This is a genomic window from uncultured Bacteroides sp. (assembly GCF_910585845.1).
Classification (GTDB): domain Bacteria; phylum Bacteroidota; class Bacteroidia; order Bacteroidales; family Bacteroidaceae; genus Bacteroides.
Window position 1 is genome coordinate 1 of sequence record NZ_CAJUHF010000010.1, and the last position, 57,671, is coordinate 57,671.

The following is a 57,671-nucleotide window of genomic DNA, read 5'->3' on the forward strand; positions in this document are numbered from 1 at the left end:
TTGATAGCTTTAATTTTATTCCCTTAAATAAGCTGGTATAGTCTATAGATAAAGGCGTTTTGCATATTGGGTTGCCCCAAAAGTGACGAAGAACCAATAAATACTATATTTCACTCCTCACATCTTTCACCTAATCATTAACAATATAGTATACAGATATTTATGGTGAAACATCTTGTAAGTCATTGTTGTTCTACACCTCTATCAGGATAAGTTCTCCCTTGGAGTTTTCGGCAAGCATGTCCACACGGTTATACTTGTCGTACTCATCTTCCTGGTTGCTTTCACTTTCAAGGAGGTTTTGGATGACGATCTTTTCATTCAACAGTGTGGTCAACAAGCCTTCAAACACACTGAAATTTGCCTTGTTACGGATCAGGCATTTCATCGCCCAATCGAAGCGGATTATCTGGTTGCTGTTTCCGGCCATATTCTTAATTCTCAAAAAGATTGATTATGACAAAAGTAGACAAAATAATATAGAGTTCCAAGAAAACAGATATCTTCTCATTAAAGCTAAGGTTTAGCAGCGTAAACGTGAGCTTTAGTCACCTCAAGGTCAAGGTGAAAGGATGATGCAGGTTAAAACAATTTCATTAGATCCATTGCCAAAAACTCCTCCGCTCCGATACCGCCGTCACCGACAACGAATGAAGCTGTAGGATTGAACTGTTGTCTGAATTTATCCAATCCTTCCGTCCGCTTCTCGGCATTGCTTTTGACTTCGATGGCAACAACAGAACCTTTTTTACGAAGTACGAAATCCACCTCGTCATTACGTTCACGCCAGTAGAATATCTCTAAACGGTGGATAAATGCTTGGCTGGCCAAATAAGCACCGATTCCCGACTCGAAGATACGTCCCCACGTCTTACGATCGGTGACGGTTACTCTCTTTTAAGCTGCGGACAGCCGCCCAACAATTTGAGATCCATGCACTGTTCATTGTCGGAACATTATCGGCAGAAAAGAATTGATAAGGGATTTCCAAGTCCTTCAACACTTGTTTCACAACTGTAGATTTACCGACCTGACGTGCCCCATAACAACTTGAATGAACCTTCGTTGTTCTTCGAGTCTACACTTAATAGTTTGATATTCTGACCTTTTATACATGACATTACATTTTACGCAGTGGATTGCGTATTTTTACGCAGTAAAAATATAAATGAAAATCATGAGAATCTCACACCGGCAGGATAAAGAAAAGATTTTTTCTTTAGAAAAAAGAGAGAGAAGCGAGACAGTGGACTCACACGTATTTGCAATGAAACCAAAACTAAATGGTTGAACAATCTATTTTATCGTAATCTTTATGAGTACCCACCCAACGGATGAATATGTAACCTATCGTAAACTTAACAGGTTGATCCTTCACCATAAGCACTTATTACCTAAGCACTTGATAAAAAGGTGAAAGATGTGAACGGTGAAAAGCCATTCAAAAAAGCATAGGGAGATAGTATAAAAAAGCACATTGGACAACCGACCTGAATGGAAGGTCTTGCCACCAATGCGCTTTTCTTTATCACCCGGATATCGGTTGCTTTCTTATTTCAACAGGCTTTCCGGATCCAGATGGTCAGCTTCAATATCCTTGAAGTAACGATAAGTACCTACTTTCAGTTCTTCGGTAGCCGCATCGTCGCAGATGATGATACCCTTTTCGTGCATCTGCAGGGCACTAATGGTCCACATCTGCATCACAGGACCTTCTACTGCATGATAAAGCGCACGTGCCTTATTGTGTCCATTGACAATGATCATTACTTCTTTAGCGGCAAGCACAGTGCCTACACCCACCGTAAGAGCCGTTTTAGGCACTTTGTTCACGTCGTTGTCGAAGAAGCGGGAGTTGGCGATGATGGTATCTGTCGTCAAGGTCTTCTGGCGTGTACGTGAAGACAATGAAGAACCCGGCTCATTGAAAGCGATGTGGCCGTCAGGTCCGATGCCGCCCATAAAGAGGTCGATGCCACCGTAAGACTTGATTTTCTCTTCGTAACGCGCACACTCAGCATCCAGGTCGGCAGCATTGCCATTCAAGATGTTGGTATTCTCCGGCTTGATGTCGATGTGGCTGAAGAAATTGTTCCACATGAAGGAGTAATAGCTTTCGGGATGCTCTTTGGGCAATCCTACATACTCATCCATATTGAAAGTAACTACGTTCTCAAAGGAAACAATACCTTTCTTGTTCAGGTCGATCAGTTCCTTGTACATGCCAAGCGGTGACGAACCGGTAGGACAACCCAATACAAAAGGTTTTTCGGGCGTAGGATTAGCCGCCTTGATTTTTGCAGCCACATAATGTGCAGCCCACTGAGATACGGATTGATAATCCGGTTGGATAATTAGTCTCATTGTAAATGTCTTTTTATAAGATTAATAAACATGTTTTTTTAACAACTGTGGTTAACGGACAAGGAGCCATGCGGCTCCCTGATCCCTAACTCTTAAGCATTATCTGCCCTGTCTTTCTTCAGGCGTTCTGCCATAGAACGTGCCAGATGTTCGCATTGCTCGTAAGTGATGTCTTTCATCGCCTGCTTCATCTCGACCGGATCAGCCACGATTTCAAACTTGCTCTTCTCGGCAAATTCAGCCATACGCTTCACCGCAGCCCCTGCCCAAGTGAACGAACCGAAATAGCCTAAATAACGGCCCTTTACCTCGCGCAACAATATCTTGGACAGCAACGCATCCACCTCCGGATAGATTTGATTGCTGTAGGTAGGACTACCGACGATCAGTCCACGGTATTTGAAGATGTCTGCAAGGATGTAAGAAGGATTGCTCTTGCTTACGTTGTGCATCACGATATTCTTGATGCCTTGTGCCGAAAGTTCGGCAGCAATGGCTTCCGCCATCTGTTCCGTATTCCCATACATAGAGCCATAGGCTATCACAACGCCCTCTTCGGTGGCATAACGGCTCAGTTTATCATAAATGCCTACTACCTTGCCAATGCAATCCGTCCATACAGGTCCATGAGTGGAACAAATGGTCTTGATGGGCAGTCCGCCTAATTTCTGCAAAGCTTTCTGCACCGGAGAACCGTATTTGCCCACAATATTGGAGTAATAACGCACCATCTCGTCCCAATAACGGTCCGTATTGATGCGTGTATCGAGGAAACCACCATCTAAAGTACCGAAGCAACCAAATGCATCGCCGGAAAAGAGCACGCCTTCCGTCTCGTCGAAAGTCATCATCGTTTCGGGCCAATGCACCATCGGTGTCAGGTAGAAGCGCAGCTTATGATGTCCCAGTGCCAGAAAGTCTTCGTCCTTCACGATATATCTTTCTCCCGTCACCCCATAATATCCCTCTATCATGCCGAAAGTCTGCTTGTTACCCACGATAACAATATCCGGATAATGCTGTTTGATCAGACGGATAGAACCGGAATGGTCGGGTTCCATGTGATTGATTATCAAATACTGGATGGGGCGGTTGCCGATAATGCTTTTGATCTTGCGAAGATAGGTTTCGAAAAAACAAGCATCCACTGTATCAACCAATGCCACGGTTTCATCATCTATAAGATAAGAGTTGTAGGACACCCCGTAAGGCAACGGCCACATCCCTTCAAACAGATGTTTGTTGCGGTCGTTCACTCCTACGTAGTGTATTTTACCTTTGATCAGTGTCTTTTGATCCATAATACTTCTTTATTTAGATTGATTCCACATTTAGAGCCTGTTTAAATTTTATTCAGTCTTCTTTTGAGAGTTCTTTTTGAGGATGTTTTTCTGTTTTTATGAGGAGCATAGCGGGCTATGTGACGAATAAAAAGAGGAAAACAGACCGAAAAGAAACTCTAAAGAAGCTGAATAAAAAACTTTTTGAAGAAAATTTAAACAGGCTCTTATATTGCTGCAAAAATAAGTTTTTTTTCTCACATATCATATTTCTTTCCCTGATAAGCACCAAGCTGACGCATTCTTTTTTGCAGGCGGTGGTTGAATTCATAATTTTTCACGCCCCAGTCTGGTGCGATCAGCAGTTCTTTAGGTGACTGTGAAACAAAACGTTCCAACACCAAATCAGGGCGGAGATGTTCGATGTAATCCACTACCAAGTCAATATATTCTTCCACGCTGAAAAGGTGGAAGTCTTCGGGATGCTGTTCGTATTCATGCGCCATGCGGGTACCTCGTATCAGTTGCAACTGGTGCATCTTCAACGTGGAAAGGGGCAGGCGCGACAGGACGGATGCCTGTGCCACCAGAGCTTCGTGCGACTCTCCCGGAAGCCCCAGTATGATGTGCCCGCCAGTCAGTATGCCGCAGGCTGCCGTACGTTCCACGACATCCACCGTATCGCGGTAAGTATGTCCGCGGTTGATGCGGCACAACGTGGCGTCGTCGGTACTCTCTATACCGTATTCAACAAGCAGGAACGTATGTTTGTTCAATTCTTCCAGGTAGTGCAACAGGCTGTCCGGCATGCAGTCCGGGCGGGTGCCTATGACCAGCCCTACGACATCGGGCACTGCCAGCGCCTCTTCATACTTCCGCTTCAACGCCTCCAGTTCGCCATAGGTATTGGTATATGCCTGGAAGTAGGCAAGGTATTTCATTTCGGGGTATTTGTGTGCGAAGAAGAGTTTTCCCTCTTCCAGTTGCTGCGTGACCGTTTTTCCGGTGCTGCAATATTCGGGATTGAAAGTCTGGTTGTTGCAGTAGGTGCAGCCGCCATTGCCTTTAGAGCCGTCTCGATTGGGACAAGTGAATCCGGCGTTGAGTGATATTTTCTGTACTTTATACGGAAAATAGCGTTTCAGAAAGAGTGGAAACTCATTGTATAATATCGGAGTAGCATTCATATCTCAACTATTTAAGTACAAAAATAGAATTTTTCTTCGGGATATCAGGGCAAATCAGGCACAAAGAGCCATATTTTATTTTTTATGACTATCTTTGCCATTCAAAGAAATCAATCAGAATTATGAAACAGCTAAGTATTGCAATTCTCATTTGCCTCTGTGCATTGACAAGTTTCGCACAAGGCAAACAAGCACTTGACTTAAAAGACATTGTATCGGGAAAATTCCGTGCGGAAAACATCTACGGGGTGATTCCCATCCCCGGAGACGGAGAACACTATTCGCAAATGAATGCGAAAGGCACTCAGATCATCAAATATTCTTTCAAGACAGGAAAACAGGTGGAAGTACTGTTTGATGCGGCCACAGCCCGCGAATGTCCTTTCAAGACGTTCGACAGCTACAGCTTTTCGCCGGACGGCAGCAAACTGCTGATCGCCACTCAAACGGAACCCATCTACCGCCGCTCCTACACTGCCATACATTATATATATAGCCTGAGACGAAACGTCAATGGAGAAATCAACAATGTAGTGGAAAAACTGTCCGACGGCGGACCGCAACAAGTTCCGGTCTTCTCACCGGACGGAACAATGGTTGCCTTCGTGCGGGACAACAACATCTATCTGGTGAAGTTCCTGTATGGCAACAGCGAAAGCCAAGTTACGGAAGACGGCAAACGCAACGCCGTGCTGAACGGTATTCCCGACTGGGTGTATGAGGAGGAGTTCTCGTTCAATTGTGCGCTGGAGTTCAGCGCAGACAGCAAAATGCTGGCATACATCCGTTTTGACGAGACGGAGGTTCCTTCCTATAGTTTCCCGCTCTTTGCCGGAAGCAAACCTCACTACTCTGCTTTAGAGAAATATCCCGGCGAGTATGTCTACAAATATCCGAAGACCGGTGAAGTCAACTCCAAAGTATCCGTACACACCTTTGACATCAAGTCGAAAGTGACCCGAAAGATGCAAGTGCCCCTGGATGCCGACGGCTACATCCCACGCATCCGTTTCACGCAAGACCCCAACAAGCTTGCCATTATCACCCTGAACCGCCATCAGAACCAACTGAACATGTATTTCGGCGATCCGCGTTCCACAGTCTGCAAGCAGGTACTGCGCGACGAAAGTGATGCTTACATCAAGGAGAACGTCTTCGACAACATAATCTTCTACCCCGAAAACTTCAGTTACCTGAGTGAAAAGAGCAGCTACAACCATCTGTACTGGTACAGCATGGGCGGCAACCTGATCAAGCAAGTCACCTCCGGAAAGTATGAAGTGAAGGATTTCTTAGGCTGGAGTGCCGACGACAACTGTTTCTACTACACCAGCAACGAAGAAAGCCCACTCCGCCAGGCCGTGTACAAGGTGGACCGCAAAGGAAAGAAAACCCGCCTCTCGGCACAGGCAGGCATCAACAGTGCCCAGTTCAGTACGGACATGAAGTACTACATGAACCGTTATACCAACCTGAGCACCCCTACCGTCATCACACTGAACGACAACACCGGCAAGGTGCTGACTACGTTGGTGGACAACGCCCAACTGAAACAGACCTTGGCAAAATATAACCTGCCGCAGAAAGAGTTCTTTACTTTCCAAACGCAAGACGGCGTATCGCTGAACGGATGGATGATGAAACCGACGGATTTCTCCGCATCGAAGAAGTATCCCGTATTGCTCTATCAGTATAGCGGTCCTGGCTCGCAACAGGTGCTCGACAGCTGGAGCATCAGTTGGGAAACCTATATGGCAAGCCGCGGTTTCATCGTAGTCTGTGTAGACGGACGCGGAACCGGCGGACGCGGTGCGGAATTCGAGAAGTGCACCTACCTCAATCTGGGCGTGAAGGAAGCGAAAGACCAGGTGGCTACAGCCCTCTATATGGGTGGCCTGCCCTACGTGGACAAGAACCGCATCGGCATCTGGGGATGGAGCTTCGGCGGATACATGACCATCATGAGCATGAGTGAAGGTACGCCCGTCTTCAAAGCGGGAGTTGCCGTAGCCGCCGTGACCGATTGGAATTACTACGACACCATCTACGGCGAGCGCTTCATGCGTACCCCGAAAGAGAATGCCGAGGGATATAAGAACTCCTCCGCCTTCACACGTGCCGATAAGCTGCATGGCAACCTGCTGTTGGTTCATGGCATGGCGGACGACAACGTCCACTTCCAGAACTGCACGGAATATGCCGAACACTTGGTGCAACTGAACAAACAGTTCGATATGCAGGTCTACACCAACCGCAACCACGGCATCTATGGTGGCAATACCCGCTATCACCTTTATACGAAACTAACCAACTTTTTTGAGAAAAACCTGTAATCAGCGGACGCTGACCAACTATCATCTAATATCATGAGAGTACGTAAACCCGAATGGCTCAAGATAAGTATAGGAGCCAACGAACGATATACCGAGACGAAACGCATCGTAGAATCTCACTGTCTGCACACGATTTGCAGCAGCGGACGCTGCCCCAACATGAGTGAGTGTTGGGGCAAAGGGACTGCCACCTTCATGATAAGCGGCGACATCTGTACCCGCTGCTGCAAGTTCTGCAACACCGCAACGGGTGTCCCCCTTCCGCTGGATCCTGCCGAACCTAACCATGTGGCGGAATCCATATCCCTGATGAAGCTGTCGCACGCAGTCATCACTTCGGTAGACCGTGACGACCTGCCGGACTTGGGAGCCGCGCACTGGGCACAGACTATCCGTGAAATCAAGCGACTGAATCCCGAAACGACCATCGAAGTGCTCATCCCGGACTTCCAGGGGAAGGAGGAGCTGATAGCCCAAGTGATAGAAGCCCGTCCGGATATCATATCCCACAACATGGAGACGGTGAAACGCATCACCCCGCTGGTGCGCAGTGCTGCCAAGTATGATACGAGCTTGAAGGTGATACGCCAGATAGTCGACAGCGGGACAACCGCTAAATCGGGCATCATGGCGGGTCTGGGCGAAACTCCCGAAGAAGTGGAAGAGCTGATGGACGACCTGCGGCAGGCAGGGTGCCACATCCTGACCATCGGACAATATCTGCAACCCTCGTTCAAGCATTATCCGGTAGCCGAATACGTTACTCCCGCACAGTTTGCCGCATACAAGGAGATTGGTCTGGCCAAGGGATTCGACCAGGTAGAGAGCGCTCCATTGGTGCGCTCGTCCTATCATGCCGAGAAACAAATCAGATATTATAAAAAAGAGGTAGAATGAGAAAACAATTGCTCAGGTTTATTTGTTACCTATAAGATAACGACAAAATAATCGCCAGCAATGTCAAGAAAAGGAGTTCTATCATCTAAGTATAATATGTCTTTGGGGTTCATCCCTGTCATTGTATCTATCGTACTATGCAAATTTATAGCACAAGACATCTCTATCTACACCAGTACAAGTGTAGGGATAATTTATAGTCTATATACGTTTTGGGACCGCAATGAGACGATTCCCAACTTCACGCTCTACGGCACTACCGGCATGTTCCTGTTGCTCACTGTCACCACTCTCCTGTTTGGCGACATCTGTGCTCCCGACATGCTGCCTCTGACGTTGGAAATCAGCACGCTCATACCGTCGGTCATCATTTTCCTGAACCGGAAAAGGCTTCTTGCACGCCGCTTCCCGCATCCGAGGAGGTGCAGGATGCGGAATTTCACCCAAGGAGCGGAAGCCTCCATCGTCTCTTCACGGGTGGTAATCCTAATGGCTTTACTCCATTTCCTGACGATTCTCGTGGCGATTCTGCTGTTCAGTCCGCTGGATGATGCCGTCCAGAACATCCTGTTCTGCTTCTGTCCGCCCGCCGTATTCATCCTGAGCATATTGTTCAATCAGTTCGGTATCCTCTACTTCAACTCCATGATGAAGGATACGGCTTTCGTCCCCATCGTCAACACCAAAGGAGACGTCATTGGAAAGTGTCTGGCTACGGATGCCGTCAACCGGAAAAACAAATACATCAACCCCGTCATCCGCATCGCCATCTCCCACAACGGCATGCTCTATCTCCGCCCGCGCCCGCAACATTACACTCTCGAAGGGGGAAGAACGGACATACCGATGGAGTGCTACCTCCTATACAAAGAGACGCTGGAGCATGGCATTGTCCGCCTGATGAAGCAGACCTATCCGCAAATCCCGATCAAAGACTTGAAGTTCAATGTCCGATATCACTTCGAAAACCAGACGACAAACCGCCTGATCTACCTTTTCCTCATTGACATAAAGGATGAAAGGCTGCTGCACAACAAGCACACCAAAGACGGTAAACTCTGGACCTTTCAACAGATAAAGCAGAATTTAGGCAAGAACTTCTTCAGCAGCTGCTTTGAAAATGAATATGAGCACCTGAAAGAGGTTATTTATACAAAAGAAAAATACAAGGAATCTTAGAGAGGTCGGGCACTCTCCCCTGCCACTCTTTGACTGTTTTGGTCTTGATATACTCACCCTCGCACGTGATATTGGCGGCAATGCAGAGCTTGGTCTGCGGACGGCAGTTTTGCAAGATGTCTTCCACTATCTTATTGTTGCGGTAAGGCGTTTCGATGAAAAGCTGCGTCTGATGTTCGCCGTACACCCGCTGTTCGAGGGCTTTCAGCCGCTTGGCACGTTCACCCGGTTCGATGGGAAGATAGCCGTGGAAAGCGAAACTCTGCCCGTTGAATCCCGATCCCATAACGGACAGGATGATAGAAGAGGGGCCCACCAGCGGAACGACTTTCAGGTTCTTTCGTTGGGCAATGGCAACAACATCTGCTCCCGGATCGGCTACAGCCGGACAACCGGCTTCGGATATCACTCCCATAGACTGCCCTGACAGCAGCGGTTTCAGGTAACCGGAAATATCTTCGGGCGACGTATGCTTATTGAGCGGATAGAAAGTCAGCGTGTCAATGTCGATCTCCCTGTCCACCTTCTTCAGAAAACGGCGCGCCGAACGTACATCCTCCACTATGAAATGACGAATACCAAGTATGACCTCTTTATTATATGAAGGCAATACGGTTTCAATAGGGGTATCCCCCAACGTAACTGGCAAAAGATAAAGAGCGGGAAGCATGGGAATCTAAAAGTTTGATCAAACGAAAAAAATGGGAAAAATTAAAATCCGTATCTGTTTCATACCTGCTCCATAGTTTCTCCATGCTATAAAACACAGGAAAAATATGGAGCCGGCATGTTTCAAATGTAGTGTTGAAACGAGAATGAATGTCCTCGTTTACGGTTTAACCGTAAATGATGTTTCCATTCTCATCCTTATATTCATCCAACCCCTTTTCGTAAGTGGCCATAGCGCGCAGACTCATACCCACACTGGAGAAACCTCCGTCATGATAGAGGTTCTGCATAGTCACCTTACGGGTCAGGTCGGAGAACATCACGATACAGTAGTCGGCACATTCGTCTGCCGACGCATTGCCCAAGGGAGACATGCGGTTGGCAAAGTCGAACAACTTATCCATACCTTTCACGCCTGCACCGGCAGTAGTCATCGTCGGCGACTGAGAGATGGTATTGACACGCACATTGTGTTCGCGTCCATAGATGTAACCGAAACTGCGTGCGATAGACTCCAACAATGCTTTGGCATCAGCCATATCATTATAACCATAGAACGTGCGTTGTGCAGCTACATAGCTCAGTGCAAGAATGGAACCGTAGTCGGCAATCGCATTCAGTTTCTTGGCGGCTTGTATCATCTTGTGGAAAGAGATGGCGGAAATGTCGAGCGTCTTGTCCAGCATGTCGTAGTCCAGATCATCGTACGTGCGTTTCTTGCGGACATTCGGAGACATACCGATGGAGTGAAGCACGAAATCGATCTGACCTCCCAATACTTCCATCGAACGTCTGAATACATTTTCCAAATCTTCTACGCTGGTAGCATCGGCAGGAATCACTTCGCAATGCAACTTCTCCGCCAACGCGGATACTTCACCCATGCGCACTGCTACCGGAGTGTTCGACAATGTGATCACCGCACCTTCTTCTACGGCTTTTTCTGCAACTTTCCAGGCAATGGACTGCTCATTCAGAGCACCGAAAATAATACCTTTTTTTCCTTTCAACAAATTATAACTCATACCTATAATAATTAATAGCGGGACAAGGTTCGCAGGAAACAAACCGGCAAAACAGAGCCTGATCCGACGATTCCTTTGCGCCTTGCCTACTGATTTTGAGGCCGCAAAGATAGTGCAAAATGAACGTACCGCAAAATAAGCCCACCTATTTTTGAATGACAGGAATAGCTTTTGAGTTCTTTAGTTTTTGAGTTTTTAAGTTTTTGAGTTATCCTCATTAGGGTGCCAATTTACAAATTCATTAATTTAAAAACTCATCAGCTCACAAACTTAAAAACTCAAGAACTCATCAACCAAAAACTCAAATTCTGCCCCGAAATGCCGAAAGTACTGAAAGAAAAAGGAGAAAACCACAAAAAATACACCTAAACTAACAAATTGTACACATGGATTACACTAAAGCCCGATACTTTTGCATACGGTAAATAAAGAAGTTTTTTCATAATATTTATTTAAGGTTAGAATTAGGTTAGCTTGAATCAGTTGTTGCCTCTTCCGCAGTCCACTCGAGAGAACGGTATGCGGAAAGGCGACAATCAGAAGAAGGTGAAACTGGAAACCGACCGGAAAAAACCTTTTTATGCCGAAGCAAAGAATCATAAATCATCAATCATCAATTTAATATATAATACGGATGAACACATTTATCAGAAAATTATTAGTGCTTACTACACTAACCCTCCCCTTGCTCCCCGTTCAGAATACGGTGAAAGCACAAAACGAAGGTTATATAGATAACAGTATCTACAAGAACCTGCCTTTCGATATGCCGAAAGTAGAACAACCCTCATTCCCCGACTACACGGTCAGCATCACTGATTTCGGAGCCAAAGGGGACGGCATTGCACTGAATACCAAAGCCATTAACGATGCTATCAAGGCTGTCAATGCCAAGGGCGGCGGCAAGGTTGTCATCCCCGCAGGTATATGGCTGACAGGTCCTATCGAACTGTTGAGTAACGTCAATCTATACACCGAAATAAATGCAGTGGTATTGTTTACAGACGATTTCGAGGCTTATCCCATCATAAAGACCTCTTTCGAGGGATTGGATACCCGCCGTTGCCAGTCGCCGATTTCGTCATGGAATGCTGAAAACATCGCCATCACAGGACACGGCGTGTTCGACGGCTCGGGCGACAGCTGGCGACCAGTCAAGAAAGGCAAACTGACCTCCTCGCAATGGAATGCTCTGGTGAAATCCGGCGGCGTTGTCGATGCCTCCGGCAACATTTGGTATCCCACAGCCGGATCGCTGAAAGGCGCTATGGCGACCAAAGATTTCAACAACCCTGAGGGTATCAATACGGATGAAGAATGGAATGAAATCCGTCCGTGGTTGCGTCCGGTGCTGCTGAATATCGTGAAGGGCAAGAAGGTGCTGCTGGATGGCGTCACATTCAAGAACTCTCCCAGTTGGTGCCTGCATCCGCTGTCGTGTGAGCATATCACGATAAACAACGTGAAAGTATTCAACCCTTGGTATTCGCAAAACGGTGATGCACTGGATTTGGAATCCTGCAAGAACGCACTGATTATCAACAGCATCTTCGATGCAGGCGACGATGCCATCTGCATCAAATCCGGTAAAGACGAGGATGGCCGTAGACGTGGCGAACCTTGCCAGAACGTAATTGTCAAGAACAACACCGTACTGCACGGACATGGCGGCTTTGTCGTAGGAAGCGAAATGTCGGGCGGCGTGAAGAACGTTTATGTAACGGACTGTACTTTCTTGGGCACCGACGTGGGTCTACGCTTCAAGAGTACACGCGGACGCGGCGGTCTGGTGGAGGGTATCTACATCCACAACATCAACATGATCGACATCCCGAACGAAGCTCTGCTGTTCGACCTCTTCTACGGCGGCAAGGCAGCAGGTGAAGAGACGGAAGAAGAGCTGGCAGGCAGAATGCGGACGCCCGTTCCGCCCGTAACGGAAAAGACTCCTGCTTTCCGCGATATCCACATCAGCAACATCACTTGCAAAGGTGCCGGACGCGCCATGTTCTTCAATGGCCTGCCGGAAATGCCTATCCGTAATGTCTACGTGAAGGACGTGACTATCACCGAAGCCAAGGAAGGCATCGTTATCAGCCAGTCGGAAAACGTATCCATCGAAAACGTGAAAGTGGACGCCAAAGGCAAGACCTTGCAGGTTAAACGCGTGAAAGACCTGAAAGTGAACGGAAAGACTTACAACAATCAGACTGCCAAAGCCATAGATATCGCTCTATAACCGGAGCACGTCCTATGGCGGCAAGGCATGAATGAACCGGCAAACAGTCATACAGATTGCCTTGTGCCGCCCGTTTATCTACGCGGCACAAGGCGATCGTATTTTCGGATAGGACGCGCCGGATTGTAAAAAGTGCCAATCACTTCCCACAAAAAAGCCGGACGAAAGGGAATAACTCACAAAGATGACAGTATTTATGTCAAAATAGGAAAGGATTTACGTGAGGTTTGCAGTACATTTGCAGCAAACTTAGTAATATGATCATAACCATGAAAAAGAAAATCTTTACAGTATTGCTGTTATTGTGCGGACTTTCAGCTGTTGCAGAAGCACAAGAGGCAGAGAAAAGTTTTACAGTAGAAGTAAGTAACAATTGGAATAAGGCGAAAGCCGACGAACCGGTAGTAATCAAACTCAGCGAAATCAATCCTTCGTTTCGTGTACGCTCAGCAGTAGTCATGAACGGCAATGAGGAAATTCCTTCGCAACTGGATGATCTGGACGGCGACCGTCGCCCGGACGAATTGGCATTCGTCATCGACCTGCCGGCAAAGAACAAAAAAACACTGACCGTCACCCTCTCTTCCGCCAAAAGCGACAAGACCTATCCGGCACGCGTATTTGCCGAGATGCTCGTCAGCGACAAGAAAGGTAAGCATGTGCCTGTACATTCCGTAACCATTCCGGGCAGCAGCAACATCTACAACCAGATGCACCACCACGGCCCGGCTTTCGAATCGGAGCTGGTGGCCTATCGCCTCTACTTCGACCAGAAACAGACTGTAGATATCTACGGTAAGTTCAACAAAGGATTTGAAATCAAAGAATCGCAATTCTATCCGACCGACGAACAACTGGCACGCGGCTTCGGCGATGACGTGCTCCTTGTGGGCGGTAGCTGCGGTTTGGGTGCCCTGAAAGGCTGGAACGGCAAGAAGGCTACGCACATCGAACCCGTGGAAACCCTGACCGAACGCATCATCGCTTACGGTCCGGTACGCACCATTTCGGAAATTGAAGTAACCGACTGGCAGTACCAAGGCTCTGAACTGAACATGACCAACCGCTATACCCTCTACGGTGGACACCGCGACGCTTTCGTGGAAACGTTCTTCGAAGAGCCACTGAAAGACGAAGTGTTCTGCACCGGCGTCATCGACATCAAAGGTTCCGTATCTTACTCCGACCACAAAGGTTTGATAGGCTGTTGGGGAACGGACTGGCCGGTGAACGACACAGTGAAGTATACCAAAGAGACCGTAGGACTGGGTACCTATATCCCGCAGAAATACGTGAAGAACGAAGTGAAGGACAAAGTCAACTACCTGTACACCATCGGCGCCAAGGGTAGTAACTACTTCACCCACTTCATCACATTCACCTCCATGAAGGAGACCTTCGGATACAAGACTCCCGAAGCCTGGTTTGCCTATATCCGCCAGTGGAAAGAGGAGCTGGAGCATCCGGCAACCGTGAAAGTGCTGAAGTAGAGCCATGTGCGAAACCCGTAACTTATTAATCGACCAATAACTAACTTAAGTCACTAATAGCTAAAAGAACATGAAAGCAAAAAAGACCCTGATGAGTCTGTGCCTGTTGCTCGCCCTGCCAATGGCGGCACAGGAGAAGAACTATGTTTCCGAGGTATGGGTAGCCGACCAAGGGAACAGTAAGTATAAGAACCCGATACTCTATGCAGACTATTCCGATCCGGATGCTTGCCGCGTAGGAGAGGATTTCTACATGACCTCCTCCAGTTTCAACTGTCTGCCCGGTCTCCAGATACTCCATTCCAAAGACCTTGTGAACTGGACCATCATCGGTGCTGCCGTACCCTACGCCCTTGCTCCCATAGAGATGCCCGAACGTCCCGAACATGGCAACCGCGTATGGGCACCCTCCATCCGTCATCACAACGGCGAGTTCTACATCTTCTGGGGAGACCCCGACCAGGGCGCTTTCATGGTGAAAGCCAAAGATCCGAAAGGTCCGTGGAGCGAACCGGTGCTGGTGAAACCCGGCAAAGGCATCATTGACACTTGCCCGCTCTGGGACGAGGATGGCAAAGTGTACATGGTGCACGCCTATGCCGGTAGCCGTGCCGGACTGAAGAGTGTCATCGCCGTCTGCGAACTGAATGCCGAAGCTACGAAAGCCATCACACCGTCGCGCATCATCTTCGACGGACATGAGGCGCATGAGACTTGCGAAGGTCCGAAGTTCTTCAAACGAAACGATTATTACTACATCTTCCATCCGGCAGGCGGTGTCCCGACTGGTTGGCAGGTCGTACTCCGTTCGAAGAATGTCTATGGTCCGTACGAATGGAAAACCGTAATGGCTCAGGGCAATAGTCCGGTGAATGGCCCGCACCAAGGTGCATGGGTAGACACTCCGACAGGTGAAGACTGGTTCCTGCACTTCCAGGACGTAGGTGCCTATGGCCGTCTGGTACATTTGCAACCCATGAAGTGGGTGAACGACTGGCCCGTCATCGGCATCGACAAAGATGGCGACGGCTGTGGCGAACCCGTGCTGACGTACAAGAAGCCGAACGTGGGCAAAACCTATCCTATCTGTACTCCGCAAGAGAGCGACGAGTTTGATGGCTACACCCTCTCTCCGCAATGGCAGTGGCATGCCAACATCAACGAGAAGTGGGCTTACTATGCAGGCGACCGCAGCATCATGCGCCTCTACTCCTATCCGGTTGTGAAAGAGTATAAGAACCTCTTCGACGTAGCCAATCTGCTGTTGCAGAAGACTCCTGCCCCCAACTTCACCGCCACAATGAAACTGACATTCACCCCAAGTGAGAAATACAAAGGTGAGCGTACCGGACTGGTAGTTATGGGCTTGGACTACGCTGCCCTCGTACTGGAAAATACAAACCAAGGGCTTGTCCTCTCGCAAGTATCTTGCCCCAAAGCGGACAAAGGCACTCCGGAGACAGTAAACGGTACCGCCAATCTGACGGACAATACCGTTTACCTGCGGGTCAAGTTCAGTAGCGACGGAAAGAAAATCTCCAAGAGCGAAGGCGGACACGACTTGTTAGTGATATGTAACTTCAGTTACAGCCTCGACGGCAAGAAGTTCCAGCCGCTCGGCAAACCTTTCCAAGCCAAAGAGGGCAAATGGATAGGTGCCAAGGTAGGAACGTTCTGCACACGGCCTGCCATCACAACCAACGACGGTGGCTGGGCTGATGTCGACTGGTTCCGCATCACCAAGAAATAAGGACGACTCCTCCGATACGACAATTTGTATCTATACATACAGTATTCCGTATCTGTATCTTCTGCATACGGCTCCGCATATCCAGTACGGTGGATATGCGGAGCCGATATATTTAATATGTAGATCAGTAAGTTAACTATAGATTGTTGTCAATTGAAAATGAAATCAACTGATGGCAGAATGCATTATTCAAGTTAAATCCTTATCTTTGCAGCCACTAAAAAACTGCTGAAAAAGATTATGAGGAAACTGGTTATATTCGATTTAGACGGTACTCTACTGAATACGATTGCCGACCTGGCACAAAGCACCAACCACGCATTGGCTGTATTAGGCTATCCTACACACGAAGAGCAAGAATACAACTTCATGGTTGGCAACGGCATCAACAAGCTGTTTGAGCGTGCTTTGCCTGCAACAGAGCGGACTGAAGAGAATATCATGCGTGTACGAAAGGGGTTCATCCCCTATTACGACCAGCATAACGCCGACAAGAGCCGCCCTTATCCCGGCATACCGGAACTTCTGGCCGAACTGCAAGCAAAGGGGTTGCAACTCGCCGTTGCTTCCAATAAATATCAAGCTGCTACAGAAAAACTGATAGCCCACTATTTCCCCAACATCCGTTTCACCGCCGTCTTCGGGCAACGGGAAGGAGTGAACGTGAAACCAGATCCGACCGTCGTACACGACATCTTGAAGATTGCGCACATTGCCAAAGAAGATGTCCTCTACGTTGGAGATTCCGGTGTAGACATGCAGACTGCTGTCAATGCCAAAATAACCGCCTGCGGCGTCACTTGGGGATTTCGCCCACGTACGGAGTTGGAAACGTTCCATCCCGAACACATTGTAGACAAAGCAGAAGAAATAGCAACGATAGCACTCGAATAGAAATTATCAGAAGGAGTTACCACTCCTCTGCAGTATCCGTCAAGAATTGAAACCAGTAACCTCAAGTCGAGAACGCCTTTTTCCACCCTCCTCTTCTTTTCTGCTATACAACATCAATTTGACAGTCAGTACACACAATATCAGTGGTAAATAACAAAAAATACCACCCTAAAAACAGATATTACACATTACTTTTTTTACATCCTGATACATTTGCGGACGGAAAATTAACAGTGTGCCAAACACACACTATTGACAATCATAATTTAATTAATATTATCATGCAAAGAATGTCTAACAAGATGAAAAACATGCGCGCAGCGCTGCTATTTTGCTTAGTAGCCTTGATATCGCTTAGCGTATCAGCGCAAAATGTGACCGTAAAAGGTACTGTGACAGACAAGACGGGAGAAACCGTTATCGGCGCTTCCGTAGTACAGAAAGGGAACACCGGCACCGGTACGATTACCGATATTGACGGTAACTTCACGCTTAACGTTCCTGCCAATTCCACATTAGTATTCTCCTACGTGGGAATGAAATCACAAGAAGTTGCCCTGAAAGGCAGAACTGTGATTAATGTAATAATGGAAGACGACTCGCAAGCGTTGGAAGAAGTAGTTGTAATCGGTTATGGTACGGCAAAAAAGAAAGATTTGACCGGTGCTGTCAGCACAGTAAAAGGTTCCGATCTAGCCAAAGTACCTGTAACTAATGCAGCAGAAGCTTTAACAGGAAAATTGGCTGGTGTACAAATTACAACTGCAGATGGTTCTCCTGATGCGGAAATGATTATTAAAGTTCGTGGTGGTGGTTCCATCACTGGTGACAATTCACCTCTCTACATCGTAGATGGATTTCCTGTATCAAGTATGAGCGACATCGCACCATCAGATATTGAAGACATTACGGTATTGAAAGATGCAGCTTCTACAGCTATTTACGGTTCGCAAGGAGCAAACGGTGTAATCCTGATCACAACCAAAGGAGCCAAAGGAGGAAAAACAACCGTTAGTTATAACGGCTACATACAAGGCAAAAGCATTCGCAAGACCCTTGACGTAATGGATCCTTATCAATTCGTCATGTATAACTACGAAAGACAAGCACTCAGAGGTTCTTCTTCCATCAAAGCTTTTGAAGAGCGTTATGGTGCATACGGAGATTTAGATTTATACCAATATCAGCAAGGACATAACTGGCAAGAAGAAATGTTTGGTAATAATGAACTTTCCCAATCGCATAACATCAGTGTTACAGGCGGTAGTGAGAAAACCAAATTTACTTTAAGCGGAACTTATGCCAATGATAAAAGCTTAATGGAAGATAATGGTTACCGCCGTTACAACATGAATTTCAAGTTAAAACATGAATTATACAAAAACTTGAATTTAGATTTTGGAGTACGATTAGCCGATACTGAGACCCAAGGTGTAGGTACTGGTGGTGGTACATATAAAATACGTTCTTATGATGCATTGATGAAAGCACCTGTTTTTGGTTTGTATGATCAGCTTGATATCGATCCCAGTACATTACCTGAAGATGAATATCAAGAATATATGAATGCAACACGCTCACTGAAAGACCAAGTAAACGATTATTGGAGAAGAAAGAATGATCGTCGTTACAACTTCAATGCTGCAATTACTTGGGATATCACTAAACATTTTGTTTATCGTGCAGAAGGAGGTTATGACTATTCATTCAATCAACAAAAAGACTGGTATGGTCCGAAGAGTAACAAAGCGGTACAGGATGGTGGAGAACTTCCTATGGGTGAGTGGTCTAAGAAAGACTCTTGGAAATTGCGTGGCACACACACCTTGACTTGGAAACAAAAGTTCGCAAACATTCATGATGTCAATATCATGGTGGGACAAGAATATATTGCTTCTAATAGTGAAAGCAACAACATGATAGGCAAATTCTTCCAAGAAGACATTTCTCCTGAGAAAATGTTTGCAAGCATGGCCAACAACTCTAAAGCTACAGGTGCTCAAACAATATCTTCAACTCTTGGTAAAGAAGACAGGACAATCTCATTCTTTGGACGTGCGAACTACAGTTTATATGACAGATACTTACTGACAGTAACCATGCGTGCTGATGGATCCTCTAAATTCTCTAGAGGTAACCGATGGGGATATTTCCCTGCAGCTGCATTAGGATGGCGTATAATTGAAGAACCATTCATGGAAAACACAAAAGAATGGATGTCTAATTTGAAGTTACGTCTTTCATACGGTACAGCTGGTAACAACCGCATTGGAGATGCCATGTACGAAACAACATATAAAGCATATTCCAGTGGAAAATACTATGGTCAAGGAGGTGAACAAAATCCCCACTATACATTAAACAACAATCAATTGGCCAATTCTAATTTGAAATGGGAAACAACAATCACACGTAATATCGGATTAGATTTTGGTTTCTTTAATGAAAGACTTTCCGGTAGCATTGACTATTATTGGAATACAGTCAAAGACCTGTTGATAGAAATGCCTATTACTGCTATCGGTTACACCAGTATGCAGCAGAATCTTGGCCAAACATCTAATAGAGGTGTCGAATTATCATTGAATGCTTCTATTCTTCAAAAGAAAGATTACTCTTTGAATTTCAATTTCAACATTGGCTTCAACAAGAATAAAGTAGACAAACTCGCAGATGGAGTAAATTCTATGTCATTTAATTCTGGAGCTTTTTCTTCTGACATGCGTGGACAAGATGACTATCGTGTAATCGTAGGACAACCTTTAGGTCTTGTATGGGGATTTGTATATGATGGAGTATATGGTGTAGATGATTTTGTAACCTATACCGATGCTAATGGTAAAACACAATTCCAATTCGACCAATCCGGCAAATACATCCTCAAGGAAGGTGTTGTAGATAACACTTACATGACAGCCAGTTCTTATGGTGAATTACGTCCAGGAGCCATGAAATTAAAAGATTTGGATGGTGACGGTAAGATCTCAGAAGATAAAGACCGTACTATTATCGGCAAAACTCAACCTAAATTTACTGGTGGTTTTGGCTTAAACGCAACTTATAAATGGTTTGATTTTTCTGCAAACTTCAACTTTGTTGTCGGCAATGACGTATACAATATGGATAAAATGGTTTCATCACAATCATATCGTAATAGCTATGCCAACTTACGCGCAGATATGACACCTGTTACATTAGGAGGTAAAGCATGGACTTATTTAGATCATGCAACAGGCACTATCATTACTGATTATGAGACTTTAAAGAGCATGAATGCTAATGCTACATATTGGTCTGCTGCTACAATGTCTGACAATAATCCCGTACCGACATCTTGGGCAGTAGAAGACGGTTCATTCCTTCGTTTGCAAAATCTGACAGTCGGCTTCACACTTCCTAAAGAGTGGACGAAGAAATTTGCATGCAATCAACTCCGCCTGTATTGTACATTGAACAATGTATTTTGTCTGACTAATTACTCTGGTTACGACCCCGAAGTCAACACTGCTATCCGCAACAGCAAGACTAGCGGTTTAACCCCAGGAGCTGATTTCTCTGCATATCCCAAGTCATTCTCTTGGACTGCTGGAGTAAATATTACATTTTAACCGATTAAACAATATCAGAAATGAAAAAGAGATTTTTATATATAACAGCTTTAGTTACCGGAATGTGTCTCACAACCTCTTGTGAAGATATGCTGGATACCAAGTCCCTGTCAACTGATAACTTGGAATATCTGACTTCCAATCCCACCGATGCCCGTAAGATGGTAGCTCATGTTTACTCATTTTTCTGTGAGGATACTTATACCTCACGTATGAGTACCAACTGGATGCAGAATACCGATATTGAAATAGGATTCATTGCAAAATCGCAATCTGAAAATACAGACCGTCGTGGCGTTTGGTGTCTGAACATGAAACAATTTAACGATATCAAGAATTGTTGGGATAACAGTCTAAAAGCTATAGACTTTGCCAATCAATGTATTCAAGGTATTGAAAATAGCGACATGTACAAAAATGGCAATAAAGACATGAAACAATTGCACGGAGAAGCATACTGCTTGCGTGCATATTGGTATTGGCTGATGTGTAATTTTTGGGGAGATGTTCCATTTGCTACAACTCCAACAACTGCCCAGAATATGCACAACGACCCACGAACAGACAAAAACATCATTTATACTCATCTCATTCAAGATCTTATCAATGTAGAGGAAGAGATGCAATGGAGTGACGCTTTGACTGTGGAATACATGAACCGTGATTTTGCATTAGGTTTCATCGTTAAATTAGCAATGTTCCGTGCTGGATATTCTATGCAGGCCGATGGTACTATGGCTCGTTGTACACAAACAGGTGAAGAGTATACAGTGACATACATGGACGAGAATGGAGTAGAAGCTACTGCAAGTAGTGCGGATGATTACTATAAAGTAGCTAAAGCATACGCTCTTAAACTTATTAAGTTAAAAGACCGTGGTTTGAATGCCAACTTTAAAGAAATATTTGACAACCAAATCAATGGTTGCAATCCTGGAAACAGCGACGTACTTTTTGAAATGGGCTTCGTTCCCAATTCAGGAGGTGACATAGGTTGGTGTCATGGTTTAAGTGTTGTAGATGGTTCAAAAGGAGCAGGAACGACATATACTAACTTAACACCGAGTTACGCTTGCTCTTTCGATCCACAAGACCAACGTCTGCCCGTTACTTGTGCTAATTATCGTTGGCTGTATGATGAAAAGCAAGCAGCAGTAGATGTTTGGGGCATTCAACCGGCAAAATGGTGTCGTTTAGACATGAAAACGTCTGTAGCAAGTAAAGGTACAGGAATCAACTGGCCTGTGCTCCGCTATGCCGATGTATTACTTTTATTAGCAGAAGCTGAAAATGAAATAAACAACGGTCCTACAGCAACAGCCAAAGAAATGCTGAAACGAGTACGCGAACGTGCATTTATCAATGCAAATAATAAATCAGAGATGGTAGACAACTATATAAACGCATTAGGAAACTATGACGCTTTCAAAAAAGCCATTATTGATGAACGAGGTTGGGAATTTGGCGGTGAAAATATCCGCAAATTCGATTTAATTCGTTGGAATTATTATAGTGATGCTATTGTCAATACAATAGAATGGATGCGTGACGTAGCAATGAATTACAATCAATTAGAAAACATAAACGGTGAGTTTATATATAACTCTGAAAAAGAAATTGAAGACATGAATGTCGCACCGCGTTTATATTATGAATATATAAACGGACGTGTCATCTTTGAAAATGATTATTTCACTTACCGTGACCAATCAAATAGCACATATAGTTCAGCCACAACTCTAAGCGATAATGATATCAAAACGCCTAATGCTACATTTGAGGGATTAAAGCGTATAGGGTTCGCTGACAGTTTCATCAGTGTAAGTTCTACAAACCCAGAAACAGGTGAGGCCTATGGTAAAGACGAGAACGGCAATGATATTAAAAAAGGTACATTGCATGAACGCGTCATGTATTCATGGCATGGTTTGACTGACGGAGCTCTAATCAAAGGTACTGAAGACATCAGTAGCTTAAGAAACAAAGTAACTCCATACGTATTCCCGATACCGACCGACCGTGTCGTTTCATCTAATGGTGTATTGTCTAACGATGGTTATGCTATCCGTAACAAATAAAAAACAGTAAAATTATGAAATTCAAGAAATATATAACAATGATATTGCTTGCCTTTACGGCAAGCAGTACATTCATCAGTTGCGATGATGATGACTTTACAAATAATGCTCCCCGCCTATTCCGCCCGGTAGCTTCATTGGAAGTTCAGAACAACAATATTATAACGACTTGGGAAAACATCAAAGGAGCGACAGAATACCAGTTGCAATTATACCGTGTCGCATCTACAGATGATGCAGGAAATAATATATATGAATTGTATACAGAAGCCTCCTGTGAACGTTCACCATATACTTTTGAAGGGTTGAATTGGGATGAAAAATACATGGTTAAGATTAAATGTATAGGTTCAAACAAAGAATCTGAAATGTACGAAACTACAGCTATCAATGTAACCTATATTTCTAAAATCAAAAATCTGAAACTCATCGATAATGCAGCACGTATCACATGGGAAGAAGGTGGAAGTGTCATTAGATTAATAAAAGCAGTTCCTGCAACCGAAGGTTTAGAAACAGTTATTAAGGAAGTTTCGGAAGAAGAATATGCCAACGGTAGTGTTGACATAACAGGACTGACATCAGAAACGTCTTATACTATATATGCATATAGTAGTGTAGAAGAACAAAATAATGCCACATATGCTGGAAAGATAACAGGTAAGACAACAGTTCCTATGGATTTCGATACTCTATTTGGTGTAGGAAAATGGATCGATATCCGTAGTTATGATGAAACGGAGGCTGCAGATACATTAAAAACCAATGAATTCTGGGAGCAAATCGAAGAAGATGGAATGACTATCATATTGAGAGGAGACTTTGACTATAAGGTTAACAACAGCATTAAGTTTAATCGTTCTGTAACTTTTAGAACTGCTGCTACTTTAGGAGGTAATGCACGTTTCATCTCAAGTGGAGGAATGCAATGTAATAAAAATGCCAATATAGATAAAATCGTATTTGAAAATGTCGATTTCTACAGCGATGTAGCACTACCTGGAGGAGGAAAAGAAGTAGCTTCTACTGATGACAAAGGATTTGGCGGACGTCAGGTATTCAATGAGAACGGAACAAATTCTACAGTTAAAGAGCTTATTTTCAAAGGTTGCCACATCGAAGGATATCGTGCTATTGTACGTACACAATCTGCCAACGATAACATTAACAACTTACTGTTTGAAAATTGCACTATCAATGGTATTGGTGATCAAGGAATGGTGACAACAAATAATAAAAAAGCAGACTGGAAAAATATTACTTTCAGAGATTGTACTATTACCAATATAGTAATGTTAGGTGACCTCCGCTCTACAGCAGATCAATTAACCTTAAACATTGAGAATTGTACGTTCTGCTACGCTCCTATGGAAACAACGGCAAATGCAAATACTCCTTTGCTCCGTTGCGATAAAAATGCAGTTCTGATAAATATCAATAAAACACTCTTCGGACCATCTATGGCTTCAGTAGGAAGTGCAGGTTCTAAAATCAAGACTTATACAGCAGGAACAGCCGGCTCAATCTTCTTAAATGGTAGTGCTGCATTAGTATCTGCAAGTCAAAGTTACAAAACCAATTTCAAATGGACTGAAATAGGCGATAACAAAACAACTTATCCAATAGACGGCTTGATAGAGTTATCTATGAGTGAAAGCGAATTATGGAATGAACCTTCAAAAGGTGATTATAAAGTCATAGGAAATATCGGTGAATCCGGTATAGGAGCTTCTAAATGGCAATAATCCATTTATGAATTAAATATCCCCTGAATATGAAATCCCCTCGTTATAGATACTTATAGCGAGGGGATCTTATTTTAGATAAGAATCACTTAACTTCAGATCAAAGCCATTGCCTATTTTACAGTATCTAAAGTTCATGTTTACACTATCAAATTTTAGCATTAGTATACTTAGCCCTATATATTATTCGAACATATTATTTTACCCTCACGAAACAAAAAAATCCGTCCCACGAGATGAATAATTTCATTCCACGGGACGGATTTTTTTGTCCCACGAGACGAATTTGCTCATCTCGTGGGACAAAATTAACGGTTATGATTGCTGAGTTTCTACTGCCCCAGCCGATATCCTGAATGGCGTAAGCTTTGAGTTCGGACAAGCGTCCGCACGCGGTTACTTCTTCAAGAAATCGGGGCGCATCGGACTGAACGTATCAATCAGTACCCCGGCTTCCAGGCATACGCAGCCATGCACCTTGTCCGGAGTCTTAAACAGACAGTCGCCTGCGGATACGACCTTCGTCACTCCATCAATGGTAAACTCAAACTTTCCTTCGGCCACGTACGTACATTGGCTCTGATAGTGGTGATGAAGACTACCTACGGCACCTTTCTCAAATACTACTTTCACCATCATCAGCTGGCCGTCATATCCCAAAATCTGGCGCTTTACGCCTCCGCCAAGCTCTTCCCAAGGCACATCTTTACTGAATACAAATGATTCGCTTCCTGTTCTTTCCATTTTACGATATTAAACTTTTAATTCAAAACACATATATTACGATCGCAACTTAAGTTATTAACCGTTGAGAAAACAAACTTTAGTTGCCCGATTTATAATCAATAGTTACTCGAATCATAACCAACAATTGTCCGATTCATAACCAACAATTGCCTGATTCATAACCAACAATTACCCGATTCATAACCAGCCCTCTACGCTATACCGGAAAAATGCGGCCGGCACTACCCTCTCCGCACGGTCTTATCCCTGTACTCCGTCGGGGTCATGCCCATCTTCTGCTTGAAGCACTTGCTGAAGTAACGTGGGTCGTTGATGCCTACCATATACGCTATCTGCGTCATGGAGAACTCGCCCGTCTCTATCAGCTGGACCGCACGGTTTATGCGCATCTCCTTGATGAACTCAATGGGCGCCAATCCCGTCAGCGTCTTCAGTTTCTTGAAGAAGACAGAGCGGCTGACAGCCAGCTCCTGTACCAGGTCATCCACCACCAGGTCACCGTTGTCCATGTTTTTCTCCATCAGTTCCACCAGTTTGTCCATGAACTTGCGGTCATTGAGCGACATCTCCGGAGCCTTCTCCTCCACAGCTTCCGATGCGGACTCGGTGGCGGAGTTTCCCGCCAAGAGATTGTCACGATAGATGGCCTGCAACTTCTGGCGTTGGGTAAGCAGGTTCTTTACGCGCGCCTTCAGATAGGTGGCGCTGAAGGGTTTCGTTATATAGTCATCGGCACCATATTCCAATCCTTCCAACTTGCTTTCGATGGAGGTCTTGGCAGTCAGCAGGACAATGGGGATATGGCTGGTGGTCATGTCCGAACGCAGTTCGCGGGTCATGGAGATACCGTCTTTTTTGGGCATCATGACGTCGCTGATGATGATGTCCGGCAGGAACTTCAAAGCCTTGCTCCAGCCCTGCATGCCGTCCACGGCTTCCACGATCCGGTATTCGGCGGCAAAGATGCTGCGCAAGAAGAGGCGGAGTTCCGAATTGTCTTCCACCAGAAGCATAGTTCTTTGAGGAGCGGATGCACTTCCGGCTTCATTAGGGGTGGTTCCGGCTTTGTCAGAGGCGGTTCCGGCTTCATCAGGAGTACTACTGCCGGCTTCGTCCGGAGCGGTTCCGGCGTCCGATGGGAGCGGTTCTCCGTTGACGGCATCGGGCATCTGCTTCATCACCTCCATGCCTGCGGTCGTGTCGTCCTGCAAGAATTCCACTGTTTCGTCGTAGTGCTCCTTTCCTCTTTGGAAATCGACTTTGAAGCAACTGCCCTCACCCAGCTTACTATCTACCGTGATGACAGCCTTGTGCATTTCGACCAACTCCTTCACCAAAGACAGGCCGATGCCCGTGCTCGACTGATTGAACAGGTTTCGGTCCACCAGGTTCTCAAAGCGGACAAACAACGACTTCTTCTTGTTCTCGGCGATGCCTATCCCCTGGTCTTCCACGCCGACGGAGACGGTCTTCTCGTCTTCGCGGACAAAGACGGTGATGATCTTTCCGTTCGGGGTGTACTTGAAGGCGTTGGAAAGCAGGTTGAACACAATCTTCTCAAACTTGTCCACGTCCACCCAAAGGAACAGTTCGTCTTTTTCCGTCTCGAACAGGAAGTCTATCTGATGCTCTTCGGCTACCGACTCGAAGTTGGTCATGATTTTGCGGGTGAAGGCCACGACATTGATCCGCTGTACCTGCATCTTCATCTTCCGGTTCTGAATCTTGCGGAAGTCCAGGATCTGGTTGATAAGCCTCAGCATGCGGTTCGTGTTCCGCTCCACGACCTGCAGCTGCTCGCGGGTGTCGTCAGGGAGTTTGGCGTTCTTCAGGACATACTCCACGGGGCCGGCAATCAGGGTGAGCGGGGTGCGCAGTTCGTGGGAGATGTCGGTAAAGAAGCGCAACTTCATGTTTGTCAGTTGTTGCTCGACCGACACTTCGTGCTTCAGGCGGTAAATGGTAAACAGGATATATACGGCTGCCACGATAATCATGATGAAGAAAAGGGCATACAGGAAGTAGGCGAACGGAGTCTCCCAGAAAGAGGGCAGGATCTCGATGTCGAGCATGCGCGTGTTTTCGGTCCAGACGCCGTTTCCGTTGGTGGAACGTACCTTGAAGACGTAGTGTCCTTTCGGCAGGTTGGTGTAGGTGGCGGTGCGCTGCTTGCCTACGGCGTTCCAGTCCTTCTCGAAACCCTCCAGCGTATAGGCATACTGGATTTCGGCAGGGGCGGAATAATCGAGGGCGGCAAACTGTATCGTGAAGATATTCTCCTTGTGCGACAAGACCAGCCGTTCCGTGTCGTCCAAGGTTTGGCTCAGCACGGAGCGCCCGCCGAGCAGGACGTCCTTGTTGGCTATCAGCAGTTTGGTAAGCACGATGGGGGGCACATAGTCGCTCTTGGAGATGGAGTCGGGGTTGAAGCTGAGGATGCCCGTGCTGGCTCCGAAGAGGATATTGCCCGAAGCGGTATACTCCGAGGCTGCCTCGCTGAATCGTGTCCGGAAGAAGACCTCCTTGTCGGCATAGTTCTCAAACCGCTCTTGGGAGGGGATGAACTTGCTGATCCCGTTTTCGGAGCTCATCCAGAGGTTTCCGTTCCTGTCCTCGCGTATGGAGAGCAGGATGTCGGAGGGAAGCCCGTCGGAGACGGTATAGGACTTGAACGAGGCGTTTCCTTCTTCGTCCAGCGACGTCAGTTTGTTCAGTCCGCCGCCGAAGGTGGCGATGAAAAGGTCGCCGCTGCGGGTGGATATGATCCAGTGCACGTCGTTGTTGCTCAGGCTGTGTTCATTGTCCGGGATGCGGAGGAAGTGGCGGAACTTCACGTCTTCGGGACTCTCGAAGCGCTCGTCAATCATCAGCGCGCCAACGGTGGTGCCGATCCAAAGGTGTCCCTGACGGTCGCCCGTGATGAAGCGTGCCTTCGAGCATTGGTCGATGGGGTAGCCTTTGAGGTTATTCCGATGGTTGACGAAGCGGGGGGAGCCGTCCGCATCGGGCGACATGTAGTTTATGCCGCCGGCAAAGGTGGCGATCCAGATGCGACCTTGGCTGTCTTCGTAGACGCAGTAGACGTTGTCGTCGCTCAGGCTGTAGATGTCCTCTTCCCGGTGCCGGTAGCGGGTGAGCTTGTAGCGGTAGGGGATGGGGGTCTTTTCGGCCTTCACCAGTCCGTCGCCTTTGGTGGCGATCCAGAGGTTCTGCCTGCTGTCTTGCAGGATGAAGTATACGTTGCCACACATCGGGAGTCCGTTTTGCGACACGGTGCCCGTCTCGGTCAGGTAGCCTTTGTAGGCACGGTTCTTGTCGTAGAGCCGCAGTTTGCCATCCTTGAGGCCTACCCACAGGTTGAGGTCGGCGTCTTCGCAGATGGCACGTACTTCGTTGCTCAGCGATTCGTAGTCGAGCGACGCAGGAGTGATTACCCTGAACTGTGAGGTGTGGAACGTGATCTTCTCCAGCCCTTTGGAGTGTGTGGACATCCAGAGGTTTCCCTGGCTGTCGGAGAAGGCGGAGTGAATCTTGTTGGAGAAGCGCCAAGTGTGCCCTTCCAGGCTATTGTGGAAGGGGCGCAGGGTGTTGCTCCCACGGTCGAAGTAGGAGAAGCCGCCGCCGTAGGGATGTACCCACAGCCTGCCGCCGATGTCTTCGTGGATATGGAAGGCGGGGCGCGAGCGGTCGGTGCTGGTTGCTTCTACGACGATGCTTTCGCGCTTCAGCACGCGGGTGCAGGGGTTGAAGTGGACGACCGAGCCCGGAGTGTACTGCTCAAACCAGACCTCGGATGCCTTGTCTACATAGACCGAACGGATGGGCGCCTTCGGGAAGAGGGAGGCAGGAAAGTGTTCCGTCGCTGCCGTGGCGGGGCGATGGGAGAAGAAGCCATCGGTGGCGGTGGTGAACAGCAGTTCGCCGCTGCCTACGCTGTCGATGGAGACTACGGGCGAGGAGGCATCCAGGTTGAGGAGCGTGAATTGCCCGTTCTGCTTCTGGTAGCGCCAGACACGGCCGTTGCCGGAACCGAAGAGTATCTCCTCGTCCCGCTCCAGGCAGGAGTAGAAGGCCTGGCTGCTCTTCTCGCCTCGCTCGGCGGCTTCCGAGAAGTAGAAGACTGGGGGCGACTTGCCGGGCGAAAGCATGCCCAGCCCGTTATCGGACAAGATCCATTCATTTCCCAGGCGGTCTTCGTAGACATGCGAGACGCAGGCGGCTGCCGTCTGTCCTGTCTGAGGGGGGAAGCTTTGCGCGCGCAGGCGATGGCTGCGGGGATCGGTCAGGACGCGGACGGCGCCTTCTTTCTCCGACAGGAGCCAGACGCTTCCGCCCGGGAGGACTTTTATCTTCGTCACGTTCGTGGCGGAGGCTGTTCCGTCTTCTCCCGTCACCTCTTCGAAGGTCTCCGTGCGCGGGTCGAAACGGTAGGCGTGGTTGTCGTAGGTCTGCAACCAGAGGAAGCCGTAGCGATCCTCCGTCATGTAGTCCACGCGGTTATGACTCAGCACGAGGCCGTTATCGAGCCTTGCCTTGTAGGGTTTGAATGAATATCCGTCGAACTTGTTGATGCCGTCCCACGTGGCAAACCACATGTTGCCTTTGTGGTCTTGCAGGATACTCATGACCGTATTTTGAGAGAGACCGTCTTCCGACGAGTAGTGGGTGAACAAGCAGTCCGGCTGCGCCTTTGCTGCCACTGCACACATCATACCGACGATTAGATAGAAGATATATTTTATCATAGCATGCCTATTCTGTGCGGTAAAGATAGTGAATTCAGGCAAAAATCCATTACCTTTGTCTATATTTTAACTGCATGGAAGCTATGAAACGTATTACAATCATTCTTTTTGCGATTCTTACCGTACACATTTCTGCTCTTGCACAGGCGGATACTGCCGTCTATGGCGTGGTCAAGAACATGCCCCTCTTCTATGGGCAGTTGAAGCAGCAGCTCACTTATCCGATGGCATGGGGAAAGGCTCCCGTGCGCAAGTTCGGCAAATGGCGCGCGCAGGCGCGCGGGGTCTTGATGGAATGCATGCAGATGGTTCCGCCCGCTCCCGAGGTGTACGAGATGGAGGTGGTGGATACGGAGCAGCGCGAGGGGTATGAGGCGCGGAAGATATGGTTCAACGTCTCGGCGTGGTGCCGCATTCCTGCCTACCTGCTGGTGCCGGAGGGGGAAGGGCCTTTTCCGGCTGTGGTGATGCTGCACGACCACGGCGCGCACTTCACGATCGGGAAGGAGAAAATGGTGCGCCCCTTCGGCGTGTCGGACGAGGTGATGGCGGATGCCGACAAGTGGGCGGTGGGATGCTACGACGGGCAGTATGCGGGCGACTACTTTGCCGCGCACGGGTATGTGGTGCTCTCTATCGACGCCCTGTTCTGGGGAGAACGCGGTAGGAAGGAGGGCGCGGACTATAACGGGCAGCAGGCTTTGGCTTGCAATTTCCTGCAAATGGGGGCTTCGTGGGGCGCTCTCATCAACATGGACGACGTGAGGAGTGCCGAATTCCTGGGCTCTCTTCCGTTCGTGGACAAGGAGCGTGTGGGATGCCTCGGTTTCTCGATGGGCGCCTATCGTTCGTGGATGCTTTCGGCCATCACCGACTGCATCAAGGCTTCTGCCTCCATCTGCTGGATGAACACGACCGACGAGCTGATGTCGCTGACGAACAATCAGAACAAGGGTGGCTCGGCATACTCCATGCTGATTCCGAACCTGCGGCGCTATCTGGACTATCCGCACACGGCGAGCATCGCGTGCCCCAAGCCTACGCTGTTCTTCAACGGCAGGCGCGACAAGCTGTTTCCGGTCGGAGGGGTGGAAGCGGCGTACGGCATCATGCAGGATGTATGGCAAAGCCAGCATGCTGCCGACCGACTGGTGACGAAGCTCTGGGACGAGAAGCATTTCTTCAGCAAGGCGATGCAGCGGGAGGTGCTGGAGTTCTTCGACAAGTGGCTGAAGTAGCGGTGCGGCGGGCGAAAACGCAGGCCCGGACAGGGGGGTACGGATGTACGGACAGAGGTGTCCGGGCTTAGGGCGGAAAAGCGGTTCACGGAAACCGATTATGGTTGGGCTGTTTTTTCGATGGTTTTCCAACGGTTTTTCGATGTTTTTTCGCCACTCTGCCTTCGTCGTACCTTCGTCGTACCTTCGTTCCTAAGAACTGGCGTTAAAACGGCGGTACATTGGCGGCGTATTGGCGGCACATTGGCGCCGAAATGTCAACGTACGTTAATCGGTGTTTTTCCGCCCCGTTATAGTTGCATTGTTGGATTCGCATGTACATGACGGAGCTATATTCCGTGGGGCTGCAGGTAGAAAATTTGCAGTTCCGCGGTTAGTAATTCGCAGTTCTGCGGTTAATAATCCGCTGTTCTGCAGCCCGCGATTCATAGCTCCGCGGTTCGCAACAGGTAGTTTAACGGTACGTAATCCGTAGTTTAGCGGTTCGCGACGTGTGCCCCCTCAGCCCCTTTCATCGGGTTCCATCCGTCGTTTCCGGCAAGGACGTCCTCCATTTCATACCCCTTCAGGTTTTTCAACTGACGAGAGAAGGGAGCGCGCGCTTTCGGATGGGCACCTTCGCCCGTGTTCTCATACTCGGCGTAGAAGACGGTTTTCTCCGCCTCCTTCTTCCCCCAGTTGTGCCAACCGGCAGGAACGATGTGCCCGCCCAAGTCGCAACGGACAAAGACCGCCTGCGCATACGGGCGCCAGGGACGCGATAGGTAGACATCCTTCACCCCGTCATCCGCTGTCAGCCGACAGCCGTAGAAGAGATAGCCGTACTTCTGCCCGCGGTCGGTGGAAGGCGCTGTCACATACCCGCTGCGCTTGCTATGGATGTGGCAACGGTTGAACACTGCCGTCGACCAGCCGAAGATGAAGTCCACCGTGCCTTCGATGTAGCAATCTTCGTAGTACTGACGGCAACCCTTCCCGTAGGTGTAGAGCGTATCCTGAAAGCCGAGGAAACGGCAGTTCTTGAAGCTGGCACGGTCGGCACTGACGAAGCATGCCACCGCCTGCCCCACGGGTCCGGAACTGTTCGCGAACGTGATGTTTTCTGCGTGGAAATCAGGCGCATAGATATAACAGGAAGCTGAGCCGGAAGTCCCCTTCTCTTCGCCAAAGCGGTTCTGCTTCTGCGCATAGTCATCGTAGGTGAGCACCGCGCTGTCCTGCCCTATCAGCGATACATTGATTTTGCTCTCCGGTATCACGATCTTCTCCTTGTACACCCCCTTGCGCACCAGTATCGTCGTACGCGCTTTCTTGCGGAAGTCGGGAACAGCATCGATTGCCTCCTGCACCGTGAAGAAGTCTCCACTGCCGTCCTGCGCCACCACGAAGTCATAGTGACGGACGTACTTTGCCAGTTCGGGCACTTCTTTTGCCACGGCATCCATAGCCAGCCCCGCCACGACGCGCCCGCCGTGCACGTTGAGATGGGTGTTGTCCTCGCGCCCCTTGGGCATCGCGGCAATCCGGTTGGCGGGCACCCACATGAAGAGCTTCTTCGACTCTACGGGACCCATGCCTTCCACCAGTTCATGCGTTATCTTGTTCATGTCTACAAAAGCCACTCCCAGTTCCTTCGCCACATTGTGCGGGGCATCCAGATAGGCGCCGTGCGTGTCTATCAGCTTGTCACCCTCGGCCGATTGCGTTGACGCTTCCCGCTTGGCATCCGGATTCACGCCCTTCCGCACATCGTCCTGGTTGATGGCCTGTGCCACCGCACTTCCGCTCGCCGTGCCGAAATTGCGGCGCACGATCGAGTTGAACAGGACCGGAATACCGCCCTTGGCACGTGTCTCATTCACAAACCGTCTCAGGTTATCGTCGAAAGTGCCTCCCGGCGAGGTGTAGCGTTTCGGGTCCGGCTTCTCGTCGTTGTGGCCGAACTGGATGAATACGTAATCGCCCTTCGTCACCTGCGAGATCACCTTCTCCCAGCGCCCTTCGTCGATAAAACTCTTGGAGCTGCGTCCGTTCACCGCATGATTGTCCACACGGATCTCTTCGGAAAGATAGCCGGGCAGCATCTGTCCCCAGCCACGCTCCGGATTCCCGCCTTCCAGGGATTTGTTGGCCATCGTCGAATCGCCGATCATAAAGATCGTTATCACCTGCTTGTCCGCCCTGAAAGCGGAGAACAGGAAAAAGAATACAAGTAGTAATGCTAATTTATGTCTCATAGTCGTTGATATATAGTTCATATATAGTTAGTATATAGTTGGTATATAGTTAGTATACAGTTAGTATACAGTTGATATATAAATGTCGAAAGTTTCGCTTGCGAAACTTGGGTTAATGTTTTTCAGCTACTGAAGTACAAGCAGAAGGGGTTCTGTCTGTTACAGGAGTACAGGCAACAGGGTTTCAATCTGTCACAGGATTCCAGTTGCTGGACATCCCATATATAAATTCCGTGTCGTCGTATCGGGCAGCCTCCTTCTTTGTCAACTGCTTCGCCCATTCCACACGCTTGGCAGCTGACGCTCCTTCTCCCTTGCTTCCATACTCCGCATAACGGGCGGTCTGCTCGTTCTCCGCTTTTCCCCAGTTGTGCCATCCTTCGGGACGGATATGTCCACCCATCTCGCAATTGATGAACACCGTAGCCGCGTATGGCCTCCAAGGACGCCCCAAATAGACCTTAGTCACCTCAGGCTCAGCCGTCAACCTGCAATTCCGGAAGACATATCCCACTGCATACTTCTTTGGCGTAGAAGCCGCCGTCACGTACGAATTAGCCTTGCTGCGCACCTCGCAATTCTCGAACAGGGCGATAGAAGGACCGAAAATAAAGTCCGTCGTCCCCTCGATGTAGCAATCGGAGAAGTAGAGGCGCGTGCCCTCAGCACCCGTATACACCGTGTCCTGATTCCCCAAGAAACGGCAGTTCACGAACATCAGCCTGTCACCCTCCGTATGAAGCGCGACAGCTTGCCCCAGACGTGCGGCATTGTTCTCGATAGTCAGGTTCCGGAAGGTAATCCAATTCCCATCCACCTTGACCGTGTAGGTGCGGAAAGTGCCCATCTTGTTGATGTTGGCATGATCGTCGTAGGTGATCACCGTCTTTTCCGCACTTTCACCGATGAAGTCCACATGCTGAATCCAGGACGGGATAACCAACTTCTCCTTATATACTCCATTCTTCACCAGCACCGTCACCTTATAATCCATAAAGGCGCGGATGCCCTCCATCGCCTCCGTCAGGGTACGATAATCCCCCGACCCGTCCCGGGCAACCACAAGAGTGTCTTTCCACTGAGACTGTGCCGACAAGGAGATGGCTCCTGCCGACCAAAGCACCATCGTGCACAAGATATAAGCCAGTCGTTTCATCTCCTTACTTCTGATTTACGATTTCTTTCACCTGCTGCAACCGCTCCCACTCCAAGCTTGCCATAATGAAGGGGCCTACCGCTTTCGGGTCATTGTTGCGAATGGTTTCATTTATATAATAGGTGTAGTCGCCCATACGATAGTTCTTTCCTCCCAAGCCGGCAACGGCGCAAGCCTTCGTGATGGTCACCACGCCATTCTTATCCACCTCTATGAAGTGATTCAGAATACCTCGATAACCTTTCTGTGCCACTTTCAGGTACGACCGGTCTATGTATCCCTTGCGTACCGCTTTGAACAGGGCGTACACGAACATCGTAGAACAAGAAGACTCCAGATAGTTCCCCTCCTCGCCGCTCTTGTCCAGAACCTGATACCACAATCCGGTCTTCGTGTCCTGTATGCGCTTCAGCTGAGCAGCTATATTGTTGAAGATGACCAACATCGAGTCACGCCCTGCCTCATGTTTCGGGATGAAATCGAGCGCGTCTACAATGGCCATCGCATACCAGCCCATAGCCCGTCCCCAGCTGTGCTGCGACTGCCCCGTCACGGGATCTGCCCAACGCTCCTTCCGGCTCACGTCGCAAGCATGACGGTAAAGCCCGTTCTTCGGATCGTAGGTATGACGTGCCACCGTAATATACTGGTTTACGATGTCAGGATAGTCCTGCACACGATTATTCCGGTAAGCGTATTCCGCATAAAACGTAGAACCCATATAGATACCGTCCAGCCACATCTGGTTAGGATACACCTTCTTATGCCAGAATCCGCCATCCTCATTGCGCGGATGAGTGTCGAGCTGGCTGCGCAACAAGTCGAGAGCTTTCCCGTACTTCTCCTCCTTCGTCTGCTCATAGATGCGGAACAGGAACTTGCCCGAATTCAGACGGTCTATGTTATACTCATGTAGTTTGTAAGTCTCAATGCTCCCATCCTTGTGCACCATCGTGTCCGCGTAGGCCAACGCATAGTCAAATATCTTTTGGTCTCCATACGCATCATACACATCCAGCATCGCCTGCAACTCCAACCCGTGGCAATAGTCCCATTTCAGCTTCGGCTGGAAATCCAATTGCCAGGACTCCGGACAACGGATCATTTCAGACTCTACCATACGTACCGACCACGGCTGCTTATCGTTCACCTTCTGAGCTGCCAACTGGGTGGAGCAGAAGAATGCCCCCACGATGAAAATTTTACCAAACAGAGTGTTCATCATCTTACTTTTGTTTTTTAGGTATATAGATTATTTTAGTAATGTGGCAAAGATAGAGGTTCTCTCCTTATCCCTTGTGTATTTTTCGACTGAAAAGGTGCATTATTTATTCTTGCCTTCCGCGAAGTTCCTTTTTTGTGTTCGGGAACGAGTATTTTCGTGTACGAAAACGAGGTTTCTCGTGCACGATAACGCTTTTTTTCGGCATTTATTCGCATCTAAGACAAAAAATACAGAAAAAGAGACAATTTTTATATTGATATACATTAAATAATGCGTATTTTTGACCCCAGAAACAAGAATTAATAATTTTAAATCAATGTATCATGAGTTTAAATCAAAATGCAATGGGAAAGATGACCAACTATAGATGGACCATCTGTGCTATGTTGTTTTTTGCGACAACAGTAAACTACCTTGACCGCCAAGTGCTGTCACTGACGTGGGATGAGTTCATCAAACCTGAATTCCACTGGGACGAATCACATTACGGAACCATCACTTCCGTATTCTCTATCGTTTATGCAATCTGCATGCTGTTTGCCGGTCGTTTCATCGACTGGATGGGAACTAAGAAAGGTTATCTCTGGGCTATCGGCGTATGGTCGGCAGGTGCTTGCCTTCACGCTTTCTGTGGTGTTGTGACTGAACATTTCGTAGGCCTGCACAATGCAGCCGAATTGATGGGAGCTACGGGCGATGTAGTGGTAACGATCGCTACCATCAGTATGTATTGTTTCCTTGCAGCCCGTTGTGTGCTGGCACTTGGTGAAGCCGGCAACTTCCCCGCAGCCATCAAAGTAACTGCCGAGTATTTCCCCAAGAAAGACCGTGCTTACGCTACTTCTATCTTCAATGCCGGTGCTTCAATCGGTGCTTTGATTGCTCCGCTCACCATTCCTTTGCTGGCTAAAGCATGGGGCTGGGAGATGGCTTTCATCGTTATCGGTGCCCTCGGTTTCATCTGGATGGGCTTCTGGGTATTCATGTACTCCAAACCTTCTGCCAGCAAGCACGTGAACAAAGCCGAGCTGGAATACATCGAACAAGACAAGGATGAAGCAGGTGCCGCTCCGGTTGTAGAGGAAAAAGAAGAGAAGAAGATGAATTTCTGGCAATGCTTCAGCTACAAACAGACTTGGGCATTCGCTTTCGGTAAGTTCATGACTGACGGTGTATGGTGGTTCTTCCTGTTCTGGACGCCTTCTTACCTGAACACGCAGTTCGGTATCAAGACTTCCGAAGGTTTGGGTATCGCCTTGATTTTCACCCTCTACGCTATCACAATGCTTTCCATCTATGGTGGCAAGTTGCCTACTATCATCATCAACAAGACCGGATTGAATCCTTACGCCGCTCGTATGCGTGCGATGCTGATCTTCGCCTTCTTCCCGTTGGTGGTATTGCTGGCACAGCCTTTGGGTACGATTTCTCCGTGGTTCCCGGTAATCATGATCGGTATCGGTGGTGCAGCTCACCAATCATGGTCTGCCAACATTTTCTCTACGGTAGGTGACATGTTCCCGAAATCTGCCATTGCCAGTATCACGGGTATCGGCGGTATGGCTGGTGGTGTAGGTTCTATGTTGCTGCAATACATTGCCGGTGAACTCTTTGTTTACGCTGGAGAAACCAACATGACTTTCATGGGCTTCGCAGGTAAACCTGCCGGTTATTTCGTCATCTTCTGCGTATGTGCAGTAGCTTATCTGATCGGATGGGTTGTAATGAAGGCATTGGTTCCGAAGTACAAACCTATCGTATTGGAATAATATCGGATAAAATACGGAATAACATCAAATAAGATTTCACTCTTATACCTTATATATAATAAGGTGTAAAGCGATAAGATTCCATTTTTGATCTGTACAATAATAAAGGAGGGCTTTTGTAAAGCCCTCCTTTATTTATATCTGCCCAAATAAGACTAAAATCAAATGACTTTACCATTTATATAAATATACTCGGCATTCGATGTAAACATACTTGGCCTTTTATGTAAACATACTTGGCTTCCGATGTAAACATACTTGGCCTTTTATGTAAACATACTCGGCTTTCGATGTAAACATGCCCGGCATTCGATGCAAACATGCCCAGTATTCGATGTAAACATGTCCGGCATTTTATATAAAAAAGCAGAGCATGTTATTTGCTATACGGGTGAAAAAAGGTCGCAGGACTTCTTTACGTAATTTCCGCATTATCATGAAATTATCATTGAGCTGAGAGAATATAGTTTATAAGATATCAAACAAAACCTTTCAAGAATACATAAAAAAAGCCTCTTCTCACGAAGTGGCTCTTCTCTGCTCTCTTCCGTACATAATTACAATACGTTTTCTCTTGTCCAACACTATTTTTATTTCATACGGAAGCGCAAAAATTCAAGATGAAAAAAAGGGAAGTCTCACGACTTCCACATTTCTTCTAACCTTAAATCTAAATCTCTATGAAAAAAACGTTTGGCAAAGATAGAGCTTTACCGCATATAAAGATATTAATAAAACATATAAAGAAAAGAAAAGTATTTAAGAATTATTAAATCAGAACTTTAAACAGAACAAATATATCTTAATTCACCGCATCAAGCAAATCAGAATATATTGGATTTTGCCGTAACAAACCAGGAACTCCTATCATAAACAACTGCTGACGGGCACGAGTAAGAGCCACATTCAACTTACGATCAATCCAAACTCCCCTCTCCTCCGTAAGATTGGCAAGGAACTTCAACTGATAAGCCCGATTCACACAGAAAGAATAAACAATAACATCACGCTCACTGCCCTGGAAACGTTCGACGGTATCTACCAAAATGTCATTCAAAGCAGGAATCCCCAAAGCCGCAATCTCCCTCTTGACAAGCGCTATCTGACTGCGATAAGGAGCAATAATACCCAATGTCTGCCCCGGCTGAAAGCCCACACCGGAAGCCTCATATTGCCGATAGACAGCAGCCGACAACCGTGCCGCAAGCCGCGCCTCAAAATGATTAACCTTTGCCGATTGCGATGCAGGTTCCGATTCGGAAGGAAAAAAGGCAACACGACGCACCAATACATCTGCAAATTCATCGTCTTCAAGCCCCGGAGCCAATGTAAGCCCTCCTTGCTGATGCGGCAAACCTACAGCCTCCAGCAAACCGCCATAGAAAGCTTGGTTCGGGAAGCGTGCCACCTCTACATTCATACGTCCCTGACGGCAAAGCATATCATAGAAATGACTCGTAGCAGACGAAGGTTCATCTGCCGAAAAAGCGACTCTCCGATATAGACGCTCGAAAAGGGAATCTTTCAGGTTATGCAGCCCGATATCGCGCAGGCACTCCTCACATACCTCCGATTGCGATTCCGACTGGAGCACCACGGCAGGCAACTGTTTATGGTCGCCTATCAGAATGAACTTACCGATAGCATTTCCTCCCGCCACATTACGTGCACAAAGAAGTCCCAACAACTGAGGTTCCAGAATCTGGGTCGCCTCATCCACAATCGCCACATCAAACGCTTTCAGGCGGAAAAGCTCCGTCTTGGAAGAGAGCGTGGAGACGGTACCCACAAAGACACGGCAACGTTCTATCCGGGCACGTACCTCGCGGCGTGTGGAACAAGACTCCAGTACATTCTCTATCAAATGCGGGCGGTAAGTCGTATCACAAGAAAGTTCACTACCCACACGGATAAAATCAATTGCAGGCTCTATGGAAGAAAGCGCCTTACATATCTCGTCCACCGCACGGTTCGTATAAGAGAGCAACAAAATCTGTTTCCCCTCGCGATAGAACGCCTCCACCATGCCACGTAGGGCACGTGAGGTCTTCCCTGTTCCCGGAGGACCCACCAAGAGAAAATAATCTTTCGCAGCCAAAGCTTTTTGTGTGATACGGGAGAAATCGTCCGGTGCAGCAGCAATGGCTGCATCAAAGGAGGAATCAAACTCCGGTTCACGCTGGAAAAGCAACAAATCGCGGCGGTCCTTATTGGCAGAGAGAAACATGGAAAGCCCCATATACATGCTGCGGAAAGAGGTATCCATATAGTCGTGCTCGATGGCATAACAACTATCGGCAGGAAGCACGGACGTATTCTGCTGCGAAGCACGGAGGCGCACACGGATATCCTTATCGGTCATCTGCTCGATATTGCCTTTGAATACCATCTTATTGGTCACATTGTCCGTATCTTTGTCCCGCTGGTAGAGGACGATGGCATCTCCTTCGCGGAAATTCGGCAAGGCTTGCGAAAGGCGAGGTACGTTCGTGCCGGACTCTGAGGAGGCGGATGGTTGCAAGGAGATGCTGCTATCTGCCCGTGCCAGCACGAGATATGCCTTATGCCTGTCTGCTGCGTGATTCTCCTTGATAGTCAGGTCATGCAGTATCTCGCCCGCCTCACACTTTTCTTCAAGCGTAGAGAGCCACAGGGCGGCAGCACCCGTACGGCCTTCGTAGGCGATATCTCCCGACTTGGACGTATATAATTCTTTGGTTATAAAGTTGTAGAGCGTATAGAAATAGCACTGCTCCAGTGCAGTGAGCCGGCCGATGCGTTGCGTCACGGCATCAATTGCCGGATAGAGATAGCGTTTCCACAGCGTATTGTCCAACTGGCGCTCATTCAGCGTGTCCGGATGGATGGCTTTCAGACATTCCGCCGTGTAGTGCGGGCTGTTGCGCAACTGCATGCCATATTCGTTTGCTACAATGCGATTGCGCACATCCATCACACGCCTCACCATCGCCCAGGAAGGGCGTGCGGGATAAAGCAACGGATAACGGGTGTAGAGCAGATATGCCTTCACATGCCTGTGCTCCATCCCCATAGAGTACTCCAGCACGGCCTGATAAAGCAACATCTGTACTTTGTTGTTCTCCTTCGGTTCCACCTTGCCCCGAATGGCATACTCATCCGCCTTGCCCGATTTCATTTCGATGAAAGAGGTCATGTCGCGCTGCATGTAGTCCAGACGTCCCTGCAATCCCAAAGCCTCACAGACATAAGTAGGTTCCAGCACGGCATCCGTCTTGTCCAACTCATAACCGGGAGCACGAAATGTCTCGGTCACGGTCTGCCGTATGTGGTCGAAATGGCGCTTGCAATCGGCGAAGAACTCCCTCTCCTTCTCCTTATCCTGCAGGTCGGCACAGGCGGCAAGCTCGATGGAATAGATACGGAAAGCCTTCTTCATGCAAGCCAGATAGTCGGGAGCTTCCTGTGCATAGATCCATTCGTCCAGAAAGAGATTGGCAATGTTACCCAGCAAGAGGGGACGTGTATTGTCGGGCGACTGCAAGCGTGCCAACATATAATTGGCAGGATGGTGGCCGTAGTCCTTGAAGCATTCGGCAAGCGAACTGATATCCAGCAGGTAGTCGGGTTCCAGAATGATGAACGAAGGCGTCAGGATACCCGCCTCATCCACTGCTACATCCAGCAGGTTGACTTGTGCATGCCGCCACAACTGCCGGCAGGTTTCGGCAAACTCCTCGTTCACCTGCGGCACGTTATAGCGCACACGCAGAGGCTCTTCGGCAACGGTGTCGACGGGAAAGACATACAGGAAGGTGTCGTCGGCATACTGGAAGCTGACCCGCATCCGCTTCACCCGCTTCAGGGCGGGCGGGGCGACCAAATAGGTGGCATCCGCACGGGGCAGCAACTGATAAAGCTGCGCAGGTATATCTTCTCCACAGAGCCGTTTCACGAAGAAAGTCAGCGTCTTGACATCGCGCAACAGGCTTTCGCGCGAAGGTTCGGACTGCCGGTTCAGCACGGCATTAGAGGTCAGGCGGAAGGTATGCAAGCGATTTTGCTCGACCACAGACAAGCCCACCTTAGAAGCCACAAAGCTGATGCGTGCCGAGAGGTCGGTCATTTGCAGGCTGCCGTCCGGCATCTGTGTGCGGCAAAGGCGTTCCAAAAACTCGCGAAGCTGACGATAAGCTACCGTCAAAGGGATACCTTCATCCCGGCAGAGTGTGAAAAGGAAATGATAATACTCACGCGCTTCTTCCCCCATCATCCCTCCTTGTCTTCGTCAGTCCTGTCCGCATCATTCTTGCCGGACTTGTCAGCGTCAGTTTCGGCTTTATCGGCATTGTCCGCATTATCCTCGTCTGCATCGGGCGTCTTGTCCTTAATCATCAAGATGCTCAACTCATAGAGCAGGTAAAGCGGAACGGAAACCACAGTCAGCGTGAAGGGATCGCCCGTAGGAGTTATAATGGCTGATACGATTACGATAATCACCAGTGCATGACGACGATACTTGCGCAGAAAGGACTTGTTGACCAGCCCCAGCAACGAAAGCAGCCAGGTGACCAAGGGCAACTCGAAAGCAAGTCCCATGCAGAGCACCAGCATCATGAAGTTATCTATATATGAGTTCAGGGAGATCTGATTCTCGATGGCCGCACTCAACTGATAAGTGGAGAGGAAACGCAGCGTCAGGGGATAGACCATGAAATAGCCCAGCAGCACGCCCAGAAAGAACATGACCGTACCGACGCACAAGGCTTTCTTCACCCCGCGCCGCTCATTGGGATAGAGCGCAGGGCTGATGAATTTCCATATTTCAAAGAATATATAGGGAGTTGCCGTCACCACCGACATCCAGAAAGCGGTGGACATGTGTATAAAGAACGGGGCAGCCAGATTGATATTGATCAGCTTGACATGAAACTCCTGCGTGAAGAAGTCGTCGTGAAGATCGAAGACCTTGCCTACATAACGCAATATGTCGTAGAAGATAAAATCGTTATGACAAGCCGCCAGCACGACATTGTCAAACAGCCAAGGCATCGCCACAAAATATCCGACGGCCAACACGAACCACACCCCGAGTACACGAAACAGCACACGGCGCAATTCATCCAAATGATCCCAAAAAGTCAATTCCTTATCTGCCATAGTAAATGAGCTACGAGTGACAAATGACGAGCTACGAGTGACAAATGACAAATCACGAGTGACGGGCTACAAGCCCTCTCTGACGCCCACATAGCGCCACCACTTGTAGCTTGTAACTCGTCACCCGCAACTAACTCACTTATCTTTTTCAACCGGTTCGTCTATATCCGCTTTAGCTTTATTGATTTCCTCTTTGGCTTCGTTCACACCCTCTTTGAAGCTTTTCACGCCTTTTCCGAGTCCTTTCATCAATTCGGGAATCTTCTTGCCACCGAACAACAACAGAATCAGCAATGCAATGATAACCCATTCAGAGCCACTGGGCAGAACGCCTAATAAATATAAATTTGTCATATCCGTTACTATATATTTTTAATTCGATGCAAATATAATGATTTCACCAGAGAATATTTCTTTGCGATGCTAAGAATCTTCCCTTGTGAAGCAGAGAATCTTCCCTTACGATGCAGAGAATTTACTTCTTAAGTTAAGAGCCGGGAATGGAGAGTTGAGAGTTATGACTCCCGTCAACTCCCTCCCCGAATACCTCCTTCCCCGAAGCGACTCCCCTTTCTAATCCTGATAATACACCCGCTTCACCCGCGTGGAAACACTCGTCAGCACCTCATAAGGGATGGTGCCGAGGATGTCGGAAAGCACCGTGACGGGCAGATGATCGCCGAAGATCTCCACCGTGTCGCCTTCGCGGCAGTCGATGTCCGTCACATCGATCATGCAGACATCCATGCAGATGTTGCCTACGTAGGGGGCACGCTGTCCGTTCACCAGACAGTAGGCATTCCCGTTGCCCAAGTGGCGGTTCAAGCCGTCGGCATAGCCGATGGGCAGGGCGGCGATGCGTGAATTGCGGGTCAGATGGCCCTTGCGGCTGTAGCCGACGGTGTCTTCCTGGGGCACTTCGCGTATTTGCAGGATGGTGGTCTTCAGGGTACTCACATTATGCATGATGCTGTTGTCTATCGGATTGACCCCGTACAGGCCGATGCCCAGGCGCACCATGTCGAACTGCGCGCCGATGAAGCGCTCGATACCTGCCGAGTTGCAGATATGGCGCAGTATCTTGTGAGGGAATGCAGCCTGCAATTGCAGGGAGGCTGCCTCGAAAGCCTCTATCTGACGGCGGGTGAATGCATCGAACTGTGCCGCGTCGCTACCCACCAAGTGCGAGAATACGGAACGGGCGATGACGGCATTCTGCCCTTTCAGCCGCTCGATCAGGCGGGGCATGTCTTCGGGGGCGAAGCCCAGGCGGTGCATGCCGGTGTCCAGCTTGACGTGGATGGGGAAATGGGTGATGCCCTCCTTCTCCGCCTCGCGGATGAGGGCGTCGAACAGATGGAAACTGTAGACTTCCGGCTCCAGCTTATAGTCGAACAGGGTCTTGAAAGCCGTCATTTCCGGATTCATGATGATGATGCTCGAGGTGATGCCCGCCTTGCGCAGCTCGGAGCCTTCGTCGGCAACGGCAACGGCAAGGTAGTCGACATGATGCTCCTGCAGGGTCTTGGCAATCTCGTAGGAGCCGGCGCCGTAGGCGGAAGCCTTCACCATGCAGACCATCTTCGTCTCGGGACGCAGGCGGCTGCGGTAGTGGTTCAGATTGGCGGTCATGGCACCGAGGTTGACTTCGAGAATCGTCTCGTGCACTTTCTTCTCCAGCTCCTCCGTCAGGGTGTCGAAGCCGAACTGGCGGGCGCCTTTTATCAGGATGATTTCGTCCTGCAGACACAGTTCACCGCGCGAGATGGCACGCTTCAGGGCTTCCGTATGGGGATAGAACGCCTTTTCGATGCTGAAACGGTCGTCGCACGAGGAGATTTCGCTTCCCACGCCGATGATGCGCTGGATGCCGCGGCTGTTGATCAGTTGCGAGACTTTGCGGTAGAGCGTGGGGGCGTTCTGACCGGTCTCGAGGATGTCCGAGAGAATGAGCGTGCGCTTCAGGCCTTTCGTTTGCGAGCGACGGTAGAGGAAGTCGAGGGCGATGTCGAGCGAGACAAGGTCGCTGTTGTAGCTGTCGTTGATAAGCAGGCAGTTGTTCTTGCCCTCCTTCACCTCCAGACGCATGGCTACGGGCTCGAGGCGTGCCATGCGCTCGGTGATCTTCTCGGCGGGGAGCATCAGGTAGAGGCAGGCGGCGAGGCAGTTGAGGGAGTTCTCGATGGAGGCGTCGTCGATGAAGGGCAGCGTGAAGGAGTTGTCCATGTCCAGATAGCGGTAGGAGATGACGGTGCACTCCTCTTTCTTCTCCACGGAGCTGATGAAGAGGGGGCGTTCCATGTCGCGGCGGCTCCAGGCTATCTCGCGGGCGCTGAGCATGGAGCGGGAGACGCAGTTGCTGATGAACTCGTCGTCTCCGTTGTAGATGACCACGTCGCAGTCTTTGAAGAGGCTGAGTTTCTCGATGCACTTTTCCTGCAGGGAGAAGAAGTTCTCCTGATGCGCGCCTCCGATGTTGGTCAGGATGCCGATGGTGGGGCGGATGATGTTCTGCAGGGCGCGCATCTCTCCCATCTCGGAGATGCCGGCTTCGAAGACGCCCAGTTCCGATGCCTCGTCCATCTGCCAAACGGAGAGGGGGACGCCGATTTGCGAGTTGTAGCTGCGCGGTGAGCGCACGATTACGCGTTCGGGGCTGAGCAGCTGGTGGAGCCACTCCTTCACGATGGTCTTTCCGTTGCTGCCCGTGATGCCGATGACGGGGATCTGGAACTGTTCGCGATGCAGCTCAGCAAGTTTCTGTAGGGACTTCAGCGGACTGGCGACTACCAGCAGGTTGGGAGCAGAGGTTGGCGCGTCGACGGCAGGTTGCGGGCTATCGCTCGGCGCGGAGGAAACAGGCTGCGGGCTGTCACACGGCAGGGCGCAGGGGAACGGCAAGGCTCCGCTCTCTATTTTCTGATAAGTATCTTCGCTGATGACAAAGTTGCGCACGCCGCGCGCGTAGAGTTCAGGGATGTAGCGTGCTCCGTCGTTGCGCTTGGTAGTTAAGGCAAAGAAGAGGGTTTCTTCGGGGAAACTCAGGGAGCGGCTGTCGGTCAGCAGCCAGTCTATGGTGGCGGGCGCACTGCCAATGCGCTTTGCGCCAATAAGTTCGGTTATTCTTTCAATTGTATAAGACATATCTCTTTCTCGTTTTGGAAGTCTAAGTACGGGTATTTTTGGTTAAGTCGGTCTATTTTTAACACTATTTGTTCTAAAAAATGCTTATGCTCCGCCGAGTCCGGACGGAAGGGCTTATGAGAAAGTGCCTTCCTGACACGCTCCGTCTCTTGCATGATGTCCCTCGCCTCGTCCGAAAGGCAGAGCTGCACGAATTTCTCCCAGACGAAGCCGACGGCCTGCGCGGAGGGGTGCACCATATCTTCGGCGTAGAAGCGGTAGTCGCGCAGCTCGTCGAGCAGGAACTCGTAGGCCGGAAAGTAGAAGACCTGCCCCGGAAAAGCCTCGCACAGCTGGTCGACGGCCATGAGGAGCACCGCCTTGCTCAGCTGGTTGGCATGCATCCCGTCGCGCACGTGCCGGATGGGGCTTACGGTGAGCAGGACCCTCAGCTTCGGGTTGCGGACGGTCAGGCGGGAGAGCAATGAGGTGTAGTCGGCCACGATCTCCTGCACGCTGAGCCGGCGGCGGGTGAAGAGCGTATCCGGCTGCTTATGGCAGTTGGCCACGACGTGCCCCGCCTGCTCGTAGACCCAGGCGGTGCCGAAGGTCAGCATCAGGCAGTCGAGCCGGTGGATGCGGGCGTGGGCGGCGCGGAGGCGGGTGTTGATGTGCCGCAAGGCGTCCGGTGCGGAGGAGGCGGAGAAATCGCCGTGGTGCATCGGGCTATGCCAGCATCCGCGGAAGAAGAAGAGGTCGTCTTCCGTATAGACCTTGTCCGCCACGACCTCGCGCAACGCCGCCGAGATGGACAACGGATTATAGAGGACGCCGAAAGGGTTGACGTCCGTGCGGAACTTGGCATGCGTCAGGCATTCGCCGATATGCGTGGCGAAGCAGGAACCCATCAGCAGGAGTTCGTCCGACTGGCTGAGACGGGGCATGCCGGACGGCAGTTCAACAGGGGTGAAAAAATCCATAAAAATAACAGGCTTTTAATAGAAGAATAACAGGCTTTTAATAGGTTTTTAATAGAACGAGACCGGAAACCGATCTCATCACATGCGGCAAAAGTAATAAATCTATCCGGATTAAGCAATTCCCGAAAAGGAAGGGGCGGCGTGTGACGGACGAAAGAACAACAGGCGGCGGACGAAGGGGCGACAAGTAACGGACGAAGAAACGACGCGTGACGGACGAAGGAACGACAGGCGACAAACAAAGGCGCAACGGCTCTCCCCCAAAAAACGGTTCACGAAAATCAGTTAAATAAACTCAATGTTTCAACCGGTTTTTCATCGGTTTTTCGCCGTTTTTCGACCACTCTACCTTCGCTACTGCTCCGTTACTACTCCGTTTCAGGTCCGTTCCTTAGGAATTGGCGTTAAAATGGCGCCGCAATTTTAACACACCAGCGCGATAGTGTCAACGTACGTTAATCAGGTGTTTTCCGCCCCCGTTATGCTTGCATTGTTGGATTTGTGTATCCAATTGCCCCGGTGGCGCGCGGCACTCCGTCCGCACTCCTTTCCCCTATCACTCTGCACCTTTACCCCCCGCCTCGCGCCCCCCGTGACGCGTCACTCCGCACCTCTTCCTCATTTTTTCCCCGAAAAAGGAAATACCTTCCGTTTTCTTTTACTAAATTTGCAAATTGTAATCCTCAGAACAGAGATGAAGACAGAAACAATGACATACAACTTGCTAAATTCCATTTCTGAACCCGAAGACCTGCGCCGCCTCGATGTGCGGCAACTTCCGGAAGTCTGTAAAGAATTACGGCAGGACATCATAGAAGAAGTATCGTGCAACCCGGGACACTTCGCAGCCAGCCTGGGCACAGTGGAGCTGACCGTAGCCCTGCACTACGTCTTCAACACGCCCTATGACCGCATCGTCTGGGACGTCGGCCACCAAGCCTACGGACACAAGATACTGACCGGACGCCGCACCGCCTTCTCTACCAACCGGCGCTTCAAGGGCATACGCCCCTTCCCCTCGCCCGAAGAGAGCGAATACGACACCTTCGCCTGCGGACACGCCTCCAACTCCATCTCAGCCGCGCTGGGCATGGCCGTTGCCGCCGCCGAAAAGGGCGAAGAAGACCGCCACGTGGTAGCCGTCATCGGCGACGGCTCGATGAGCGGAGGACTCGCCTTCGAGGGACTCAACAACGTCTCCTCCACCCCGAACAACCTCCTCATCATCCTCAACGACAACGACATGGCCATCGACCGCAGCGTAGGAGGCATGAAGCAATACCTCTTCAACCTCACCACCTCCAACCGCTACAACCAGCTGCGCTTCAACATCTCGAAGATGCTCTTCCGACTCGGCATCCTCAACGAAGACCGCCGCAAGGCTCTGATACGCTTCAGCAACAGCCTCAAGTCCATCGCCGCCCAGCAGCAGAACATCTTCGAAGGCATGAACATCCGCTACTTCGGCCCCGTCAACGGGCACGACGTCGTCAACATAGCCCGCATCCTGCGCGATATCAAAGAGTTGAAAGGCCCCAAGATCCTTCACCTCCACACCGTCAAAGGAAAAGGATTCAAACCCGCCGAAGCAGCCCCCGAAATATGGCACGCCCCCGGCAAGTTCAACCCCGAGACCGGCGAACGCCTCACCGCCGACACGAGCCACCTGCCCCCCCTCTTCCAGGACGTCTTCGGCGAGACCCTCGTCGAACTCGCCCAAGCCAACCCGCGCATCGTCGGCGTCACCCCCGCCATGCCCACAGGCTGCTCCATGAACCTGCTCATGCAGGCCATGCCCCACCGCGCCTTCGACGTCGGCATCGCCGAAGGACACGCCGCCACCTTCTCCGGCGGCATGGCAAAGGAAGGCATGCAGCCGTTCTGCAACATCTACTCCTCGTTCATGCAACGCGCCTACGACAACGTCATTCACGACATCGCCCTCCTCCGCCTCCCCGTCGTGCTCTGCCTCGACCGCGCCGGACTGGTGGGCGAAGACGGACCCACGCACCACGGCGTCTTCGACCTGGCCTACTTCCGCCCCGTCCCCAACCTGACCATCTCCTCGCCCATGGACGAGCACGAACTGCGCCGCCTGATGTACACCGCGCAGCTCCCCGACCAAGGTCCCTTCGTCATCCGCTACCCCCGCGGCCGCGGAGTGCTCACCCGGTGGAGATGCCCGCTCGAAGCCGTGCCCGTGGGCAAAGGACGCAAACTGAAAGAGGGCAGAGACCTCGCCGTCATCACCCTCGGCCCGATAGGAAATACCGCCGCCAGAGCCATCGCCCAAGCTGAAAAACAGGGCACCCTCTCCGTGGCACACTACGACCTGCGCTTCCTCAAGCCGCTCGACACGGAGATGCTGCACGAAATCGGCCGCCGCTTCTCCCGCATCATCACCATCGAAGACGGCGTAAAGACGGGCGGCATGGGCACCGCCATCCTGGAGTTCATGTCCGAAAACGGCTACTCCCCCCGCCTCGAACGCATCGGCGTCCCCGACCGGTTCATCGAACACGGCACCGTGCAGCAGCTCTACCACCTCTGCGGCATGGACGAAGAGGGCATCGCCGCCACCATACTGAATAAAAAAGAAGGCATCGAAAACGACATGCCGAATAAAGAACAACCCCGAACCTCCGGCCAAACGGCTGATAAATAAACAATAAGGTCATGAAAATCATTATTGCAGGTGCCGGCGCAGTAGGCACACACTTGGCAAAACTGCTGTCCCGCGAGAAGCAGGACATCATCCTGATGGACGACAACGAAGAACGGCTCAGCCCGCTCAGCGCCAACTTCGACCTGATGACCGTCACCGCCTCCCCCACCTCCATCCAAGGACTGAAAGAGGTGGGAACCAAAGACGCCGATCTCTTCATCGCCGTCACCCCCGACGAGAGCCGGAACATGACCGCCTGCATGCTCGCCACCAATCTCGGCGCCCGAAAGACCGTAGCCCGCATCGACAACTACGAATATCTCCTGCCCAAGCACAAAGAGTTCTTCCAGAAACTGGGCGTCGACTCGCTCATCTACCCCGAAATGCTTGCCGCCAAAGAGATCGTATCCTCCATACGCATGAGCTGGGTGCGCCAATGGTGGGAATTCTGCGGCGGCTCACTGATACTGATAGGTACCAAGATGCGCGAGAAAGCCGAAATCCTGAATATCCCCCTCTTCCAGCTCACGGGAACGGACAAGCCCTACCACGTCGTAGCCATCAAGCGGGGCAATGAGACACTCATCCCACGCGGAGACGACGTCATCCAGCTGCACGACATCGTCTACTTCACCACCACCCGCAAGTATGTCCCCTACATACGCAAGATAGCCGGCAAGGAAGACTACGCCGACGTGCGCAACGTCATGATCATGGGCGGCAGCCGCATCGCCGTGCGCACCGCCCAGTACGTCCCCGACTACATGCAGGTGAAAATCATCGACAACAACCTGAACCGTTGCAACCGACTGACCGAACTGCTGGACGACAAAGTAATGATCATCAACGGCGACGGCCGCGACATGGACCTCCTCATCGAAGAGGGACTGGAGAACACGGAAGCTTTCGTCGCCCTGACCGATAACTCGGAAACCAATATCCTCTCCTGCCTCGCCGCCAAACGGATGGGTGTCAGCAAAACCGTGGCAGAAGTGGAAAACATCGACTACATCGGCATGGCCGAAAGCCTCGACATCGGCACGGTCATCAACAAGAAGATGATCACCGCCAGCCACATCTACCAGATGATGCTCGACGCCGATGTCAGCAACGTGAAGTGCCTGACCTTTGCCAATGCCGACGTCGCCGAGTTCACCGTGAAGGAAGGTTCGAAAATCACCAAGCATCCGGTGAAAGACCTGGGACTGCCCAAAGGGACAACCATCGGCGGACTGATCCGACACGGCGAAGGTGTGGTGGTGACCGGAAACACCCAGATACTGCCGGGAGATCATGTCGTAGTATTCTGCCTCAGCATGATGATCAAGAAGATAGAGAAATATTTTAATTGAAAGAATCTTCTAAGTTGAGAAAAATAAGTTGAAAGAAATATTCTAATTGATAGAAATGATAAACTTCAAGACAGTCATACGGATTATCGGCATCCTCCTCCTGCTGGAAACCATCATGCTGCTGGTTTGCGCGGGAGTCTCACTCTACTATCAGGACGAGGACCTGATAGATTTCTGCATATCGGCAGGCATCACGGCAGGCACCGGAATCCTGATGGCACTTTGGGGCAAGAACGGCAAACGACAACTGACACGCCGGGACGGCTACGTGCTCGTCAGCTTCACCTGGATAGCCTTCTCCATACTCGGCACGTTTCCATTCTACATCAGTGGATACATCCCCAGCATCACCAACGCCTTCTTCGAGACCATGTCCGGCTTCAGCAGCACCGGTGCCACCATATTGGACGACATCGAAGCACTGCCCCACGGACTGCTCTTCTGGCGCAGCATGATGCAATGGATAGGTGGATTGGGCATCATCATGTTCACCATCGCCGTTCTCCCGATATTCGGTGTCAACGGCTTGCAGGTCTTCGCCGCCGAAGCCAGCGGGCCGACGCACGACAAGATACACCCGCGCATAGGCGTCACCGCCAAGTGGATATGGAGCATCTATGCCGGCATCACCGGCATCCTGGTCGTCCTGCTGATGCTGGGCGGCATGGACTGGTTCGACAGTGTCTGCCACGCCTTTACGGCCATCAGCACCGGAGGCTTCTCGACCAAGCAAGCCAGCATAGCCTACTATAACTCCCCATACATCGAATACGTCCTGTCCGTCTTCATGTTCATTTCAGGCATCAACTTCATGCTGCTCCTGCTCTTCTTCAACCGGAAGTTCAAGAAAGCCATCCACGATGCTGAGTTGAAGTGGTATTTCTGGTCGGTAGCGCTCTTCACGGCTGCCATCGCCGTTATCCTCTACTACACCCAGCCGATGGGTGTGGAAGAGGCTTTCCGCCAATCCCTCTTCCAAGTCATCTCGCTGCACACGTCCACCGGATTCGCCACCAACGACTACATGCTATGGCCCGCCGTGACGTGGGTCTTGCTGACCATCATCATGCTGATGGGAGCCTGTGCGGGCAGTACGTCGGGCGGTCTGAAGTGCATCCGCATGGTCATCCTCGCCAAGATAGCCCGCAACGAGTTCAAGCATATCCTCCATCCGAATGCCATCCTGCCGGTGCGTCTCAACAAGCAGGTGGTTCCGCCCTCCGTACAATCCACGGTGTTGGCATTCTGCTTTATCTATGCCGCCATCAGCATCGTCAGTGTGCTCATCATGATGAGCCTCGGCATCGACTTTCTGGAATCTGTAGGATGCGTAGTCTCCAGCATCAGCAACATGGGTCCCGGATTGGGTGATACAGGACCGGCGTTCTCCTGGAACGCGCTACCCGATCTTGCCAAGTGGCTGATGTCCTTCCTCATGCTCCTGGGACGACTCGAACTGTTTACCGTCCTGCTACTTTTCACTCCTGAATTTTGGACTAAGAGCTGATAGATGGTCAAAAAGTGCTAAAAAATAAGTATTTTGCCATCTCCATATAACAAAACAGCCAATATTTGTTATACATTTGCAGTCCAAAAGAAAAAAGTAGTTATATGAAACAGTGCATCAAATACCTCATGACCATTCTGTTCAGCATATTGCTGTATGATGGTATGGTACAGGTAGCAAGCATGTCATGTACTCTCAGACGTAATGAAAGCGAACGTTGCACCTTGTCTCAAGCTCCGGCCTTGCAGCTATCCCATACTCATATCCGTAATATCTATCACTATTTTCTTTCTACACCTTTATATATAGATAAAGTAGATACCATGCAAGTACGAGACAACAAGAGCATATACTTGCTGTTAAGCTACTTACGAACAGGAAAAGCCACCCACTCCTCGGGAGATGTCTCCCTCTCTCCGCCGGCTTACCGTTCTGCCTCGGACCCGCTCAGCTATTACGTCTTCGGGCTGAGGAAGATAATCATTTAACCAACTGTTTGGGCATTCCAACCGCCCTAACCTGCCGGAAACGATTCAGTGGGATTGTTCTCATCGGCAAACCATTTCAATCTAAAATATATACATCAGACATATACATCTAAAAGACTGTTAGATTTATGAACTTTACTTTGTTAGTAGTCGTCTTACTGACGGCAATTGCTTTTGTGGGTATCGTGATCGCGCTGTCCAAGGCGATATCACCCCGTTCATTCAACCCACAGAAAATGGAAGCATACGAATGCGGTATTCCCACACGCGGCAGGTCGTGGATGCAGTTCAGGGTAGGTTACTACCTGTTTGCCATCCTGTTCCTGATGTTCGATGTGGAGACGGTATTCCTGTTTCCGTGGGCAGTCATCACCCGCGACCTGGGGCTGACCGGACTGTTCAGTATCCTGTTTTTCTTACTCATCCTCGTATTGGGACTTGCCTACGCTTGGCGGAAAGGAGCATTGGAATGGAAATAAACAAGAAACCCAAAATAAAATCTATCCCGTATGAAGAATTTACGGATAACGAGACTTTGGAGAAACTCGTCCGCGAACTTAATGCCGGAGGTGCAAACGTCGCCCTCGGCGTACTGGACGATTTCATCAACTGGGGACGCAGCAATTCGCTGTGGCCACTTACGTTTGCAACAAGCTGTTGCGGCATCGAGTTCATGGCTCTGGGCGCCGCACGCTACGACATGGCACGCTTCGGATTTGAAGTAGCCCGTGCCAGTCCGCGACAAGCAGACATGATTATGGTGTGCGGAACCATCACCAACAAGATGGCGCCCGTACTGAAACGACTGTACGACCAGATGCCCGACCCGAAGTATGTAGTAGCCGTAGGCGGATGCGCCGTCAGTGGTGGACCGTTCAAGAAGTCTTACCATGTCGTAAACGGAGTCGACAAGATCCTGCCGGTAGATGTCTATATTCCGGGATGCCCTCCCCGTCCGGAAGCCTTTTACTACGGCATGATGCAACTGCAGCGCAAAGTGAAAATAGAGAAGTTCTTCGGCGGAGTGAACCGGAAAGAGTCCAAACCGGAAAACGAAGAGTGACAATAAACGAAACATCATCAAGATATGGATAATATACGATTTATAGAACCGGCAGCCCTGCACGACGAGATGCTCCGCCTGTATCGCGACGAACAGATGGACTTCCTGAAATGCCTGACCGGCATGGACTGGGGAGAAGCAGACGAGAATGACCCGACCCGCCCTTACGGCTTGGGCGTAGTCTATCATCTGGAATCTACCGCCACAGGCAAGTGTACAGCTGTACGCACCTCTACCCCCGACCGCAATACCCCCGAACTGCCCACTGTCAGCGACATCTGGAAAGCAGCCGACTTTCTGGAACGCGAAGTGTACGACTTCTATGGCATTGTTTTCATCGGTCATCCCGACATGCGCCGCCTCTACCTGCGCAACGACTGGGTGGGCCATCCGATGCGTAAGGACAATGATCCCGAAAAGGACAACCCGTTGCGCATGGATAACGAAGAGACCATAGATACCACCACCGAGCTTGAGTTGAATCCGGACGGCACGGTGAAGAACAAGGAACTCGTGCTCTTCGGCGATGAAGAATACGTGGTAAACATCGGTCCCCAACATCCCGCCACGCACGGTGTGATGCGTTTCCGCGTATCCCTGGAGGGAGAAAACATCAAGAAGATAGACGCCAACTGCGGATATATCCACCGGGGCATCGAGAAAATGTGCGAAAGCCTCACCTACCCGCAGACACTGGCACTGACCGACCGCCTCGACTATCTGGGCGCACACCAGAACCGTCACGCCCTGTGCTCATGCATCGAACAGGCAATGGGTATCGAAGTAAGCGACCGCGTGAAGTATATCCGTACCATCATGGACGAATTGCAACGCATCGACTCGCATTTGTTATTCTTCTCTTGTCTGGCCATGGACTTAGGCGCCCTGACCGCTTTCTTCTACGGTTTCCGCGACCGCGAGAAGATACTCGACATCTTCGAGGAGACATGCGGCGGCCGTCTGATCATGAATTACAATACCATCGGCGGAGTACAGGCAGACCTCCATCCCAACTTCCAGAAACGGGTGAAAGAGTTTATCGCGTACCTGCGTGGAATCATCCACGAGTACCATCAGGTATTCACCGGCAACATCATCGCCCAACAACGAATGAAGGGCGTAGGCGTGTTGAGCCGCGAAGATGCCATCGCCTTCGGAGCCACGGGCGGCACAGGACGTGCCAGCGGTTGGGCTTGCGACGTGCGTAAACGTCATCCGTACGGTGTGTACGACAAAGTGGACTTCAAGGAAATCATCTATACCGAAGGTGACTCATGGGCACGCTACATGGTCCGCATGGATGAAATCATGGAAAGCATGAACATCATCGAACAGCTCATCGACAACATTCCCGAAGGTCCCTATCAGGAGAAGATGAAACCGATAATCCGCGTGCCGGAAGGGCAATACTATACCTCGGTAGAGGGAAGCCGCGGCGAGTTCGGCGTCTTTCTGGAAAGCCACGGCGACAAGACCCCTTACCGCCTGCATTTCCGTTCTACGGGATTGCCGCTGGTAAGCACCGTAGACACCATCTGCCGCGGAGCAAAGATTGCCGACCTGATAGCCATAGGTGGAACACTGGACTATGTAGTTCCGGATATTGACAGATAAACAGATCAAGGTGAAAGTAATGGGTATGGAGGAGTTAAAGGATTAAAGGAGTTGAAGATTAAAGAAGTTGAGGAGTTTACTACTTAACTGCCACATGCTTATTACTTGAGAAACTTAATTATTAATTATTAAATTAAATAACGTGTTTGACTTTAGTATAGTAACCAACTGGATTCACCAGACGCTGACATCTTACATGTCCGAAGGTCTGGCTATATTCCTGGAATGTATAGCGATAGGCGTATGCATCATTCTGATGTATGCCTTGCTCGCCATCATTCTTATTTATATGGAGCGCAAGATCTGCGCTTTTTTCCAATGCCGCCTCGGTCCGAACCGTGTGGGCAAATGGGGAAGCATCCAGGTCATCTGCGACGTGCTGAAGATGCTGACCAAAGAAATCTTCACTCCGAATGCCGCCGACCGCTTTCTTTATAACCTGGCACCGTTCATGGTGATCATAGCCTCGTTCCTGACGTTCACCTGCCTGCCCATCAACAAAGGTATGGAGGTGTTGAACTTCAACGTAGGTATATTCTTCCTCCTATCCGCATCGAGCATGGGTGTGATAGGCATCCTGCTGGCAGGCTGGGGCTCCAACAACAAATTCTCACTAATCGGCGCCATGCGTAGCGGGGCACAGATCATCTCGTATGAATTGTCCGTAGGACTGAGCATCCTGACTATGGTAGTGCTGATGGGTACCATGCAGTTCTCCGAAATCGTGGAAGGACAGGCGGACGGCTGGTTCATCTTCAAAGGACACCTCCCTGCCCTGATAGCCTTCATCGTCTACCTGATAGCCGGAAACGCCGAATGTAACCGCGGACCGTTCGACCTTCCGGAAGCTGAAAGCGAATTGACGGCAGGATATCACACCGAATATAGCGGTATGCACTTCGGCTTCTTTTACCTCGCCGAATACCTGAACCTGTTCATTGTGGCCAGTGTTGCCGTCACAATCTTCTTAGGCGGTTGGATGCCGTTCCACGTCGTAGGCATGGACGGTTTCAACGCAGTGATGGATTGCATTCCAGGATTTGTATGGTTCTTCGGCAAGGCATTCTTCGTGGTGTTCCTGCTGATGTGGATCAAGTGGACCTTCCCCCGCTTGCGTATCGACCAGATCCTGGCACTCGAATGGAAATATCTGGTACCTATCTCAATGGTGAACCTCATCATCATGGTACTGATTGTCGTATTTGAACTACACTTTTAAATTATGGAAACATACAGCTATTTAGGTGGAATCGTGCATGGCATCCGCTCCCTGCTGACAGGTATGAAAACAACCATGACCGTCTTCTGCCGCCGGAAAGTGACAGAACAATATCCCGAAAACCGCACCACCCTACAGATGTTCGACCGGTTCCGAGGTACGCTGACCATGCCTCATAACGAACAGAACGAGCACCATTGCGTGGCGTGCGGACTATGCCAGATGGCCTGTCCTAACGGTACCATCAAGGTGACGAGTGAAACAGTAGAGACCGAAGACGGAAAGAAAAAGAAGATACTGGCAAAATATGAATACGACCTCGGCTCGTGCATGTTCTGCCAGCTTTGCGTCACAGCCTGCCCGCACGACGCAATCACGTTCGATACTGCTTTCGAGCATGCCGTGTTCGACCGCACGAAACTGGTGAAAACACTCAATCGTCCGGGTAGCCACGTCATAGAGAAAAAGAAAACAGCTGTTCCGCAAGGTGAAACAGCCAAGTAATCCGAAACTAAAGTAATTTGTAATTCAAGAATATGGAAATAACCCTTGAAACCGTAGTATTCTACTTTCTTGCCGTGTTCATCACCGTGTGCTCCATTCTTACTGTGACCACACGCCGCATGGTACGCTCGGCAACGTATCTGCTGTTCACGCTTTTCGGTA

39 protein-coding genes and 2 pseudogenes (1 of these 41 running past the window's edge) are annotated in these 57,671 nt (G+C 49.6%); 22 read left to right on the forward strand and 19 right to left on the reverse strand.

All coding sequences use genetic code 11. The features are described from left to right. Window positions 1-196 precede the first annotated feature (196 nt). The 6 genes and pseudogenes from QZ323_RS04575 to QZ323_RS04600 all read right to left on the reverse strand — a co-directional run. Window positions 197-430, reverse strand: a pseudogene (locus QZ323_RS04575) (hypothetical protein); the annotation flags it as partial. 152 nt (window positions 431-582) lie between these two features. Continuing rightward, complete coding sequence (locus QZ323_RS04580) at window positions 583-831, reverse strand: DUF4143 domain-containing protein (protein ID WP_294633198.1); 249 nt, start codon at window positions 829-831, stop codon at window positions 583-585. A gap of 448 nt (window positions 832-1,279) precedes the next feature. Further along, window positions 1,280-1,363: pseudogene (locus QZ323_RS04585) on the reverse strand (type II toxin-antitoxin system HigB family toxin); the annotation flags it as partial. 188 nt (window positions 1,364-1,551) lie between these two features. Next, entirely contained in the window at window positions 1,552-2,364 is an 813-nt protein-coding gene (nagB, locus tag QZ323_RS04590; RefSeq protein ID WP_294633201.1) for a glucosamine-6-phosphate deaminase, read from the reverse strand. Window positions 2,365-2,456: 92 nt separating this feature from the next. Further along, window positions 2,457-3,665, reverse strand: a complete 1,209-nt coding sequence (locus QZ323_RS04595; RefSeq protein ID WP_294633202.1) for an FprA family A-type flavoprotein — start codon at window positions 3,663-3,665, stop codon at window positions 2,457-2,459. Between the two features lie 236 nt (window positions 3,666-3,901). Continuing rightward, window positions 3,902-4,831, reverse strand: coding sequence for a TIGR01212 family radical SAM protein (locus QZ323_RS04600; protein WP_294633203.1), 930 nt, complete (start codon window positions 4,829-4,831; stop codon window positions 3,902-3,904). 122 nt (window positions 4,832-4,953) lie between these two features. On the opposite strand from QZ323_RS04600, the gene QZ323_RS04605 reads away from it, so the two are divergent. Genes QZ323_RS04605 through QZ323_RS04615 form a run of 3 tightly spaced genes read left to right on the forward strand, consistent with a single transcriptional unit; the run spans window position 4,954 to window position 9,240 of the window. After that, complete coding sequence (locus QZ323_RS04605) at window positions 4,954-7,164, forward strand: S9 family peptidase (protein ID WP_294633205.1); 2,211 nt, start codon at window positions 4,954-4,956, stop codon at window positions 7,162-7,164. 33 nt (window positions 7,165-7,197) lie between these two features. Next, the gene (gene lipA / locus QZ323_RS04610; RefSeq protein WP_294633206.1) at window positions 7,198-8,061 is read left to right on the forward strand and encodes a lipoyl synthase; all 864 of its coding nucleotides are present in this window, start codon (window positions 7,198-7,200) and stop codon (window positions 8,059-8,061) included. A 60-nt stretch (window positions 8,062-8,121) separates the two neighbouring features. Then, the gene (locus QZ323_RS04615) at window positions 8,122-9,240 is read left to right on the forward strand and encodes a hypothetical protein (RefSeq protein ID WP_294633208.1); all 1,119 of its coding nucleotides are present in this window, start codon (window positions 8,122-8,124) and stop codon (window positions 9,238-9,240) included. On the opposite strand, the gene QZ323_RS04620 is transcribed toward QZ323_RS04615, so the two are convergent. Both QZ323_RS04620 and QZ323_RS04625 read right to left on the reverse strand, forming a co-directional pair. Next, window positions 9,206-9,910 (reverse strand): SAM-dependent methyltransferase, encoded by a 705-nt coding sequence (locus tag QZ323_RS04620; protein WP_294633210.1) that lies wholly within the window; start codon window positions 9,908-9,910, stop codon window positions 9,206-9,208. The genes QZ323_RS04615 and QZ323_RS04620 overlap by 35 nt on opposite strands. A 166-nt stretch (window positions 9,911-10,076) precedes the next feature. After that, window positions 10,077-10,934: an SDR family oxidoreductase gene (locus QZ323_RS04625; RefSeq protein ID WP_294633211.1), complete on the reverse strand. Its 858-nt coding sequence runs from the start codon at window positions 10,932-10,934 to the stop codon at window positions 10,077-10,079. 634 nt (window positions 10,935-11,568) lie between these two features. On the opposite strand from QZ323_RS04625, the gene QZ323_RS04630 reads away from it, so the two are divergent. The 7 genes from QZ323_RS04630 (at window position 11,569) to QZ323_RS04660 (ending at window position 24,738) form a co-directional block, all read left to right on the forward strand. Further along, window positions 11,569-13,173 (forward strand): glycoside hydrolase family 28 protein, encoded by a 1,605-nt coding sequence (locus QZ323_RS04630; RefSeq protein ID WP_294633213.1) that lies wholly within the window; start codon window positions 11,569-11,571, stop codon window positions 13,171-13,173. Window positions 13,174-13,442: 269 nt separating this feature from the next. Beyond that, window positions 13,443-14,663, forward strand: a complete 1,221-nt coding sequence (locus QZ323_RS04635) for a DUF4861 domain-containing protein (protein WP_294633214.1) — start codon at window positions 13,443-13,445, stop codon at window positions 14,661-14,663. A 70-nt stretch (window positions 14,664-14,733) separates the two neighbouring features. Next, window positions 14,734-16,413, forward strand: coding sequence for a glycoside hydrolase 43 family protein (locus tag QZ323_RS04640; protein WP_294633216.1), 1,680 nt, complete (start codon window positions 14,734-14,736; stop codon window positions 16,411-16,413). Between the two features lie 240 nt (window positions 16,414-16,653). Continuing rightward, window positions 16,654-17,307, forward strand: a complete 654-nt coding sequence (locus QZ323_RS04645; RefSeq protein WP_294633217.1) for an HAD family hydrolase — start codon at window positions 16,654-16,656, stop codon at window positions 17,305-17,307. A 143-nt stretch (window positions 17,308-17,450) separates the two neighbouring features. Further along, window positions 17,451-20,915, forward strand: coding sequence for a TonB-dependent receptor (locus QZ323_RS04650; protein WP_294633219.1), 3,465 nt, complete (start codon window positions 17,451-17,453; stop codon window positions 20,913-20,915). Window positions 20,916-20,935: 20 nt separating this feature from the next. Then, window positions 20,936-22,993, forward strand: a complete 2,058-nt coding sequence (locus QZ323_RS04655; RefSeq protein WP_294633221.1) for a RagB/SusD family nutrient uptake outer membrane protein — start codon at window positions 20,936-20,938, stop codon at window positions 22,991-22,993. Between the two features lie 14 nt (window positions 22,994-23,007). Continuing rightward, window positions 23,008-24,738 carry a hypothetical protein gene (locus QZ323_RS04660; protein WP_294633222.1) on the forward strand — a complete coding sequence of 577 codons (1,731 nt, stop codon included), beginning with the start codon at window positions 23,008-23,010 and terminating at the stop codon, window positions 24,736-24,738. A 396-nt stretch (window positions 24,739-25,134) separates the two neighbouring features. Here the strand turns inward: QZ323_RS04660 and QZ323_RS04665 are convergent, their stop codons facing one another. Then, window positions 25,135-25,482: a cupin domain-containing protein gene (locus QZ323_RS04665; protein ID WP_294633224.1), complete on the reverse strand. Its 348-nt coding sequence runs from the start codon at window positions 25,480-25,482 to the stop codon at window positions 25,135-25,137. Between the two features lie 224 nt (window positions 25,483-25,706). Next, window positions 25,707-30,227, reverse strand: coding sequence for a two-component regulator propeller domain-containing protein (locus QZ323_RS04670; RefSeq protein WP_294633275.1), 4,521 nt, complete (start codon window positions 30,225-30,227; stop codon window positions 25,707-25,709). Window positions 30,228-30,313: 86 nt separating this feature from the next. On the opposite strand from QZ323_RS04670, the gene QZ323_RS04675 reads away from it, so the two are divergent. Beyond that, window positions 30,314-31,468: an alpha/beta hydrolase family protein gene (locus QZ323_RS04675; protein ID WP_294633226.1), complete on the forward strand. Its 1,155-nt coding sequence runs from the start codon at window positions 30,314-30,316 to the stop codon at window positions 31,466-31,468. A gap of 476 nt (window positions 31,469-31,944) precedes the next feature. Here QZ323_RS04675 and QZ323_RS04680 read toward each other — a convergent pair whose 3' ends face one another. The 3 genes from QZ323_RS04680 to QZ323_RS04690 all read right to left on the reverse strand — a co-directional run bounded on the left by QZ323_RS04680 (window position 31,945) and on the right by QZ323_RS04690 (window position 36,086). After that, window positions 31,945-33,705 (reverse strand): pectinesterase family protein, encoded by a 1,761-nt coding sequence (locus QZ323_RS04680; protein WP_294633228.1) that lies wholly within the window; start codon window positions 33,703-33,705, stop codon window positions 31,945-31,947. 184 nt (window positions 33,706-33,889) lie between these two features. After that, window positions 33,890-34,861: a pectinesterase family protein gene (locus QZ323_RS04685; protein WP_294633229.1), complete on the reverse strand. Its 972-nt coding sequence runs from the start codon at window positions 34,859-34,861 to the stop codon at window positions 33,890-33,892. 4 nt (window positions 34,862-34,865) lie between these two features. After that, window positions 34,866-36,086: a glycoside hydrolase family 88 protein gene (locus QZ323_RS04690; protein WP_294633230.1), complete on the reverse strand. Its 1,221-nt coding sequence runs from the start codon at window positions 36,084-36,086 to the stop codon at window positions 34,866-34,868. A 323-nt stretch (window positions 36,087-36,409) separates the two neighbouring features. On the opposite strand from QZ323_RS04690, the gene QZ323_RS04695 reads away from it, so the two are divergent. Next, the gene (locus tag QZ323_RS04695; RefSeq protein WP_294633232.1) at window positions 36,410-37,855 is read left to right on the forward strand and encodes an MFS transporter; all 1,446 of its coding nucleotides are present in this window, start codon (window positions 36,410-36,412) and stop codon (window positions 37,853-37,855) included. Window positions 37,856-38,657: 802 nt separating this feature from the next. Here the strand turns inward: QZ323_RS04695 and QZ323_RS04700 are convergent. The 6 genes from QZ323_RS04700 to QZ323_RS04725 form a co-directional block, all read right to left on the reverse strand. Continuing rightward, complete coding sequence (locus QZ323_RS04700; RefSeq protein WP_294633276.1) at window positions 38,658-42,104, reverse strand: ATP-binding protein; 3,447 nt, start codon at window positions 42,102-42,104, stop codon at window positions 38,658-38,660. Then, the gene (tatC, locus tag QZ323_RS04705) at window positions 42,104-42,994 is read right to left on the reverse strand and encodes a twin-arginine translocase subunit TatC (protein ID WP_294633234.1); all 891 of its coding nucleotides are present in this window, start codon (window positions 42,992-42,994) and stop codon (window positions 42,104-42,106) included. Before tatC ends, QZ323_RS04700 begins: the two co-directional genes overlap by 1 nt. A gap of 135 nt (window positions 42,995-43,129) precedes the next feature. After that, window positions 43,130-43,348, reverse strand: a complete 219-nt coding sequence (tatA, locus tag QZ323_RS04710; RefSeq protein WP_294633235.1) for a twin-arginine translocase TatA/TatE family subunit — start codon at window positions 43,346-43,348, stop codon at window positions 43,130-43,132. A gap of 219 nt (window positions 43,349-43,567) precedes the next feature. Beyond that, complete coding sequence (locus tag QZ323_RS04715) at window positions 43,568-46,138, reverse strand: bifunctional UDP-N-acetylmuramoyl-tripeptide:D-alanyl-D-alanine ligase/alanine racemase (protein ID WP_294633237.1); 2,571 nt, start codon at window positions 46,136-46,138, stop codon at window positions 43,568-43,570. Next, window positions 46,114-47,097: a GSCFA domain-containing protein gene (locus QZ323_RS04720; RefSeq protein ID WP_294633238.1), complete on the reverse strand. Its 984-nt coding sequence runs from the start codon at window positions 47,095-47,097 to the stop codon at window positions 46,114-46,116. The genes QZ323_RS04715 and QZ323_RS04720 overlap by 25 nt, the downstream gene beginning before the upstream one ends. A 111-nt stretch (window positions 47,098-47,208) precedes the next feature. Continuing rightward, a complete protein-coding gene (locus QZ323_RS04725; RefSeq protein ID WP_294633239.1) occupies window positions 47,209-47,373 on the reverse strand; it encodes a hypothetical protein in 165 nt (54 codons plus the stop codon). Window positions 47,374-47,791: 418 nt separating this feature from the next. On the opposite strand from QZ323_RS04725, the gene dxs reads away from it, so the two are divergent. The 10 genes from dxs to QZ323_RS04775 form a co-directional block, all read left to right on the forward strand. Next, window positions 47,792-49,762, forward strand: a complete 1,971-nt coding sequence (dxs, locus tag QZ323_RS04730) for a 1-deoxy-D-xylulose-5-phosphate synthase (RefSeq protein WP_294633240.1) — start codon at window positions 47,792-47,794, stop codon at window positions 49,760-49,762. An 11-nt stretch (window positions 49,763-49,773) separates the two neighbouring features. Then, window positions 49,774-51,114 carry a Trk system potassium transporter TrkA gene (gene trkA, locus QZ323_RS04735; protein ID WP_294633242.1) on the forward strand — a complete coding sequence of 447 codons (1,341 nt, stop codon included), beginning with the start codon at window positions 49,774-49,776 and terminating at the stop codon, window positions 51,112-51,114. 55 nt (window positions 51,115-51,169) lie between these two features. Beyond that, the gene (locus QZ323_RS04740) at window positions 51,170-52,621 is read left to right on the forward strand and encodes a TrkH family potassium uptake protein (RefSeq protein WP_294633278.1); all 1,452 of its coding nucleotides are present in this window, start codon (window positions 51,170-51,172) and stop codon (window positions 52,619-52,621) included. Window positions 52,622-52,725: 104 nt separating this feature from the next. Then, window positions 52,726-53,109: a hypothetical protein gene (locus tag QZ323_RS04745; protein ID WP_294633244.1), complete on the forward strand. Its 384-nt coding sequence runs from the start codon at window positions 52,726-52,728 to the stop codon at window positions 53,107-53,109. A gap of 128 nt (window positions 53,110-53,237) precedes the next feature. After that, window positions 53,238-53,588 (forward strand): NADH-quinone oxidoreductase subunit A, encoded by a 351-nt coding sequence (locus tag QZ323_RS04750; RefSeq protein ID WP_294633246.1) that lies wholly within the window; start codon window positions 53,238-53,240, stop codon window positions 53,586-53,588. Beyond that, entirely contained in the window at window positions 53,579-54,172 is a 594-nt protein-coding gene (locus QZ323_RS04755; protein WP_294633248.1) for an NADH-quinone oxidoreductase subunit B, read from the forward strand. The genes QZ323_RS04750 and QZ323_RS04755 overlap by 10 nt, the downstream gene beginning before the upstream one ends. Window positions 54,173-54,196: 24 nt before the next feature. Next, window positions 54,197-55,786, forward strand: coding sequence for an NADH-quinone oxidoreductase subunit D (locus QZ323_RS04760; RefSeq protein ID WP_294633249.1), 1,590 nt, complete (start codon window positions 54,197-54,199; stop codon window positions 55,784-55,786). A 142-nt stretch (window positions 55,787-55,928) separates the two neighbouring features. Then, a complete protein-coding gene (gene nuoH / locus QZ323_RS04765; protein WP_294633251.1) occupies window positions 55,929-57,005 on the forward strand; it encodes an NADH-quinone oxidoreductase subunit NuoH in 1,077 nt (358 codons plus the stop codon). A 3-nt stretch (window positions 57,006-57,008) separates the two neighbouring features. After that, complete coding sequence (locus QZ323_RS04770) at window positions 57,009-57,509, forward strand: 4Fe-4S binding protein (RefSeq protein ID WP_294633252.1); 501 nt, start codon at window positions 57,009-57,011, stop codon at window positions 57,507-57,509. 32 nt (window positions 57,510-57,541) lie between these two features. Next, window positions 57,542-57,671, forward strand: the 5' end (the start) of a protein-coding gene (locus QZ323_RS04775) for an NADH-quinone oxidoreductase subunit J (RefSeq protein ID WP_294633254.1). 386 nt of this gene lie beyond the right edge of the window; only the first 130 of its 516 coding nucleotides appear in the window; the start codon lies at window positions 57,542-57,544; its stop codon lies off the right edge, out of view.

Coding starts and splice junctions, on each gene's coding strand:
- QZ323_RS04745 (WP_294633244.1), top strand. CDS start 52,726: ATGAAACAGTGCATCAAATACCTCATGACCATTCTGTTCAGCATATTG.
- QZ323_RS04605 (WP_294633205.1), top strand. CDS start 4,954: ATGAAACAGCTAAGTATTGCAATTCTCATTTGCCTCTGTGCATTGACA.
- QZ323_RS04645 (WP_294633217.1), top strand. CDS start 16,654: ATGAGGAAACTGGTTATATTCGATTTAGACGGTACTCTACTGAATACG.
- nagB (WP_294633201.1), bottom strand. CDS start 2,364: ATGAGACTAATTATCCAACCGGATTATCAATCCGTATCTCAGTGGGCT.
- QZ323_RS04655 (WP_294633221.1), top strand. CDS start 20,936: ATGAAAAAGAGATTTTTATATATAACAGCTTTAGTTACCGGAATGTGT.
- QZ323_RS04660 (WP_294633222.1), top strand. CDS start 23,008: ATGAAATTCAAGAAATATATAACAATGATATTGCTTGCCTTTACGGCA.
- QZ323_RS04690 (WP_294633230.1), bottom strand. CDS start 36,086: ATGATGAACACTCTGTTTGGTAAAATTTTCATCGTGGGGGCATTCTTC.
- QZ323_RS04635 (WP_294633214.1), top strand. CDS start 13,443: ATGAAAAAGAAAATCTTTACAGTATTGCTGTTATTGTGCGGACTTTCA.
- QZ323_RS04760 (WP_294633249.1), top strand. CDS start 54,197: ATGGATAATATACGATTTATAGAACCGGCAGCCCTGCACGACGAGATG.
- QZ323_RS04665 (WP_294633224.1), bottom strand. CDS start 25,482: ATGGAAAGAACAGGAAGCGAATCATTTGTATTCAGTAAAGATGTGCCT.
- QZ323_RS04695 (WP_294633232.1), top strand. CDS start 36,410: ATGAGTTTAAATCAAAATGCAATGGGAAAGATGACCAACTATAGATGG.
- QZ323_RS04700 (WP_294633276.1), bottom strand. CDS start 42,104: ATGGGGGAAGAAGCGCGTGAGTATTATCATTTCCTTTTCACACTCTGC.
- QZ323_RS04630 (WP_294633213.1), top strand. CDS start 11,569: ATGAACACATTTATCAGAAAATTATTAGTGCTTACTACACTAACCCTC.
- dxs (WP_294633240.1), top strand. CDS start 47,792: ATGAAGACAGAAACAATGACATACAACTTGCTAAATTCCATTTCTGAA.
- QZ323_RS04740 (WP_294633278.1), top strand. CDS start 51,170: ATGATAAACTTCAAGACAGTCATACGGATTATCGGCATCCTCCTCCTG.
- QZ323_RS04600 (WP_294633203.1), bottom strand. CDS start 4,831: ATGAATGCTACTCCGATATTATACAATGAGTTTCCACTCTTTCTGAAA.
- QZ323_RS04640 (WP_294633216.1), top strand. CDS start 14,734: ATGAAAGCAAAAAAGACCCTGATGAGTCTGTGCCTGTTGCTCGCCCTG.
- tatA (WP_294633235.1), bottom strand. CDS start 43,348: ATGACAAATTTATATTTATTAGGCGTTCTGCCCAGTGGCTCTGAATGG.
- QZ323_RS04595 (WP_294633202.1), bottom strand. CDS start 3,665: ATGGATCAAAAGACACTGATCAAAGGTAAAATACACTACGTAGGAGTG.
- QZ323_RS04680 (WP_294633228.1), bottom strand. CDS start 33,705: ATGAGACATAAATTAGCATTACTACTTGTATTCTTTTTCCTGTTCTCC.
- QZ323_RS04620 (WP_294633210.1), bottom strand. CDS start 9,910: ATGCTTCCCGCTCTTTATCTTTTGCCAGTTACGTTGGGGGATACCCCT.
- trkA (WP_294633242.1), top strand. CDS start 49,774: ATGAAAATCATTATTGCAGGTGCCGGCGCAGTAGGCACACACTTGGCA.
- QZ323_RS04770 (WP_294633252.1), top strand. CDS start 57,009: ATGGAAACATACAGCTATTTAGGTGGAATCGTGCATGGCATCCGCTCC.
- QZ323_RS04675 (WP_294633226.1), top strand. CDS start 30,314: ATGAAACGTATTACAATCATTCTTTTTGCGATTCTTACCGTACACATT.
- QZ323_RS04625 (WP_294633211.1), bottom strand. CDS start 10,934: ATGAGTTATAATTTGTTGAAAGGAAAAAAAGGTATTATTTTCGGTGCT.
- QZ323_RS04750 (WP_294633246.1), top strand. CDS start 53,238: ATGAACTTTACTTTGTTAGTAGTCGTCTTACTGACGGCAATTGCTTTT.
- QZ323_RS04715 (WP_294633237.1), bottom strand. CDS start 46,138: ATGTCTTATACAATTGAAAGAATAACCGAACTTATTGGCGCAAAGCGC.
- QZ323_RS04720 (WP_294633238.1), bottom strand. CDS start 47,097: ATGGATTTTTTCACCCCTGTTGAACTGCCGTCCGGCATGCCCCGTCTC.
- QZ323_RS04755 (WP_294633248.1), top strand. CDS start 53,579: ATGGAAATAAACAAGAAACCCAAAATAAAATCTATCCCGTATGAAGAA.
- QZ323_RS04615 (WP_294633208.1), top strand. CDS start 8,122: ATGTCAAGAAAAGGAGTTCTATCATCTAAGTATAATATGTCTTTGGGG.
- tatC (WP_294633234.1), bottom strand. CDS start 42,994: ATGGCAGATAAGGAATTGACTTTTTGGGATCATTTGGATGAATTGCGC.
- lipA (WP_294633206.1), top strand. CDS start 7,198: ATGAGAGTACGTAAACCCGAATGGCTCAAGATAAGTATAGGAGCCAAC.
- QZ323_RS04685 (WP_294633229.1), bottom strand. CDS start 34,861: ATGAAACGACTGGCTTATATCTTGTGCACGATGGTGCTTTGGTCGGCA.